At 70.2% G+C, this 57049-nt stretch carries 53 protein-coding genes and 1 tRNA gene (1 of these 54 cut by a window edge); 18 read left to right on the top strand and 36 right to left on the bottom strand.

The genetic code is table 11. The features are described from left to right. From rplB to AB0K08_RS15800, 13 genes are all read right to left on the bottom strand, one after another. Positions 1-189, bottom strand: partial view of a 50S ribosomal protein L2 gene (gene rplB / locus AB0K08_RS15860; RefSeq protein ID WP_363356113.1) — the 5' end (the start) only. The gene continues 651 nt to the left of window position 1, outside the view; only the first 189 of its 840 coding nucleotides appear in the window; it begins with the start codon at positions 187-189; its stop codon lies beyond the left edge, outside the window. Positions 190-225: 36 nt separating this feature from the next. Continuing rightward, on the bottom strand, positions 226-531 hold the full coding sequence (gene rplW, locus AB0K08_RS15855) for a 50S ribosomal protein L23 (RefSeq protein WP_309811899.1): 306 nt from the start codon (positions 529-531) through the stop codon (positions 226-228). Next, entirely contained in the window at positions 528-1187 is a 660-nt protein-coding gene (rplD, locus tag AB0K08_RS15850) for a 50S ribosomal protein L4 (RefSeq protein WP_363356111.1), read from the bottom strand. Before rplD ends, rplW begins: the two co-directional genes overlap by 4 nt. 4 nt (positions 1188-1191) lie before the next feature. After that, a complete protein-coding gene (gene rplC / locus AB0K08_RS15845) occupies positions 1192-1842 on the bottom strand; it encodes a 50S ribosomal protein L3 (RefSeq protein WP_363356109.1) in 651 nt (216 codons plus the stop codon). Positions 1843-1862: 20 nt separating this feature from the next. Beyond that, complete coding sequence (gene rpsJ / locus AB0K08_RS15840) at positions 1863-2171, bottom strand: 30S ribosomal protein S10 (protein WP_010145320.1); 309 nt, start codon at positions 2169-2171, stop codon at positions 1863-1865. A 404-nt stretch (positions 2172-2575) separates the two neighbouring features. Continuing rightward, entirely contained in the window at positions 2576-3094 is a 519-nt protein-coding gene (locus AB0K08_RS15835) for a DUF3817 domain-containing protein (RefSeq protein ID WP_363356107.1), read from the bottom strand. A gap of 44 nt (positions 3095-3138) precedes the next feature. Beyond that, positions 3139-3267 carry a hypothetical protein gene (locus AB0K08_RS15830; RefSeq protein ID WP_363356105.1) on the bottom strand — a complete coding sequence of 43 codons (129 nt, stop codon included), beginning with the start codon at positions 3265-3267 and terminating at the stop codon, positions 3139-3141. A gap of 9 nt (positions 3268-3276) precedes the next feature. Beyond that, positions 3277-7638: a hypothetical protein gene (locus AB0K08_RS15825; RefSeq protein ID WP_363356103.1), complete on the bottom strand. Its 4362-nt coding sequence runs from the start codon at positions 7636-7638 to the stop codon at positions 3277-3279. A 119-nt stretch (positions 7639-7757) separates the two neighbouring features. Next, the gene (gene tuf, locus AB0K08_RS15820; protein ID WP_363356101.1) at positions 7758-8948 is read right to left on the bottom strand and encodes an elongation factor Tu; all 1191 of its coding nucleotides are present in this window, start codon (positions 8946-8948) and stop codon (positions 7758-7760) included. Between the two features lie 288 nt (positions 8949-9236). Continuing rightward, a complete protein-coding gene (gene fusA, locus AB0K08_RS15815) occupies positions 9237-11351 on the bottom strand; it encodes an elongation factor G (protein WP_363356099.1) in 2115 nt (704 codons plus the stop codon). Between the two features lie 90 nt (positions 11352-11441). Continuing rightward, complete coding sequence (gene rpsG / locus AB0K08_RS15810; RefSeq protein WP_309811924.1) at positions 11442-11912, bottom strand: 30S ribosomal protein S7; 471 nt, start codon at positions 11910-11912, stop codon at positions 11442-11444. Then, positions 11912-12286 carry a 30S ribosomal protein S12 gene (gene rpsL, locus AB0K08_RS15805; protein ID WP_363356096.1) on the bottom strand — a complete coding sequence of 125 codons (375 nt, stop codon included), beginning with the start codon at positions 12284-12286 and terminating at the stop codon, positions 11912-11914. Before rpsL ends, rpsG begins: the two co-directional genes overlap by 1 nt. Before the next feature lie 321 nt (positions 12287-12607). Further along, positions 12608-13975: a hypothetical protein gene (locus AB0K08_RS15800; protein WP_363356094.1), complete on the bottom strand. Its 1368-nt coding sequence runs from the start codon at positions 13973-13975 to the stop codon at positions 12608-12610. A 49-nt stretch (positions 13976-14024) separates the two neighbouring features. Between AB0K08_RS15800 and AB0K08_RS15795 the strand changes: the two genes are divergently transcribed. Then, on the top strand, positions 14025-15296 hold the full coding sequence (locus AB0K08_RS15795; RefSeq protein ID WP_363356092.1) for a peptidoglycan bridge formation glycyltransferase FemA/FemB family protein: 1272 nt from the start codon (positions 14025-14027) through the stop codon (positions 15294-15296). Positions 15297-15333: 37 nt separating this feature from the next. Here the strand turns inward: AB0K08_RS15795 and AB0K08_RS15790 are convergent, their stop codons facing one another. After that, positions 15334-16194 carry an aldo/keto reductase gene (locus AB0K08_RS15790; protein WP_363356091.1) on the bottom strand — a complete coding sequence of 287 codons (861 nt, stop codon included), beginning with the start codon at positions 16192-16194 and terminating at the stop codon, positions 15334-15336. A gap of 46 nt (positions 16195-16240) precedes the next feature. On the opposite strand from AB0K08_RS15790, the gene AB0K08_RS15785 reads away from it, so the two are divergent. Next, positions 16241-16756 (top strand): class I SAM-dependent methyltransferase, encoded by a 516-nt coding sequence (locus tag AB0K08_RS15785; protein WP_363356089.1) that lies wholly within the window; start codon positions 16241-16243, stop codon positions 16754-16756. A 78-nt stretch (positions 16757-16834) separates the two neighbouring features. Then, positions 16835-17101, top strand: coding sequence for a hypothetical protein (locus tag AB0K08_RS15780; protein WP_363356087.1), 267 nt, complete (start codon positions 16835-16837; stop codon positions 17099-17101). Between the two features lie 182 nt (positions 17102-17283). Here AB0K08_RS15780 and AB0K08_RS15775 read toward each other — a convergent pair whose 3' ends face one another. The 6 genes from AB0K08_RS15775 to AB0K08_RS15750 form a co-directional block, all read right to left on the bottom strand. Continuing rightward, the gene (locus AB0K08_RS15775; protein WP_363356084.1) at positions 17284-21180 is read right to left on the bottom strand and encodes a DNA-directed RNA polymerase subunit beta'; all 3897 of its coding nucleotides are present in this window, start codon (positions 21178-21180) and stop codon (positions 17284-17286) included. A gap of 66 nt (positions 21181-21246) precedes the next feature. Further along, positions 21247-24768 (bottom strand): DNA-directed RNA polymerase subunit beta, encoded by a 3522-nt coding sequence (rpoB, locus tag AB0K08_RS15770; RefSeq protein ID WP_363356082.1) that lies wholly within the window; start codon positions 24766-24768, stop codon positions 21247-21249. Positions 24769-25094: 326 nt separating this feature from the next. Beyond that, the gene (locus AB0K08_RS15765; RefSeq protein WP_363356079.1) at positions 25095-26312 is read right to left on the bottom strand and encodes an acyltransferase; all 1218 of its coding nucleotides are present in this window, start codon (positions 26310-26312) and stop codon (positions 25095-25097) included. Positions 26313-26490: 178 nt separating this feature from the next. Next, complete coding sequence (rplL, locus tag AB0K08_RS15760; protein ID WP_363356078.1) at positions 26491-26877, bottom strand: 50S ribosomal protein L7/L12; 387 nt, start codon at positions 26875-26877, stop codon at positions 26491-26493. A gap of 93 nt (positions 26878-26970) precedes the next feature. Beyond that, the gene (gene rplJ / locus AB0K08_RS15755) at positions 26971-27492 is read right to left on the bottom strand and encodes a 50S ribosomal protein L10 (protein ID WP_363356076.1); all 522 of its coding nucleotides are present in this window, start codon (positions 27490-27492) and stop codon (positions 26971-26973) included. A 307-nt stretch (positions 27493-27799) separates the two neighbouring features. Further along, a complete protein-coding gene (locus tag AB0K08_RS15750) occupies positions 27800-28831 on the bottom strand; it encodes a LacI family DNA-binding transcriptional regulator (RefSeq protein WP_363356074.1) in 1032 nt (343 codons plus the stop codon). Between the two features lie 334 nt (positions 28832-29165). Here AB0K08_RS15750 and AB0K08_RS15745 point away from each other — a divergent pair, with 334 nt between their 5' ends. The 3 genes from AB0K08_RS15745 to AB0K08_RS15735 are packed head-to-tail and all read left to right on the top strand — an operon-like array spanning position 29166 to position 32259. Then, the gene (locus tag AB0K08_RS15745; protein WP_363356072.1) at positions 29166-30155 is read left to right on the top strand and encodes a tripartite tricarboxylate transporter substrate binding protein; all 990 of its coding nucleotides are present in this window, start codon (positions 29166-29168) and stop codon (positions 30153-30155) included. A 2-nt stretch (positions 30156-30157) separates the two neighbouring features. After that, on the top strand, positions 30158-30679 hold the full coding sequence (locus tag AB0K08_RS15740) for a tripartite tricarboxylate transporter TctB family protein (RefSeq protein ID WP_363356070.1): 522 nt from the start codon (positions 30158-30160) through the stop codon (positions 30677-30679). Further along, positions 30676-32259, top strand: a complete 1584-nt coding sequence (locus AB0K08_RS15735; protein ID WP_363356069.1) for a tripartite tricarboxylate transporter permease — start codon at positions 30676-30678, stop codon at positions 32257-32259. Before AB0K08_RS15740 ends, AB0K08_RS15735 begins: the two co-directional genes overlap by 4 nt. A gap of 119 nt (positions 32260-32378) precedes the next feature. Here the strand turns inward: AB0K08_RS15735 and AB0K08_RS15730 are convergent, their stop codons facing one another. Further along, the gene (locus AB0K08_RS15730; protein ID WP_363356067.1) at positions 32379-33017 is read right to left on the bottom strand and encodes an HD domain-containing protein; all 639 of its coding nucleotides are present in this window, start codon (positions 33015-33017) and stop codon (positions 32379-32381) included. 51 nt (positions 33018-33068) lie between these two features. On the opposite strand from AB0K08_RS15730, the gene AB0K08_RS15725 reads away from it, so the two are divergent. After that, the gene (locus AB0K08_RS15725; protein ID WP_363356065.1) at positions 33069-34136 is read left to right on the top strand and encodes a GlxA family transcriptional regulator; all 1068 of its coding nucleotides are present in this window, start codon (positions 33069-33071) and stop codon (positions 34134-34136) included. On the opposite strand, the gene AB0K08_RS15720 is transcribed toward AB0K08_RS15725, so the two are convergent. The 13 genes from AB0K08_RS15720 to AB0K08_RS15660 all read right to left on the bottom strand — a co-directional run bounded on the left by AB0K08_RS15720 (position 34097) and on the right by AB0K08_RS15660 (position 46233). Next, complete coding sequence (locus tag AB0K08_RS15720) at positions 34097-35242, bottom strand: Gfo/Idh/MocA family oxidoreductase (protein ID WP_363356063.1); 1146 nt, start codon at positions 35240-35242, stop codon at positions 34097-34099. The genes AB0K08_RS15725 and AB0K08_RS15720 overlap by 40 nt on opposite strands. Beyond that, positions 35239-36945, bottom strand: coding sequence for an FAD-dependent oxidoreductase (locus AB0K08_RS15715; protein WP_363356061.1), 1707 nt, complete (start codon positions 36943-36945; stop codon positions 35239-35241). Before AB0K08_RS15715 ends, AB0K08_RS15720 begins: the two co-directional genes overlap by 4 nt. A gap of 1 nt (position 36946) precedes the next feature. After that, on the bottom strand, positions 36947-38065 hold the full coding sequence (locus AB0K08_RS15710) for an alcohol dehydrogenase catalytic domain-containing protein (protein WP_363356060.1): 1119 nt from the start codon (positions 38063-38065) through the stop codon (positions 36947-36949). A gap of 4 nt (positions 38066-38069) precedes the next feature. Further along, positions 38070-38363, bottom strand: a complete 294-nt coding sequence (locus AB0K08_RS15705; protein WP_363356058.1) for a YciI family protein — start codon at positions 38361-38363, stop codon at positions 38070-38072. A 140-nt stretch (positions 38364-38503) separates the two neighbouring features. Further along, positions 38504-39289 carry an IclR family transcriptional regulator gene (locus tag AB0K08_RS15700; protein WP_363356056.1) on the bottom strand — a complete coding sequence of 262 codons (786 nt, stop codon included), beginning with the start codon at positions 39287-39289 and terminating at the stop codon, positions 38504-38506. Continuing rightward, positions 39289-40320, bottom strand: a complete 1032-nt coding sequence (locus AB0K08_RS15695) for a DMT family transporter (protein WP_363356054.1) — start codon at positions 40318-40320, stop codon at positions 39289-39291. Before AB0K08_RS15695 ends, AB0K08_RS15700 begins: the two co-directional genes overlap by 1 nt. Next, positions 40317-42029 (bottom strand): FAD-dependent oxidoreductase, encoded by a 1713-nt coding sequence (locus tag AB0K08_RS15690; protein ID WP_363356052.1) that lies wholly within the window; start codon positions 42027-42029, stop codon positions 40317-40319. Before AB0K08_RS15690 ends, AB0K08_RS15695 begins: the two co-directional genes overlap by 4 nt. A gap of 157 nt (positions 42030-42186) precedes the next feature. Then, the gene (locus AB0K08_RS15685; protein ID WP_363356050.1) at positions 42187-43380 is read right to left on the bottom strand and encodes a GNAT family N-acetyltransferase; all 1194 of its coding nucleotides are present in this window, start codon (positions 43378-43380) and stop codon (positions 42187-42189) included. A gap of 129 nt (positions 43381-43509) precedes the next feature. After that, complete coding sequence (gene rplA, locus AB0K08_RS15680; protein ID WP_363356049.1) at positions 43510-44226, bottom strand: 50S ribosomal protein L1; 717 nt, start codon at positions 44224-44226, stop codon at positions 43510-43512. 92 nt (positions 44227-44318) lie between these two features. Beyond that, positions 44319-44750, bottom strand: a complete 432-nt coding sequence (gene rplK / locus AB0K08_RS15675) for a 50S ribosomal protein L11 (RefSeq protein WP_363356047.1) — start codon at positions 44748-44750, stop codon at positions 44319-44321. Between the two features lie 143 nt (positions 44751-44893). Further along, positions 44894-45727: a transcription termination/antitermination protein NusG gene (gene nusG / locus AB0K08_RS15670; protein WP_363356045.1), complete on the bottom strand. Its 834-nt coding sequence runs from the start codon at positions 45725-45727 to the stop codon at positions 44894-44896. Positions 45728-45827: 100 nt separating this feature from the next. Next, positions 45828-46088, bottom strand: a complete 261-nt coding sequence (secE, locus tag AB0K08_RS15665) for a preprotein translocase subunit SecE (RefSeq protein ID WP_363356043.1) — start codon at positions 46086-46088, stop codon at positions 45828-45830. Positions 46089-46160: 72 nt separating this feature from the next. Beyond that, positions 46161-46233: transfer RNA gene (locus AB0K08_RS15660), tRNA-Trp, on the bottom strand. Between the two features lie 217 nt (positions 46234-46450). On the opposite strand from AB0K08_RS15660, the gene AB0K08_RS15655 reads away from it, so the two are divergent. The 5 genes from AB0K08_RS15655 (at position 46451) to AB0K08_RS15635 (ending at position 50467) form a co-directional block, all read left to right on the top strand. Then, positions 46451-47668, top strand: a complete 1218-nt coding sequence (locus AB0K08_RS15655) for a pyridoxal phosphate-dependent aminotransferase (protein ID WP_363356041.1) — start codon at positions 46451-46453, stop codon at positions 47666-47668. A 157-nt stretch (positions 47669-47825) separates the two neighbouring features. Then, positions 47826-48218 carry a TOBE domain-containing protein gene (locus tag AB0K08_RS15650; RefSeq protein ID WP_363356039.1) on the top strand — a complete coding sequence of 131 codons (393 nt, stop codon included), beginning with the start codon at positions 47826-47828 and terminating at the stop codon, positions 48216-48218. Beyond that, positions 48215-49003, top strand: a complete 789-nt coding sequence (gene modA, locus AB0K08_RS15645) for a molybdate ABC transporter substrate-binding protein (RefSeq protein ID WP_363356037.1) — start codon at positions 48215-48217, stop codon at positions 49001-49003. Before AB0K08_RS15650 ends, modA begins: the two co-directional genes overlap by 4 nt. Beyond that, entirely contained in the window at positions 48984-49838 is an 855-nt protein-coding gene (locus AB0K08_RS15640) for an ABC transporter permease (RefSeq protein ID WP_363356036.1), read from the top strand. The genes modA and AB0K08_RS15640 overlap by 20 nt, the downstream gene beginning before the upstream one ends. Then, positions 49835-50467, top strand: a complete 633-nt coding sequence (locus AB0K08_RS15635; RefSeq protein WP_363356034.1) for an ATP-binding cassette domain-containing protein — start codon at positions 49835-49837, stop codon at positions 50465-50467. The genes AB0K08_RS15640 and AB0K08_RS15635 overlap by 4 nt, the downstream gene beginning before the upstream one ends. On the opposite strand, the gene AB0K08_RS15630 is transcribed toward AB0K08_RS15635, so the two are convergent. Both AB0K08_RS15630 and AB0K08_RS15625 read right to left on the bottom strand, forming a co-directional pair. Next, entirely contained in the window at positions 50464-51132 is a 669-nt protein-coding gene (locus tag AB0K08_RS15630) for a response regulator transcription factor (RefSeq protein ID WP_363356032.1), read from the bottom strand. The two genes, AB0K08_RS15635 and AB0K08_RS15630, sit on opposite strands and share 4 nt — an antisense overlap. Continuing rightward, positions 51129-52397, bottom strand: a complete 1269-nt coding sequence (locus AB0K08_RS15625) for a PspC domain-containing protein (RefSeq protein ID WP_363356030.1) — start codon at positions 52395-52397, stop codon at positions 51129-51131. Before AB0K08_RS15625 ends, AB0K08_RS15630 begins: the two co-directional genes overlap by 4 nt. A gap of 124 nt (positions 52398-52521) precedes the next feature. On the opposite strand from AB0K08_RS15625, the gene AB0K08_RS15620 reads away from it, so the two are divergent. The 6 genes from AB0K08_RS15620 to AB0K08_RS15595 all read left to right on the top strand — a co-directional run bounded on the left by AB0K08_RS15620 (position 52522) and on the right by AB0K08_RS15595 (position 56891). Next, a complete protein-coding gene (locus AB0K08_RS15620) occupies positions 52522-53910 on the top strand; it encodes a PspC domain-containing protein (RefSeq protein WP_363356028.1) in 1389 nt (462 codons plus the stop codon). Between the two features lie 5 nt (positions 53911-53915). Further along, on the top strand, positions 53916-54260 hold the full coding sequence (locus AB0K08_RS15615) for a hypothetical protein (RefSeq protein WP_363356026.1): 345 nt from the start codon (positions 53916-53918) through the stop codon (positions 54258-54260). Positions 54261-54282: 22 nt separating this feature from the next. After that, positions 54283-54537 carry a PspC domain-containing protein gene (locus AB0K08_RS15610; RefSeq protein ID WP_363356024.1) on the top strand — a complete coding sequence of 85 codons (255 nt, stop codon included), beginning with the start codon at positions 54283-54285 and terminating at the stop codon, positions 54535-54537. A 39-nt stretch (positions 54538-54576) separates the two neighbouring features. Continuing rightward, positions 54577-55608 carry a 6-phosphofructokinase gene (locus tag AB0K08_RS15605; RefSeq protein ID WP_363356022.1) on the top strand — a complete coding sequence of 344 codons (1032 nt, stop codon included), beginning with the start codon at positions 54577-54579 and terminating at the stop codon, positions 55606-55608. Between the two features lie 48 nt (positions 55609-55656). Continuing rightward, on the top strand, positions 55657-56403 hold the full coding sequence (locus AB0K08_RS15600; RefSeq protein ID WP_363356020.1) for a GNAT family N-acetyltransferase: 747 nt from the start codon (positions 55657-55659) through the stop codon (positions 56401-56403). An 89-nt stretch (positions 56404-56492) separates the two neighbouring features. Continuing rightward, on the top strand, positions 56493-56891 hold the full coding sequence (locus AB0K08_RS15595; protein WP_363356018.1) for a VOC family protein: 399 nt from the start codon (positions 56493-56495) through the stop codon (positions 56889-56891). Positions 56892-57049 lie beyond the last annotated feature (158 nt).

The raw sequence follows: 57049 nt of genomic DNA, 5'->3' as shown, positions 1-57049 counted from the left end.
GCGGTACTGGCGCTTGTGACCGCCGCCCTTGTGGCGGGTGGTGATCTTGCCGGAGTTGTTGCGTCCGCCGCTCTTGGTGAGCGGGCGGAGCAGCGACTTCTCCGGGGTGGTCCGGGTGATTTCTGCGAAGTCGGCCACGGACGAGCCGCGAAGGCCCGGGGTGGTCGGCTTGTATTTACGGATAGCCATGTCTCAGTTCCTCGATTAAGTGGTCTCCGCTACGCCTCAGGCGAGCGGACCTCCGAAGATGTCAATCGTGCCCTCTTTGAGCGTCACGACCGCTCGCTTGGTGCTCTTGCGAGAGCCCCAACCGAACTTGGTGCGCTTGCGCTTGCCGGCACGATTCAGGGTGTTGATCGAGTCAACCTTGACGGAGAAGATGGACTCCACCGCCTGCTTGATCTCGGTCTTGTTGGAGCGCGGGTCGACCAGGAAGGTGTACTTACCCTCGTCGATCAGGCCGTAGCTCTTCTCCGACACGACCGGGGCAATGACCACGTCGCGGGGGTTCTTGTTGATGGAGCCGCTCACTGGGCATCCTCCTTCTGTGCGCCGGCCTTCGCGGCAGCCTGGGCGATGAAGCCCTCGTAGGCGGCGCGGGTGAAGACCACGTCATCGCTGACCAGCACGTCGTACGTGTTGAGCTGGTCGAAGTACAGGGTGTGGACCGAGGGCAGGTTGCGGGCGCTCAGCGCCGCGGCGTCGTCGGCACGCTCGATGACCAGCAGGATGTTCTTGCGCCCGGTGGTCAGCGAGGCCAGAGCAGCCTTGGCCGCCTTGGTGCTCGGGGTACCGGCAGCAACCAGTTCCTCGATCACGTGGACGCGGTCGTTGCGGGCCCGGTCGGACAGGGCACCGCGCAGGGCGGCGGCCTTCATCTTCTTGGGGGTGCGCTGGGAGTAGTCACGCGGCTCGGGGCCGTGCACCACACCACCACCGGTCATCTGCGGGGCGCGGATCGAACCCTGACGGGCGCGGCCGGTGCCCTTCTGCTTGAACGGCTTGCGGCCGGCACCGGAGACCTCGCCCCGACGCTTGACCTTGTGGGTGCCCTGGCGGGCGGCGGCCAGCTGGGCCACCACGACCTGGTGCATCAACGGCACGTTGGACTGGACGTCGAAGATCTCGGCGGGGAGATCCACGGCGACGACCGAAGCGGTGTTGGCTGCGTTGGATTCGGTAGCCATCTGCTCATGCTCCCTTCACTGCGGTGCGAACCAGGACGACCCGGCCGCGGGGACCCGGGACGGCGCCCTTGATCAGCAGCAGGTTCTTCTCCACGTCGATGCCGTGGAGCGTGAGGTTCTGGGTGGTCTGGCGGACGGCGCCCATGCGGCCAGGCAACTTCTGGCCCTTGAAGACGCGGCCCGGGGTGGAGGCGCCACCGACAGAACCCGGCTTGCGGTGGTTCTTGTGGGCGCCGTGGGAGGCGCTGACGCCGGCGAAGCCGTGACGCTTCATGGCACCGGCGAAGCCCTTGCCCTTGGTGGTCCCGATGACGTCGACCTTCTGGCCGGCCTCGAAGACCTCGACGGTGATGTCCTGGCCGAGGGTGTACTCGGCGGAGTCAGCGGTCCGCAGCTCGACCACGTGGCGGCGCGGGGTGACCCCGGCGGCCTCGAAGTGGCCGGCGAGCGGCTTGGTGACCTTGCGCGGATCGATCGGCCCGTAGGCGATCTGCACGGCGGAGTAGCCATTGGCCTCCGCGTCCCGCAACTGGGTCACGACATTGGGTTCGGCTTGGACGACAGTGACGGGGATGAGCTTGTTGTCTGCATCCCAGACCTGGGTCATGCCGAGCTTCGTGCCCAACAGGCCCTTGACGTTACGCATGATGGTCATAGTTTCTCAGCACCTCCCTCTCAGAGCTTGATTTCGATATTGACGTCGGCGGGCAGGTCGAGACGCATGAGCGAGTCAACGGCCTTCGGCGTCGGATCGATGATGTCGATCAGCCGCTTGTGCGTGCGCATCTCGAAGTGCTCGCGGCTGTCCTTGTACTTGTGGGGAGAGCGGATCACGACGTACACGTTCTTCTCAGTCGGCAGCGGCACGGGGCCCACCACCGTTGCGCCTGCGCGCGTGACCGTGTCGACGATCTTCCGAGCCGAAGTATCGATGACCTCGTGGTCATACGACTTCAGCCGGATGCGGATTTTCTGTCCCGCCATGGCGTCATGCCTCTTTCGTACTTGTTGTCCGTACCTGTCCCTGTTCGCAACGGGCCTGGCGAACCAGTCCCGCGCTTCTTTATTCACCCACGCAGACCGAATCCGGATGATCCGGGTTCCTCGCCCTGCTGGGGCATCGACCCACGCGGTCGGGCGTGTCGCAATCTGCTCCGCAGGCATGGCAACATGCCAGAGACACAGCAGATCACAGGACCGCCTGATCCTGATGGGGATTATGTGTTGTATCTGGTCTTGGGCGGCGGAGCAGTGGGCCTCGGAGAACATCCGCGGCACAACTCCACACACGCCCAAGTGCTTGAGCAACTGATCCAGTATGACAGATCAATGCCCCAGGCGCTAATTCACCGACTTACCGGCTCAGGTCACCGGCTCAGTTCACCGGCTCAGGTGAACCATTCCCCCGGGGGGCCCGCGAGCAGCAGCAGGGAGAACACCACCGCGACGGCGGCCACCACCAGGACCGCTGCAAGGATCACGTTGCGCAGGACCCAGGCGACCAGGGTCTCCCAGAACCCGGCGGGCCGGGGGCTCCGCCCGTCCGCGAGCCGCCAGGTGGCGTCCGGCTCACCACGCTTGGCCAGCGAGCGCTCGAACGGCAGGGTGGCGAAAGGCACCGCAGCCAGGAGCACGGCAGCCACGCCACGGCCGGCGCTCCAGCGCTGGTTGACCCACACGCCCACGCTGACCACGCAGTAGCAGAGGAACACGAAGCCGTGCAGTCCTCCGCCCACCGGCATCAGCGCCTCGGTGGCGCCGGAGTACTTCAGGATCATGGCCAGGATCAGCAGCGCCCAGGTGATCATCTCCGCCGTGGCGAAGAACCGGTAGAGCGCCCGGGGCCCGGGCATCACGGTCCCGCGGTCGGTGACCGGGTGGGTCTCGGCTGGGTTCGCTGTGTTCACTGGATTCGCTGTGCTCGCTGGATTGCTCCTGGGGCTCATGGAGCTCAACGGTCGGAGTCGTTCGCGCGCTTGATGCGCTTGGCGCGGCCGATCTCATGGCGGAAGGTCTTGCGCAACCGCACGATCGCGAAGACCACCGCCGCGATGACCACGAGGGCAATGAGGATTTCCATGGGCCCAGCCTACCGTTCGCCGGTGTCCCGTTCACCGGTGACCCGTTCACCGGCAGTCCCTCCAACGACCTGGTTCGGCTCCGCTTCCTGCCGTGACTGGTGTCGGCGTAGCTGGCGCACCGCGAGCACGATCAGCACGAGCCCCAGTAGGGCCAGGTAGATGTAGGTGTAGCCCCTCAGGTACCACAGCACGGACAGCGCCACGCCGCCCGCGCCCCACCAGGTGAGCGACTGTTCGCGGCGGGTCAGCCCGAGGACCACCATCAGCGCGAAGCCGACCAGCACCGTGAGCTGCATGCCGGCCGTCCCGTCGGCCAGCACGTAGGTCGCCGCCAGGGTGAAGACCAGCGCTGCGGCGAGGAAGCACCAGAGGGGTCGACGTGATGCCACTCCGCCGGCTTCCGGGCTCTCCAGATCCGGGCGCCGTAGATGCCAGTACCCCAGCCCCACCAGGACGAGGACCAGCAGCTGGACGTTCCACCATCCCGCCCGGCCCGGATCGTCCACGACGGCCGTCTGCCACCACGCCCGGGACACCGCAGCCCAGGTCAGGACCACCGCAACGTCCCGGCCGTTCAGCACCCACACTCCCCTGGCCCCCGGCCACAGCAGGGTCCTGCCCCACGCGTCCATGGTGAGCCAGAGGGCCGCCACCGCGGCTGCCAGGCTGGTCCAGACGGCGGCGTCTTCCGGCATGCCGGCCCGCAGGCCGACGTCGAGCACGGTCGCCAGTGCGGTGACCAGCACCACCGCCAGCGCGCCCTGCCAGAGGATCGCGGCCCGCGTCGCGACTACCGCCCCAGAGCCCGCGCCGGCCCCGGCACCGCTCGCGACACCGCTCCCGGCAACGCTCCCACCACCGGAACCATCCCCGTCCCGAACGCCCCGGGCGTCAAGGATTGCCCAGCCGCCCAGGAGCACCAGCGCCACCAGGGCGCTGCCCACCGCCCGCCAGTCCCCGTCCGGGAACCACAGCCCGCGGTCCTGCCACCACATGGTCAGCAGCCACACGGCTGACGGGACACCCACCACCGTGCCGACGACCAGCCAGGCGAGTCCACGGGTCCGGGCGAGGACGTACCCCACCAGTCCCCCCGCGGCCACGGTCATGGCCAGGGCCCCGGCATGCGGAGTGCCGTCCACATCTCCGGTGAGACCCAGCACCAGCGACGCCACCCCGAGGAAGACGATGGCCGCCAGCCGGAACACGCCGAGGTCGGCCCACCACGGCTCCCCGCCGGATGTCGGACCGGACGCATTCCCCGCGTCCCGGCCAGCGTCCCGTCCATCGTCTGGGCCAGCGTCCCGCCCAGCGTCCGGACCCGCATCCAGCCCCGCATCCGGACCACCAGCCGGACCCCGCACCGCAGCCGCGATCTCCTGGGCGGCCACGGCCAGGACGAGGAGCACCAGCAGGGCGACGGCGGCCGACGTCGGGAACAGGGCCTCCGGGAGCCAGCCGCCGGTCGGATCGAGGTCGAACCACGGCGAGGCCGCCACCACGAGGGCAGGAGCCCCGACCAGTACCGCCCAGTGGCCTCCGCTGCGGGTGCGCAGGACCAGCCCGGCGGCGATCAGGGCCGCCGCCACCACCATCAGGGCGGCGCGGTCGCCCCCGGCACCCAGTTCGATCAGCCACAGCAGGGCCACGGCGCCCGTCACGAGCCACGACGCGAGCCGACCGTTCACGCCCTTCACGCCGCGCCCACCGTTCACCCCGCGCGCGCCGTTCAAACCGGTCACGGCACCTGCCCCGGCATCTGCACCTGCACCTGCACCTGCACCTGCACCACTGAAAGCCGGGCCAGCCGGGCCAGCCACGTCGTCGGCGCCCGGGAGCCGCCGGGCGAGTCGTTGCCGTAGGGCCAGTCCGGCGACCAGGGCCGCTGCGGCGGCGGCCCTGGCGGCTGATCCATCCCCACCGAGACGGTCTGTCACCGTGGAGACCAACACCGCCGAAGCGCCCTGGCCGGCCAGGAGGACGGCGGTCCGCACCCCGTCCGAGAGCCGGTCCTTCGTCACGACGGCGGCCGTCACCAACCAGCCCGTCAGCAGTCCCAGCGCGATGACCACGTGCCAGGACCAGATCCCGGAGCCGGGCCCACCCGCACCGGCGAACCGCACCGTGGTGACGCTCAGGCTCGCCGCGCCGACGCCCAGGATGACCCACCGGGCCGTGTCCACCCGTTGCTCCACGCCCGCTCGGATCCCCCGGCCCAGCCACCACAGGGCGACGGCACCGGTGACCACGGCGAGGACGTACCAGCCCACCCGGTGCGCAGCCCCGGACACCTCCACGCCGAGCAGCAGGACGAGCGCCAGCAGGCTGGCCCCGGTCCAGACACCCACCGGCAGCCCGACCCCGCCCGAATGCCCGGTCCCGCCAGAATCTCCCGCCCCGCCAGAATCTACGGTCCCATCCGAAACCCCAGCCCCGCGCGGATCCCCGCCCCCGGCAGAACCGCTGTCCTCGCCCGACCCCGTGAGCGGACCCCGCCGGAGCGCCGTCACGGTGGCCCAGGCCAGCGAGGCCAGGGCGGCCGCCACCACCGCGGGGCTGGCCTCCGCCCAGCCGGTCGCCCAGCCATCCGCCCAGCCAGCCGTCCAGCGCTCCGCCGTCCGGTCGGTGAGGAGGTAGACCAGCGCGACCGCGGCCGCGGCCATCACGTGAGGGGCGATCCGGGCGTCGATCCGGTGCCGCTGACCGCTGCGCCGGAGCACCACCAGGATCAGGGCCTGCATCACGAGGGCCACCGCCAGGAGGATCTCCAGGTTCCAGACACGTTCCGGGCCGCCCGCCGCCGCGGCATAGACGAGCAACGGCACCGTGGACAGCGGGGTCGTGGCCTGCCAGACCAGCGGCGCCACCTCCACAGCCGGGACGGCGCGGAGGAACACGAGGGAGTAGACGGCCGTGGTGACCACCACGAGCACGGCCGGCCAGCCGAGCCCCGGAACCAGCTCGAGCACAGCGCCCCCGGCGCCTTCTCCATAGCCGGCGCCCTCCCCACCGCCGGCACCGGCGGCACCGGCGGCACCGCGGAGCCCAGACCAGGCCAGGCCCGCCACCCAGATCTGCGCGGCCAGGGCGGACAGCACCGCCAGGACCCAGCTGATGCCGTGGTCGGTCAGGGCCGCAGTCCCGGCGGGCAGGTATCCCTGGGCGCCCCTCCCCCACCGGGCCAGCGGGATCTGCAGACACAGGTACACCACGAGGACGGTCAGGGTCACCGAGACGGACCACTCCAGCATGACGGCCCAGGCGATCAGGGCCAGCAGGAGTCCTCCGCGGACCGCGTAGACCGAGGCCAGCCGGTACCGCGGCGGGCCGATGACCGCCACGGTCGCGTAGTAGGCGCACGCGGCGAGCAGCAGCAGGAACATCTGCACCGGCTCGATCCAGACGCCCAGCAGCAGCCCCGCCGCCACGGCGCCCGGCACGATCCACTGGTGGGTCCGCGCCGTGGCCTCCCGGTAGGCCGGCGGCAGCCACGGGTGGCGGTCCTCCGCGTCCACGGACAGCCAGGCCATCAGCACCGCCAGCCCGATCGAGGCGATCAGCGCCCAGGCCATGCCCTGCTGCACCGCGGCTCCGGAGGCCATCACGGTGGAGAGCAGGAACGGCACGGTCAGGTAGGCCACTACGCGGCTGTCCAGCCGGAGCGCGGCCACGACCATCAGGACCGTGCCCACCGCGGAGGTGAGCAGCCACGAGACCTCCGGCCGGTGCACCACGAGCAGGTCCAGGGCCACGCCGGCCACCGGCAGCAGCGCCAGCCCCGTGCCGGTGAAGGCCGTGGCGGCGGGCCGCAGCGTCCGGCTCACCGCATGGACCACCAGTCCCCCGGCATAGAACAGGCCCACGACGACGGCCAGTCCCGCGAGCCGGGCCGTCGCCGGCAGCGCGGCGCCGATGAACAGCGAGGCGGCAGCCACCAGCAGCAGGCACGCCGTGTACAGGGTGATGTTGACGTTCCGCCGGTCGCGTCGCTCCTTGGCCTCGGCCTGCTCCTGGGGCGAGATCGCGGGCACCACCGGCATGGGCGGCAGCGTCGGAGTCGGTGCTGGCGGCGCTGGATGATGCGGCACGGACTGATGCGGTGCCGGCGGCGCCGGGTGGTGCAGTGCCTGGCGATGCACTGCAGGCGGCGCGGCTTCAGAGCCGACCGGCGCACCGGTAACCGGCGCTGCCGAGGCGACCGAGCCGGCGTCGTACCCCTCCTGCCAGGCGCGGGCCAACTCGCCGCGCGCCCCCTGGCCGACGGCCCCCGCAGGACCTCCTGCATCCGAAGAGCGCGCCCGCCGACCGTACAGCACACCGATGAGCCCACCGAAGACCAGACCGAGCACGAGCGCCATGACGATACCCACAGCGTCAGCGTACGGTGTTCCGGAGCCGGCCCAGCGCGTTGTCCACAGGCATGACCCCTGAGAAACACGACAACCCCTCCGGCCGAAGCCGAAGGGGTTGTCGAGGTGTACGCCTTAGATCACTTGAGGATCTTGGTGACGCGGCCGGAGCCCACGGTGCGGCCACCCTCACGGATGGCGAAGCCGAGGCCGTCCTCCATGGCGATCGGCTGGATCAGCTCGACCGTCATCTCGGTGGTGTCGCCCGGCATGACCATCTCGGTGCCTTCCGGCAGCGTGATGACGCCGGTGACGTCGGTGGTCCGGAAGTAGAACTGCGGACGGTAGTTCGAGTAGAACGGGTTGTGGCGGCCGCCCTCGTCCTTGGACAGGATGTAGACGTTGCCCTCGAAGTTGGTGTGCGGGGTGATGGAACCCGGGGCCACGACGACCTGGCCGCGCTCCACGTCCTCGCGCTTCAGACCGCGAAGCAGCAGGCCACAGTTCTCGCCGGCCCAGGCCTCGTCGAGCTGCTTGTGGAACATCTCGATACCGGTGACCGTGGTCTTCTGCATATCGCGGATGCCCACGATCTCGACCTCGGAGTTGATCTTCAGGGTGCCACGCTCGGCGCGGCCGGTCACGACGGTGCCGCGGCCGGTGATGGTGAAGACGTCCTCGATCGGCATCAGGAACGGCTTGTCCTTGTCGCGGACCGGATCCGGGATGTAGGTGTCCACGGCGTCCATCAGGTCCTCGACGGACTTGACCCACTGGGGATCACCCTCGAGGGCCTTCAGGCCGGAGGTGCGGATGACCGGGGCGTCGTCGCCGTCGAACTCCTGGGAGGACAGCAGTTCGCGGACCTCCATCTCGACGAGCTCAAGGAGCTCCTCGTCCTCGACCATGTCCGACTTGTTCAGCGCGACCAGCAGTGCCGGCACGCCGACCTGGCGGGCCAGCAGCACGTGCTCACGGGTCTGGGCCATCGGGCCGTCAGTGGCGGCGACCACGAGGATGGCACCGTCCATCTGGGCAGCGCCGGTGATCATGTTCTTGATGTAGTCAGCGTGACCGGGGGCGTCGACGTGGGCGTAGTGACGCTTGTCCGTCTGGTACTCCACGTGGGAGATGTTGATGGTGATGCCGCGCTGGCGCTCTTCCGGCGCGGAGTCGATGGTCGCGAAGTCGCGGGCCTCGTTGAGGTCCGGGTACTTGTCGTACAGGACCTTCGAGATCGCCGCGGTGAGCGTGGTCTTGCCGTGGTCAACGTGGCCGATGGTACCGACGTTGACGTGCGGCTTCGAGCGCTCGAATTTTGCCTTCGACACAGGTTCCTCCTAGAACGTTCATCTGAAGAGACTTCTCAGCCGCGGGTGGCGTGCTGACAACTTGGGAAAGTCTACTTCGATCTGTCTGCTGGTGATAATTCTCCGGATTGGGTCAGGACCGGTCCTGGATCAGGCCACCCGGACCGCCATATGACGCGGACCGACCTTCCGTCCTGTGGTGGATTCGCCCTCCGGATTGCGGGCGGGCCACCTGTCCGTTCCGGCGGCGGGGCCTGTTCTGCACAGGCCCCGCCCCCGTGGCGGACACGTTGAGGGTGTGAACAGCTGCTACTCGCCGCTGTTCTTCTGGATGATCTCGTCGGCCACGGCCTTCGGGACCTCGGCGTAGGAGTCGAACGTCATCGAGTACACGGCGCGGCCCTGGGTCTTGGACCGCAGGTCACCGATGTAGCCGAACATCTCGGACAGCGGGACGTTGGCCTTGACGACCTTGACGCCCTGGGCATCCTCCATGGACTGGATCTGGCCACGGCGGGAGTTCAGGTCGCCGATGACGTCGCCCATGTACTCCTCCGGCGTGCGGACCTCCACGGCCATCAGCGGCTCGAGGATGACCGGGTTGGCCTTGCGCATGCCCTCCTTGTACACCATGGAGCCGGCGAGCTTGAACGCCATCTCCGAGGAGTCGACGTCGTGGTAGGCGCCGTCCAGCAGGGTGGCCTTGACGCCGACCATCGGGTAGCCCGCCAGGATGCCGAACTGCATGGCGTCCTGGATGCCGGCATCCACGGAGGGGATGTACTCGCGCGGGATGCGGCCACCGGTCACGGAGTTGACGAACTCGTAGAACTCGCCGTCCGAGGTGTCCAGCGGCTCGAAGGCCATCTGCACCTTGGCGAACTGGCCGGAACCGCCGGTCTGCTTCTTGTGCGTGTAGTCGATCTTGTCGACCTTCTTCTTGATGGTCTCGCGGTAGGCCACCTGGGGCTTGCCCACGTTGGCCTCGACCTTGAACTCGCGGCGCATGCGGTCCACGAACACGTCCAGGTGGAGCTCGCCCATGCCGCCGATGACGGTCTGGCCGGTCTCCTCGTCCAGGTTCACGGTGAAGGTGGGGTCCTCGGCGACGAGCTTCTGGATGGCGGTGGAGAGCTTCTCCTGGTCACCCTTGGTCTTCGGCTCGATCGCCACGGAGATCACGGGCTCCGGGAAGGACATGGACTCGAGGATGATCGGGTCGTTCACGGCGCACAGGGTGTCACCGGTGGTGGTGTCCTTGAGGCCGATCACGGCGTAGATGTGGCCCGCCACGACCTCCTCGACCGGGTTCTCCTTGTTGGCGTGCATCTGGAACAGCTTGCCGATGCGCTCCTTCTTCCCCTTGGTGGAGTTCAGGATCTGGTCACCCGGCTTCAGGCTGCCCGAGTAGGCGCGGATGAAGGTCAGCTGGCCGAAGAACGGGTGCGCCGCGATCTTGAAGGCCAGGGCCGAGAACGGCTCGTCCTTCGAGGGCTCGCGGGTGAGCGCCTTCTCCTCGTCCTTGACGTCGTGGCCGGTGATGGCGCCGGCGTCCATCGGGTTCGGCAGGTAGGACACCACGGCGTCCAGCATCGGCTGCACACCGCGGTTCTTGAAGGCCGAGCCACAGAACACCGGGTAGGCCAGGGCGTTGATGGTGAGGTGACGCACGCCGGCGACGATCTCGTCGTTGGAGATCTCCTCGCCCTCGAGGTACTTCTCCATGAGCTCTTCGGAGGTGTCGGCGACGGCCTCGATGAGCTCGGCGCGGTACTGCTCGGCCTTCTCGACCAGGTCGGCCGGGATGTCCTTGACCTCGTAGGCGGCGCCCATGGTGACGTCACCCTTGGAGTCGCCCTCCCAGACGAAGGCCTTCATGGACAGCAGGTCCACCACGCCGACGAAGTCGTTCTCGGCGCCGATCGGCAGCTGCATCACGAGCGGCTTGGCGCCGAGGCGGGAGACGATGGTCTCCACGGTGTAGTAGAAGTCCGCGCCCAGCTTGTCCATCTTGTTGACGAAGCAGATGCGGGGGACGTTGTACTTGTCCGCCTGGCGCCACACGGTCTCGGACTGCGGCTCCACGCCCTCCTTGCCGTCGAAGACGGCGACGGCGCCGTCGAGCACGCGCAGGGAGCGCTCCACCTCGACGGTGAAGTCCACGTGGCCCGGGGTGTCGATGATGTTGATCTGGTTGTCGTCCCAGAAGCAGGTCACCGCGGCGGAGGTGATGGTGATGCCGCGTTCCTTCTCCTGCTCCATCCAGTCGGTGGTGGACGCGCCGTCGTGGGTCTCGCCCAGCTTGTGGTTGACGCCCGTGTAGAACAGGATGCGCTCGGTAGTGGTGGTCTTGCCGGCATCGATATGCGCCATGATGCCGATGTTGCGGACCTTTTTGAGGTCAGTCAGCACGTCCTGTGCCACGGTGTCTCCCTAAGGTTTGGGTGGGTGATTCCAGTCAGATGGCGGCACGGCGCCCGGACGCCGTGACAACGGCTTCCGGGCCTCCGTGGGTCACCAGCGGTAGTGGGCGAACGCCTTGTTGGATTCGGCCATCTTGTGCGTGTCCTCGCGGCGCTTCACCGCGGCACCGAGACCGTTGGACGCGTCCAGGATCTCGTTCAGCAGACGCTCGGTCATCGTCTTCTCGCGGCGGGCCTTCGAGTAGCCGACGAGCCAGCGCAGCGCCAGGGCGGTGGCGCGGCCGGGCTTGACCTCGACCGGCACCTGGTAGGTGGCGCCGCCGACGCGGCGGGACTTGACCTCGAGGGCCGGGCGGACGTTGTCCATGGCCTTCTTGAGGGTGGTCACCGGATCGGTGCCGCTCTTCTCGCGGGTGCCCTCCAGGGCACCGTAGACGATGTGCTCGGCGGTGGACTTCTTGCCGTCCACGAGCACCTTGTTGATGAGCTGGGTGACCAGCGGGGAGCCGTAGACCGGGTCGACGACGAGGGGGCGCTTCGGCGCGGGGCCCTTACGTGGCATTACTTCTTCTCCTTCTTCGCGCCGTAGCGGCTACGGGCCTGGCCGCGACCCTTGACACCCTGGGTGTCGAGGGCGCCGCGGACGATCTTGTAGCGGACACCCGGCAGGTCCTTCACGCGGCCACCACGCACGAGCACGATGGAGTGCTCCTGCAGGTTGTGACCCTCGCCCGGGATGTACGCGGTGACCTCGATGCCGCCGTTCAGGCGGACACGGGCGACCTTGCGCAGGGCGGAGTTCGGCTTCTTGGGGGTGGTGGTGTACACACGGGTGCACACGCCACGGCGCATGGGGTTGCCCTGCAACGCCGGGGCCTTGTTACTGACAACCTTCGGTGAGCGGCCCTTGCGGACCAGCTGCTGAATCGTAGGCACTCTTGGACTCTCCGTTGTTTTGGCTTTCAGTCCGGCGGGCACACAGGACGGGCCCGCGTCAACCTGGACTGCTGGTGGTCGTTTTCTTCGCACCCGAGGGGGTTCGCGTGAACGACCGCAGGCGTGCAAAAGTGTGGCATTCGTTGCGCAAGAACCCCGCAACCCGGACTGTGTCCCTGGTGCCACACAAAAACAATTGAGTCCATCCTACCACCCGCTGGCAGTGCCGATGAACCGGTGCTGGCAGGACCGGTGCTTTCTGGACCGGCGCTTCAGATCCCCAGCACGACGCCGGCCCGGCGCCTGCCAGCGGATCTCGCCTCAGGCGTCCGGTGCCGGATGGTTCCGGAAGACCCGCAGGGCGTTGAGCTCGGTGGCCCGGTGATAGGCCTCGCGGCGCACGTCCCGATCGGCCGGGTAGGAGAACGGGCGCACGACCCGCCCCTGCTGCGCCGCCTGGCGGATGCGCTCGCGCTGGCTCGCGGTGGCGTACCGCCGCACCAGGGACATCGGGATGGTGGTGGTCAGCGCGGGACCGGTGGTGGTCACACAGTCCGGGGTGGTGGGGGCGGGGGTGACGGTGTCCGCGCCCAGGTACTCCCCCGCCAGGTACTCCTCCACCAGGTACGGCGCGGGGTTCGCCCCGGCCGCCGTGAGGTAGTAGTGGTTGCGTCCCAGCCGAGGGTTCATCTCCAGGAACTGGGCCTGACCGGTACGGGGGTCGATCTTGGTGTCGAACATCGCGAAGCCGCGCCAGTCCAGGGCCTCCAGCAGGGCGGCCCCCTGCTCGGCGACGACGGGGTGCTGCCCCGCCAGCACCGCGCGGGCGTTGCCCTCGGTGCCCGGTGCGTGGTCCTCCACGATGACCTCTCCGTAGGAGACGAGGCGGGTGGCCCCGGTGCCGTCCCGGAAGAAGGTCGCGATGCCCAGCTGGGAATCGGGGCCCGGCACCAGTTCCTGGACGATCAGCGTCCCCGTGTAGCCGGCCTCGCTGGCCAGGGTGACGAGCCGTTCGATCTCAGCGGCGCCGGAGCCATCCTGGCCGGCCGCCTGGTCGACCACATGGACCTTGCGCCGGCCCTCGAAGCGGATGTCCGCCCAGGCTCCGCCGTCGCCCGCCTTGAGAATCACCGGGAACCGGACCCCGGACTCGTCATCCTCCCCCGCTGTCCCCGTCCCGCCCAGCCCCGCGGCGAACCGCCGCGCGGCCTCGGGAGTGTGCGAGCCGGCGTCGTAGGTGGTGGTCTTCGGGTAGGGCACCGCCAGCTGCTCGCAGAGCGCGTAGAAGTTCTCCTTCAGGGCGGCCGCGTCCAGCGACTCCTCGTCCGGATAGGGCACGGTGTAGCCGGCGGCCGACAGCGTGGCGCGGTGGCGGACGGCGAACCGCACGAGGTGGTCATAGCTGGCCAGCAGCAACAGGGGGCGGTCCGGTGCGGCGCCGGTTCGGCGCAGCTGACCGGCGACCCGCACGAGGGCGTCGATCACGGGCTGCTCCTCCGTCATCGGGCCGGCGGGGAAGGCCTGCAGGATCCGCGAGTGGCGCAGGTTGCGGTTGACCGTGGTGGGCGCCACGGCGGAGATGACGCCGTAGGCCTCGTGGAACTCGCGGGCCAGGGAATAGGCGCCCACATCCCCCCCGGTGATCACGGGGACGAAGGGTTGCTCGGGGGGTACCTCGGTCGAAGCCATGGCCTCGATGCTACCGGCGGGGCAGCCCACCGGAGGCTAGGGTGGGGGCGTGCCAGATCTAGCCTCCACCCCCAGTTCCCGCCCCCTCACCGTCCGCCGGATCACCCGCGCCGAGCACGGCCGATTCCTGGCGGAGCACCCCGAGGCGTCCTTCCTCCAGAACCCGCAGTGGCCCGGCGTGAAGATCGACTGGCGCGGGGACTCGGTGGGCTTCTACGACGGCGAGACCCTCCGCGCGACCGCCCTGGTGCTGTTCCGCCGGCTCCCCGTTCCGCTTCCCGTGCTGAAGAGGCGCTCCCTGGCATATGTGGCCGAAGGCCCCGTGTTCGACCGCACCGGTGGTGATGCCGTGGTGGACCTGGAGTCCGTGCTGGTGCCCCTGGTGCAGTACCTGAAGTCCCGGGGCGCCTTCCTGGTCCGGGTGGGACTGCCCGGCGTGGTGAACCGCTGGGACGGCGCCGAGGTGCGCAAGGCCCTCGCGGCCGGTGAACACCGCTCCGTCACCCAGCTGGAGCCGATCCACACCGCACCGGAGGCCGCCGAGGTCCGCGAACGGCTCACCGCCCTGGGCTGGCGCGCACCCGCTGAGGCGGAGGAGTTCGAGGCCGGCCAGCCGCAGTTCCAGGCCCGCATCCCCCTGCAGCCCGAGCTGGATGCCCCCGGCCCGGACGGCACCGGCGCGGAGCCGAACAAGAACGGCGAGTCCCCCGCCCTCGAGGCGGCCCTGAACCGGATGGACTCGACCTCCCGCCGGCAGACCCGCAAGTCCACCCGTTCCGAGCTGACCATCACCGTGGGCACGGCCGAGGACCTGCCCGCCTGGCAGGCCCTGTACGAGGAGACCGCCACCCGGGACGGCTTCACCGGCCGGCCGCTGGCCTACTTCCAGCGCATGTTCGCCGAGCTCAACGCCGGTGGGCCCAGGGCCGCGGGGAGCGGCAGCGGGGACACGGCCGCGGACACCGAGTGCACCCTGTACCTGGCCCACTACGGTGAGCAGCTGCTCGCCGCCGCGATCTACGTGCGCCAGGCCCGGTTCGGCTGGTACGTCTACGGCGCCTCCTCCTCCGAGGAGCGCAAGCGCTACGCCCCCCGCGCCCTGCAGCTGCGCCAGATCAAGGACTCCCTGGCCGCCGGCTGCACCTGGTTCGACCTCGGCGGGATGTCCCCCTCACTGGACCCCGAGTACGAGCTGGCCGGGCTGACCCGGTTCAAGACGACCATGGGGGCGGACGTGGTCCAGACCTACGGCGAGTGGGACTACCCCGTGAACCGGGCGCTGGCCGCCGCGTTCAACCTGTACATGTCCCGGCGGGGCTGAGACTCCGCAGGCCGAGACCCCGCGGGCCGAAACGCTCCTAGTGCCCGAACTCGTCCGCATCCAGGAAGGTGTCGGACGGGGTGGCCGAGTCCAGCGCGTCCACCGCGGCCAGGTCCTCGGCGGTCAGCTCGAAGGAGAACACGTCCAGGTTCTCCCGCTGGCGCTGCGGGTCCGCGGACTTCGGCAGGGCGATCCGGCCCTGCTGCACGTGCCAGCGCAGCACCACCTGGGCCGGCGTCCGGTCCAGCCGTGAGGCGATCCGCGCGATCGCGGGCTGCTCCAGCAGCTCACGGCCCCGGCCCAACGGGGTGTAGGCGGCCGTCAGCACGCCGGCGGCGGCGTCGGCCTCCTGCACGGCGGGCTGGGCGAACACCGGCTGGCAGTGGATCTGGTTGACGGCCGGCACCAGCCCGGCCTCCAGCACCGCCTGCAGGTGCGCGGGCTTGAAATTGGATACGCCCCAGGAGCGGATGAGCCCGGTCCCGGTCAGTTCGGCCAGGGCCTCGCACGCCTGCACATACCTCCCGTGCTCCGGGTTGGGCCAGTGCACCAGGTACAGGTCGAAGTACTCCAGGCCGGCCCGCTCGAGCGCGGCCTCCAGCCCGGCGCGCACGCTCTCCGCCGGCCCGTGCCACTCCCGGTTGAACTTCGAGGTCACGAACACCTCGCTCCGGTCGATCCCGGACCCGACGACGGCCCGCCCCACCGCGTCCTCGTTCCGGTAGTTCTCGGCCGTGTCCAGATGCCGGTACCCGGCCTCGAGCGCCGTGGAGACGGCCTCGGTGCACTCGGTCCCGGTCATCGGCCAGGTGCCGAGCCCGAGCAGCGGGATGCGCACGGTGGCGTCGCCGGTGGGGATGTTCGTGCCGGAGAGGGGAGCAGAGACTTGGGTGACCATGGCTCCCAGCCTGCCATGCCGGCGTCGTGCGGTGTACCTTGAGGGCGTGATCGTCCCCGATTCCCCCCAGAACGCCGTGGCGGTCGCCGATCACTACGACGAACTCGATCCGGTCTATCGGCTCGTGTGGGGAGAGCATGTCCACCACGGGTTCTGGGCGACGGGCCGCGAGACGTCCGCCGAGGCCGTCGAGGCGCTGGTCGACACGGTCGGCAACCGGCTGCTGCTGAGGCCCGGCGAGGCATGCGTGGACATCGGCTGCGGCTACGGCTCCACCGCGAGGCGGCTCGCGGCGACACGCGGGGTCCGGGTGACCGGGGTGACGCTCTCAGCCGCACAGGCCGACTACGCGGCAGCGCACCCCGCACCCGGCGTGGACATCCGTCGGGGCGACTGGCTCGCCGACGGCATCGCCGACGAGATGGCCAACGGGATGGCCGACGGTTCGGCCGATGCCGCCTGGGCGATCGAGTCGAGCGAGCATATGGTCGACAAGCCGGGGTTCTTCGCCCAGGCGCACCGCGTGCTCTCGCCCGGCGGCCGCTTCGTGGTCTGCGCGTGACTCGCCGAGACGGGGGCGGGCGGGTGGAAGGAACGGCACCTGCTCGAGCCGATCTGCCGGGAGGGACGCCTGCCCTCGATGGGCACGCGCGAGGAGTATGAGGCGATGGCCCTCGCGGCGGGCTTCTCGGTCACCGGCTATGAAGACGTCAGCCGGCGCGTCGCGCGCACGTGGACGATCTGCGCCCGTCGGCTGGCGAAGGCCCTGATCCTCGATCGCGAGATGCGCCGCCTCGCCCGGGGCGCCCGCAACCGGGTCTTCATCCTGGCCATCCCCCGCCTGATCCTGGCCTACCGCACCGGCGCGATGCGCTATGGGATCTTCACGCTGACGAGGGAGAACTGACGAGGGAGAACTGACGAGGAACTCGAGGCACCACGACGGCGGGGACCCGGAGATCACCGGTTAAAGCACAGAGTGACCTGACCCCGTCACAACGGTGGGGGTCAGGTCACTCTGCGCCTAGACGGTTGGACCGTCAGCGGTGTTCAGCAGCGCTGTTCAACGGAGGCGATCAACAGCGGCACTCAGCCGCGGAAGTCGCCGCCCATGCCGTAGTCGTCCAGGCTGATCGCGTGGAACTCCGGCGTGCCGGACTGGTCGAGCCCCGGGTAGTCGAAGTCCGCGAAGCCGGCCGGCCCGGTGAACAGGTTGGCCTTGGCCTCCTCGGTGGGCTCCACGTTGACCTTGGTGTAGCGGTCCAGGCCGGTGCCGGCCGGGATCAGCTTGCCGATGATCACGTTCTCCTTCAGGCCCAGCAGCGGATCCGACTTGCCCTCCATGGCCGCCTGCGTCAGCACGCGGGTGGTCTCCTGGAAGGACGCGGCGGACAGCCACGAGTCGGTCGCGAGCGAGGCCTTGGTGATGCCCATGAGCTCGTCACGGCCGGAGGCCGGCTGGCGACCCTCGGCCACGGCCTGGCGGTTCGCCGCGGTGAAGCGCGCACGGTCCGTCAGCTCGCCCGGCAGGAGGTTGGTCTCCCCGGACTCGATGACGGTGATCCGGCGCAGCATCTGGCGGACGATGACCTCCACGTGCTTGTCGTGGATGCCCACACCCTGGGACTGGTACACGTCCTGGACCTCCTGGACCAGGAACTTCTGAGCGGCCCGGGGACCGAGCACGCGCAGCACCTGCTTCGGGTCCACGGCACCGGCCACCAGCTGGGTGCCGACGCCCACGTGCTCGCCATCGGCCACCAGCATGCGCGAACGGCGCAGCACCGGGTAGGCGATCTCCTCGGAGCCGTCGTCCGGGGTCAGCACCAGGCGCAGCTGCTTCTCGCTGTCCTCGATGTTGACGCGGCCGGCGACCTCGGAGATCGGGGCCACACCCTTCGGGGTACGAGCCTCGAAGAGCTCTTGGATACGGGGCAGACCCTGGGTGATGTCGTCCGCGGAGGCCACACCACCGGTGTGGAAGGTCCGCATGGTGAGCTGGGTGCCCGGCTCACCGATGGACTGGGCGGCGATGATGCCCACGGCCTCGCCGATGTCCACCAGCTGACCGGTGGCCATGGAGCGGCCGTAGCACTTGGCGCAGGTCCCGACGGCGGACTCACAGGTGAGCACGGAGCGCACCTTGATCTCGGTGACGCCGGCGGCGATGAACGCGTCGATGGCGACGTCGCCGATGGCCTCCCCGCCCTGGCCCAGGACGGTGCCGTCCTCGGCCGTCACGTCCACCGCGAGGGTCCGGGCGAACGAGGAGTTCTCCACGGTCTCGTGGCGCACCAGCTCGCCGTCGGCATTGGGCACGCCGATGACCTCGGTCAGGCCGCGCTCGGTGCCGCAGTCCTCCTCGCGGACGATGACGTCCTGGGAGACGTCCACCAGACGACGGGTCAGGTACCCCGAGTTGGCGGTCTTCAACGCGGTGTCCGCGAGGCCCTTACGGGCACCGTGGGTGGCGATGAAGTACTCGAGCACGGACAGGCCCTCCCGGTAGGAGGACTTGATCGGACGCGGGATGATCTCGCCCTGCGGGTTGGCCACCAGGCCACGGATGCCGGCGATCTGCCGGACCTGCAGCCAGTTGCCACGGGCACCGGAGGTCACCATGCGGTTGATGGTGTTGAGCTTCGGCAGCCCGTCCTTCATGGCCGCGGCGACCTCGTCGGTGGCCTTGTTCCAGATGTCGATCAGCTCGGAGCGGCGCTCCTCGTCGGCGATCAGGCCCTTGTCGTACTGGGCCTGGACCTTCAGCGCCTGGTCCTCGTAGCCCGTCATGATGGCGGCCTTGTCGAATTCCGAGGTGATGTCCGAGATCGCCACGGTGACGCCCGACCAGGTGCCCCAGTGGAAGCCGGCATCCTTGAGGTTGTCCAGCGTCGCGGCGGTCTGCACCATCGGGTAACGCTCGGCCAGGTCGTTGACCAGGGCGCCGAGGGTGCCCTTGGTCGCCTGGGTGGACAGCCACGGGTAGTCGGCGGGGAGCAGCTCGTTGAACAGCACCACGCCCAGGGTGGTGTCCAGGATCACCGGGGCACCCTCCTCCCAGCCCTCGGGGGCCGGGGACTGGGCGGAGGGGACGAAGCCCTCCACCGTGATCCGGGCCGGGGCGTTCAGGTGCAGCTGGCCGGCGTCGAAGGCCATCAGGGCCTCGGCGACGGAGGAGTACTCGGTGCCCGCACCGGTCTCGTCCTCACGCACGGTGGTGAGGTGGTTGAGACCGATGATCATGTCCTGGGCCGGGACGGCCACGGCGCGGCCGTCGGAGGGCTTCAGGATGTTGTGGCTGGAGAGCATCAGCAGCCGCGCCTCGGCCTGGGCCTCGGGGCTCAGCGGCAGGTGCACGGCCATCTGGTCACCGTCGAAGTCGGCGTTGAAGGCGCCACAGACGAGCGGGTGCAGCTGCAGTGCCTTGCCCTCCACCAGCATCGGCTCGAAGGCCTGGATGCCGAGGCGGTGCAGGGTGGGTGCACGGTTGAGCAGCACCGGGTGTTCGGTGATGACCTCTTCGAGCACGTCCCACACCTGCGGGCGGAAACGCTCCACCATCCGCTTGGCGGACTTGATGTTCTGGGCGTGGTTCAGGTCCACCAGGCGCTTCATCACGAAGGGTTTGAACAGCTCCAGCGCCATCTGCTTGGGCAGGCCGCACTGGTGCAGCTTGAGCTGCGGGCCCACCACGATCACGGAACGGCCGGAGTAGTCCACGCGCTTGCCGAGCAGGTTCTGACGGAACCGGCCCTGCTTGCCCTTGAGCATGTCGGACAGCGACTTCAGCGGGCGGTTGCCCGGTCCGGTGACCGGACGGCCGCGGCGGCCGTTGTCGAACAGGGAGTCGACCGCTTCCTGGAGCATCCGCTTCTCGTTGTTCACGATGATCTCGGGGGCCCCGAGGTCCAGCAGGCGCTTCAGGCGGTTGTTGCGGTTGATCACACGGCGGTACAGGTCGTTCAGGTCGGAGGTCGCGAAGCGGCCACCGTCCAGCTGCACCATCGGGCGCAGCTCCGGCGGGATCACCGGGACGGCGTCCAGGACCATGCCCAGGGGCGAGTTGTCCGTGGTGAGGAACGCGTTGACGACCTTCAGGCGTTTCAGGGCGCGGGTCTTGCGCTGGCCCTTGCCGGTCTTGATGATCTCCCGCAGGGACTCGGCCTCGCCCACGAGGTCGAAGGTCTCGAGGCGCTTCTTGATGGACTCGGCGCCCATGGAGCCCTCGAAGTACTGGCCGTACTTGTCACGCATGGCACGGAACAGGCCCTCGTCGCCCTCGAGGTCGGCGACCTTGAGGTTCTTGAAGCTGTCCCAGATCTTCTCCATCCGGTCCAGCTCGGCGTCGGCCCGCTTGCGGATCTGCGCCATGGTCTTGTCCGCGGCGTCACGGGCCTTCTTCTTCTCGGCGGCCTTGGCGCCCTCGGACTCCAGCTTGGCCAGGTCCTTCTCCAGGTCACCGGCGACGGCGGCGATGTCGGCATCGCGCGTGTCCGCCAGGTGCCTGGTCTCCTGGTCGTGCTCGGCCTGCAGGTTCGGCAGGTCCGCGTGGCGGGCCTCGTCGTCCACCGAGGTGATCATGTAGGCCGCGAAGTAGATGATCTTCTCGAGATCCTTCGGGGCCAGGTCCAGCAGGTAGCCCAGGCGTGAGGGCACGCCCTTGAAGTACCAGATGTGGGTGACCGGGGCGGCCAGCTCGATGTGGCCCATCCGCTCGCGGCGGACCTTGGAGCGGGTCACCTCGACGCCGCAGCGCTCACAGATGATGCCCTTGAAGCGGACGCGCTTGTACTTGCCGCAGTAGCACTCCCAGTCCCGGGTGGGGCCGAAGATCTTCTCGCAGAAGAGTCCGTCCTTCTCCGGCTTCAGGGTGCGGTAGTTGATGGTCTCGGGCTTCTTGACCTCGCCGAAGGACCAGTTGCGGATCTCGTCCGCGGTCGCGAGGCCGATACGCATGTGGCCAAAGGATGAGTTGTCGTTGGACATGGTCCGTTGAACTCCTGATTTCTAGCGTTGATGAAGTCTGGGGTGGGCGGGGAACTGAGGTGCTGCTCAGACCTCTTCGACCGAGCTGGGCTCGGCGTGGGACAGGTCGATGCCCAGTTCCTCGGCGGCCCGGAAGACTTCATCGTCCGAGTCACGCATCTCGATCGTGGTGCCGTCGGCGGAGAGGACCTCCACGTTCAGGCACAGCGACTGCATTTCCTTGATGAGGACCTTGAAGGACTCGGGAACGCCCGGCTCCGGGATGTTCTCCCCCTTCACGATGGCCTCGTAGACCTTCACCCGGCCGTGGATGTCATCCGACTTGATGGTCAGGAGCTCCTGCAGGGTGTAGGCGGCGCCGTACGCCTCCAGGGCCCAGACCTCCATCTCACCGAAGCGCTGGCCACCGAACTGTGCCTTACCACCCAGCGGCTGCTGCGTGATCATGGAGTACGGGCCGGTGGAGCGCGCGTGGATCTTGTCGTCCACCAGGTGGTGCAGCTTCAGCATGTACATGTAGCCCACGGAGACCGGGTCCGGGAACGGCTCGCCGGAGCGGCCGTCGAACAGGGTGGCCTTGCCGTTGGTGCCCATCAGGCGGTCGCCGTCACGGGTGACGTTGACGTGGCCGAGCAGTCCCTCGATCTCATGGGCCTCGGCACCGTCGAACACCGGGGTGGCGACGTTGACGGGACCGGAGGAGCGCGGGAAGTTCGGCAGGTCCTTGATCCACTCGGGCTCGCCCTGGATGTCCCAGCCGCGGGAGGCGGCCCAGCCCAGGTGCAACTCCATGACCTGGCCCAGGTTCATACGTCCCGGAACGCCCAGGGGGTTCAGGATGATGTCCACGGGGGTGCCGTCCTCGAGGAACGGCATGTCCTCCATGGGCAGGATCTTGGAGATGACGCCCTTGTTGCCGTGGCGGCCGGCCATCTTGTCGCCGTCCGTGATCTTGCGCTTCTGCGCCACGTACACGCGGACCAGCTGGTTCACGCCCGGGGGCAGGTCGTCGTCCTCGTCGCGGTCGAAGATCCGCACGCCGATCACGGTGCCGGACTCGCCGTGGGGCACCTTCAGGGAGGTGTCACGCACCTCGCGGGACTTCTCGCCGAAGATGGCGCGCAGCAGCCGCTCCTCCGGGGTCAGCTCGGTCTCGCCCTTCGGGGTCACGCGGCCCACCAGGATGTCCCCGGCCTCGACCTCGGCGCCGATGTGGATGATGCCGCGCTCGTCGAGCTGGGCCAGCACCTCGTCGGAGACGTTCGGGATGTCCCGGGTGACCTCCTCGGCGCCCAGCTTGGTGTCACGGGCGTCCACCTCGTGCTCCTCGATGTGGATCGAGGTGAGCACGTCCTCGGAGACCATGCGCTGGGACAGGATGATGGCATCCTCGTAGTTCAGGCCCTCCCAGGGCATGAAGGCCACCAGCAGGTTCTTGCCGAGCGCCAGCTCGCCGTGGTCCGTGGCGGGGCCGTCGGCGATGACCGACAGCTTCTCCACGCGGTCACCCTCGGTGACGCGCACCCGCTGGTTGTAGGCGTTGCCCTGGTTGGAGCGGGCGAACTTCATGATCGGGTAGTGGCGCATGGTGCCGTCGTCGTTCATGACGGTCACGAGGTCGGCGGCCACCTCGGTGACGACGCCGGGGGCGTCGGCCGTGATGGAGTCGCCGGCATCCACCGCGATGTACTTCTCCATGCCGGTGCCCACCAGGGGCGCCTCGGCCTGGAGCAGCGGCACGGCCTGGCGCTGCATGTTCGCACCCATGAGGGCGCGGTTGGCGTCATCGTGCTCCAGGAACGGGATCAGCGCGGTGGCGGCCGAGACCATCTGCCGCGGGGAGACGTCCATGTAGTCGATCTCGTCCACGCCGGACAGCACGGGCTCGCCGCCGCCGCCGCGCTGGCGGCAGAGCACGAGGTCCTCGGCGAAGGAGCCGTCCTCGTTCAGCGGGGCGTTGGCCTGGGCGATCTGGGCTTCCAGCTCGTCATCGGCGGTCAGGTAGTCGACCTGCTCGGTCACGATGCCGTCCACGACCTTGCGGTAGGGGGTCTCGATGAAGCCGAAGGGGTTGATGCGGCCGAACGTCGCCAGCGAGCCGATGAGGCCGATGTTCGGGCCTTCCGGGGTCTCGATGGGGCACATGCGGCCGTAGTGGGACGGGTGCACGTCACGGACTTCCATGCCCGCACGGTCACGGGACAGGCCGCCCGGGCCGAGCGCGGACAGGCGCCGCTTGTGGGTCAGGCCCGCCAGCGGGTTGTTCTGGTCCATGAACTGGGACAGCTGGGAGGTCCCGAAGAACTCCTTGATCGAGGCCACCACGGGGCGGATGTTGATCAGGGTCTGCGGGGTGATCGCCTCCACGTCCTGGGTGGTCATCCGCTCGCGCACCACGCGCTCCATGCGGGACAGACCCGTGCGGATCTGGTTCTCGATCAGCTCGCCCACGGCGCGGATGCGGCGGTTGCCGAAGTGGTCGATGTCGTCGACCTCGACGCGCACGTCCACGGCCTCGCCGCCACGCTGGCCCGCGATGGTCTTCTCGTTGGCGTGCAGCGCCACGATGAAGTGCACCATCTGGACGATGTCGTCCTCGGTCAGCACGGAGGCGTTCGGGTCACCCAGCGGCATGTCCACGCCGAGCTTCCGGTTGAGCTTGTAACGGCCCACCTTCGCCAGGTCGTAGCGCTTCGGGGTGAAGTACAGGTTGTTCAGCAGGTTCTGCGCGGCGTCCACGGCGGCGGGCTCGCCCGGGCGGAGCTTGCGGTAGATGTCCAGCAGCGCCTCGTTCTGGCCCTCGGTGGGGTCCTTCTCGAGGGTGGCGCGGATGGAGTCGTACTGGCCGAACTCCTCCAGGATGCGGGACTCGCTCCAGCCCATGGCCTTGAGCAGCACGGTCACGGGCTGCTTGCGCTTGCGGTCCAGGCGGACGCCCACCTGGTCACGCTTGTCCACCTCGAGCTCGAACCAGGCGCCACGGGACGGGATGATCTTCGCGGTGAAGATGTCCTTGTCACTGGTCTTGTCCGGGGTGCGCTCGAAGTAGGCGCCGGGAGAACGGACGAGCTGGGAGACGACCACGCGCTCGGTGCCGTTGATGACGAAGGTGCCCTTGTCCGTCATGAGCGGGAAATCGCCCATGAACACCGTCTGCTGCTTGATCTCGCCGGTGTTGTTGTTCATGAACTCGGCCTTGACGTACAGCGGGGCCGCGTAGGTGGTGTCGCGCTCCTTGCACTCGTCCACCGGCATCTTAGGGTCCGAGAACTCCGGCTCGGTGAAGGACAGGGACATGGTGCCCTGGAAGTCCTCGATCGGGGAGATCTCCTCGAAAATGTCCGCGAAGCCGGAGGTGGACGCCACGGAGTCGTCACCGATCTCCTGCGCGTGGGCCACGCGCTCGGCCCAACGGTCATTGCCCACGAGCCGGTCGAACGACTCGGTCTGCAGGGCCAACAGGTCCGGGACATCCAGCGGCTCATGAATCTTCGCGAACGAGAGTCGGCCGGCACTGGCGCCGGAGCGGGGCGAGACGCCCCCGGGGAAATTAGCGGTATCGGTATTTGAGGTGCTCGAGGCGACCAAGAGGGATCCTTCCACAGACCGTCTTTACTTCCGTGCCCTCCCCCACATGAGGTCCACAACGCCGGGGCCCACCGCTATTTGAAGGCCAGACCGGACGCCACGCCGCCGTCACCCCGTCATATCAGCAGACATCATCGGCAGACATGGACGAGGGCAGGGCACAGTGGACTTAGGGGAGACGTAAGGAATCATCCTAACCATCCCGAGGCGGGAAGTCCAGTCACCCCCGCGTGCCGCCGCCGGAGTAGTCGGAGCCTTGTGTTAGGGGCGCGCCTGGGAGGCATGCGTTGGCGGCATGCGTTGGCGGCATGCGTCAGAGGCATGCGTCAGAGGCGGCGGTCCCCCAGGACCGGCCAGCGCCCGACGCCGGCCGTCACCGCCCGCTGCAGCCCCGGCCCCAGCGGGCGTTCGACCCAACGGTGCAACAACCACGCGGCGCCGAGCACGGCGGCCAGGGCGACCGCCAGAACCGCCTGGCGCGGCAGGTGGGGTGAGAGCAGCATGATGAGCCACCACCCCCACAACTGGTGCAGGAGGTACACGGGGTAGGTGAGCTGCCCGGCCAGGGTCATCCCCGGAACCTTCAACCGGGCCAGCGGGGTCAGCACCGTCACGGCCACGAGCGCGAACAGCACGGCGGCGATCACCACGAAGCCCCAGAACGGGTAGTCGTAGCCGGTGAGCTTCGCGGTCTCCGGCTGCTGCACCCGGGCGGACCAGAGGCTGCCGATCGCCACGTTCAGCAGCAGGGCGCTCCAGCGCAGCGGCGTGTGGCCGAACTTGAAGAGCAGGAACAGGGCCATGCCACCGGCGAAGAGCGCCGAGTACTGCGGGAAGAAGACGTGCTCCACCCAGGACACCGGCAGTCCGGCCGTCCCCAGGCCGAAGTAGAGGCCGTTGCCGAGCAGGGGCCACGCCAGGACGAAGGCCTGCACCCGGCGCACGGTCATCCCGATCAGGGTGAAGGCCAGGATCCACAGGTAGAACTTCATCTCCACCCACAGGGTCCAGTACACGCCGTCGAGGTGGCCGACCCCCAGCCCGCCCTGGAACATCGTGAGGTTGGCCGGGATGTCCGAGGGGCTGCGCTGGGAGCCCATCTCCGGCCAGATCACGAAGATCAGGGTGGCGGTGGCGAGCACGGCCACCCAGTAGGCGGGATACAGGCGCCCCACGCGGGAGCCGATGAACCGTGCCGGGGACTTGCCGTAGGAGGAGAGCAGGATGACGAAGCCGGAGATGATGAAGAACAGCTGGACGCCGAGGGCGCCCACGGAGCTGAACTGGCTCAGCCACGGCCAGGCCCCGGCGGCCGGATCCCCGTGGCGCCCCCAGTGCCCGTGATGCCAGGCCGTCCAGTGGAAGAGCACCACCGCGAGGGCCGCGAGCAGCCGGAGGCCGTCCAACAGCGCCAGGCGGGGCCGCGCGGTGACGGGCGCTGCCGCGGGCGCGGCCGGCGTCGTGCCCCGGATCCTCCGCCCCGCCGGCTCAACCTGTGCTTCACCCCGCGGCTCGACCCGCGGCAGCTCCGTGGTCGCGACCATGCTCGGCCCCCTCCCTACACCGTCTTTATCGTTTCGTGACCCTACGGACGCTGTCTGAACGGACGCTGGGAGCCAACCCTTAAACACCGAACGGCCCCACCCTCCCCGCACAGCGGGTCGGATGGGGCCGTTCAGACAAGCAGGCAGCGGCTCGGCCGTCAGGGCCGGGCCGCACACATCACTTGAGGGTGACGCTGGCGCCGGCGCCCTCGAGCTGCTCCTTGGCCTTGTCGGCAGTCTCCTTGTTGACGCCCTCCAGGACGGCCTTCGGAGCGGAGTCGACCAGTTCCTTGGCTTCCTTCAGACCCAGGGAGGTCAGAGCGCGGACCTCCTTGATGACGCCGATCTTCTTCTCGCCGGCGGACTCGAGGACCACATCGAACTCGGTCTGCTCTTCCTCAGCGGCGGCCTCGCCACCGGCGGCCGGAGCGGCGCCTGCGACGGCGACCGGGGCAGCAGCGGTGACCTCGAACTTCTCCTCGAAGGCCTTGACGAACTCGGAGAGCTCGATGAGGGACAGCTCGGAGAAGGCCTCGAGCAGTTCTTCGGTGGACAGCTTAGCCATGGTGGGCTCCTTTACTTCCGCGTATTCACGGATGACGCGGATGATTCTTCACGGATGTGATGGTGTGTTGGCCGCACGGGCGACCGGGGTGATTCAGGCCTGCTCTTCGGCCTTCGCACGCAGGGCGTCCACGGTGCGGACGGCCTTCGAGAGCGGGGCCTGGAACATGTAGGCCGCCTTGTGGAGGTTGCCCATCATGGCACCCGCCAGCTTGGACAGCAGGACCTCGCGGGACTCAAGGTCCGCGAGCGTCTTCATGCCGGCCGCATCGAGGAACTGGCCCTCCATGTAGCCACCCTTGACGACGAGCGCCTCGTGGGTCTTGGCAAAGTCACGCATCGCCTTGGCCGCGTCCACCGGGTCACCGGAGACGAAGGCGATTGCGGACGGACCGGTCATCTTGCCCTTGAAGGCGTCGACGCCGGCCTGATCGGCCGCAATCTCGGTGAGCGTGTTCTTCACCACGGCATAGGTCGCGTTCTCACCGAGTGCACGGCGAAGCTCCTTGAGCTCCGCCACGGTGAGTCCACGGTATTCCGTCAGCACGGCTGCGGTGGAGGTGCGGAACAGCTCCGCCAACTCCGCCACAACAGCGTTCTTCTCAGACGTCGCCATGGCACTCCTTCCATTGCAGTGGGGCCGGTACCCATCCCCTAGAGGACTAGAGAACGAAAAAACGCCCCGTGCAGGTGCACGGGGCGTGGCAGGACGGGCCGGAAGGACCGTGAAGCGTTGCTCTGTCTCACCTGCGCGGGCCGCCTCCGTGTGGAGGGCTTTACGGTTGCGCGCACCGGGATCAACGAGGATTCCGGCATGCGCCAACGACCGGCGGTCTTTGGTTCCCCCCACGATAGTCCCGACGACGGCCGGTCACCAAATCGAGGTGGCGGCACCTGCCGCTCATCCGGCATCCACCCGGCGCTCACCCGCCGCGCGCGGGGCCCGTCGAGCCGCGGACCTGCAGCCCCGAGGCGAGGCGGAGCTGGCGCACGGTGCGCTCCCCCGCCATCTGCGCCAGCACCAGGTCCACGGCGGCGCGTCCGCACTGCTCCACCGGGGCGTCCACGCAGGTCAGCCCGGTGTGGACGAACTCGGAACCGTAGGTGTTGTCATACCCGGCCACGGAGACCTGCCCCGGGACGTCCACCCCCAGGGACAGCAGGTGCCGCAGGACGCCGACCGCCAGCTGATCGTTGTAGCCGATGATGGCGGTGGGCTTCCGGGCCCAGGCCAGCGCGGCCGCCGCGGCCCCCTGGCCGATCAACGGCTTGAAGGGCCCCACCGTGATCAGCTCGATCCCCAGCGCCTGCGCCACCTCGTCCTGGGCCTTCTGCCGCAGCGCGTTGCTCCAGGCGCTGTGCGGCCCCGCGCAGTAGACGATCCGCCGGTGCCCCAGGGCATGCAGGTGCTCGATGAGGTGGCGGCTGGAGTCGGCATCCCCGGCCACCACCGAGCTGATGCCCGCCACCTCCCGGTTGAACAGCACGAGCGGGCGGCGCCGGGCCATCTCCCGCAGTTCGGTGTCCGAGGTCCAGCGGGCCGCGGCCACCACCCCGTTGGCCTCTCCCGTCAGCCGCTCCAGCAGGGCCCGCTCCATGGTGGCGGACTCCTCGGCGTCCCCCAGGGTCACCAGGTAGCCCGCCGAGCGGGCCTGGTTGACGGCACCCTTAAGCAGGTCGGCGAAGAACGGGTTCGCCAGGTCCTGGACCAGCAGGTTGACCGTCCGGGAGGCGGTCACCGCGGTGGGCCGCGGCGGCTCGCGGCGGTACCCCAGCTGCCCCGCGGCCTCCATGACCCGCTCCACGGTCTGGAAGTTCACCCGGTCCGGGCGGGTGAAGGCCCGGGAGACGGTGGACGGCGCCACGCCGGCCACCCGCGCGACATCCTCCAGGCGCACCCGCACGCCGGGGGGCGCCGCGCCTCCCGGCACCGCATTGTTCCGTGCTGCATTCATGACGTTGTCAACTTTTGTCGAGGGGAATCGGGCGGCGCTCAGTGAACCGCACCGTGTGCAGGATCTTTCCATCGTTTGCCATCAATAGTCCAGTGCCAATCTCGACCGGCTCATCGCTCCATCCCCCGAAAACACCCGCGTGGAACAGGCTCATCCGAACGTCACGGAGGCGGCATTTCTGCAAATTCTGGCAATCAACTGGCCTTTGCCCCACGATTCGTGCCATCCTGCTGTTCACCTCGCATCTTGTGATGGGCATCACCACCCTGGTCGCTCCATCCGCACCCTCTCAACGCATCCCCCGATGCACCCTCATGTATCCCAGGAGACAGACATGAAGAAACGCACCCTGATGACCACCACGGCCGCACTGGCCGCCGCCGGACTGCTGCTCTCCGGCTGTGCCGACAACGCCGGCGGCTCCGGCGAGGGGGAGGAGTTCCCCACGCAGGACGTCCGCCTCGTGGTGCCGTGGGCCGCCGGCGGTTCCGGTGACCTCTCGGCCCGCACCCTGGCCCCGCTGCTCGAGGACGAGCTCGGCGTCAGCGTCATCGTGGAGAACCGCCCCGGCGCCAACGGCTCGGTCGGCTACAACTGGCTCAAGGAGCAGGACCCGGACGGCTACAACCTCTCCATGCTCGGCGCCGAGGTGGCCACCCTGCAGTTCATGGACTACGACATCGCCCCGGCCGACTACGCCTTCCTCGGCAAGATCCTCGAAGGCCCCGGCGCCATCGCCGTCCAGGCGGACAGCCCCTACGAGACCCTCCAGGACCTGATCGACGCCGCCAAGGCGGCCCCGGGCGAGATCACCTACTCCTCCCCCGGTGTGGGCTCCGTGTGGGACAACCCGGCCCAGGGCTTCCAGGAGCTGGCCGGCATCGACCTGACCAACGTGCCCTTCGACGGCTCGGCCCCGTCCATCGCGGCCGCGGCCGCCGGTGACGTGGACTTCTCCATCGACGCCATGGGCTCCCAGAAGGCCCAGGTGGACGGCGGCGAGCTGCGCTACCTGGCCGTGCTCTCGGAGGAGCGTCAGGAGGACTACCCGGACGTGCCGACCGCCAAGGAGCAGGGCATCGACCTGCAGAACGCCTCCTTCACCGGCCTGATGGCCCCGGCCGGCACCCCGGATGACGTGGTCCAGACCCTGTCTGACGCCATCACCGCGGCCACCCAGGACGAGGAGTACCAGTCCGTGATCGAGCAGTCGAACCTGGTGCCTGTCACCGACAGCTCCGCCGAGAAGTTCACGGAGTTCATCCAGGCCGAGGAGGAGCGCTACGGCCCCTGGATCGAGCTGGCACAGTCCAAGCAGGACTGACCATGGCCGCGGAAACCCCCGGGCCGACCGGCACCGCCGAGCGGCCCGGGGACCACCCCGAGGAACTCGTCCTCCTGAAGAACCTGCCGTACCGGCTGCGGGAGCTGATCCCGGTCGCGGCCGCGATCGGGCTGGGCCTCACGGTGCTGGTCCTGGTCGGCGACATCACCGAGCGCGGCACCGGGATCGGTCCGCGGTTCTGGCCGAGCATGCTGGCCTGGGGCCTGATCGCCCTCGGCGTGCTGCTGGTCTTCACCAACGTGCTGCGCGGGGTCCGCCCCTCGGACATCCCCGATGACATGACCTGGTGGGGCATCGGACAGATGGTGCTGACCGGTCTGGTGCTGGTCGGTTACCTGCTGCTGTTCAACGTGCTCCAGTTCTGGCTGATCACCCTGGTGGCGACCTTCGTGCTGCTGGTGGTGTACGGCATCCGCAGCTGGAAGGTGCTGGTGTTCCTGCCCGTCATCATCGGCGTGATCCTGCACGTCCTGTTCATCGTCCTGTTGAAGGTGCCCCTGTGATCCCCGACCTGCTGACCACCCTTCCCCTGATGCCCCACCTGCCCCTTCCGGTGGCCGCCAACGCCGTCACCGAGGGCATCGGCGCGGTGCTGCAGTGGGACACCCTGCTCTACATCGGGCTGGGCATGCTCGTGGGCATGCTCGTGGGTGCGTTCCCCGGCGTCACCGCCACCATGGCCGTGGCCCTGGCCTCCGGCTTCACCCTGACCATGGAGCCCATCCAGGGCCTGGCCGTGCTGCTGACCATCTACGTGGCCGCCCAGTTCGGTGACCGCGTCCCCTCCATCCTGATCAACACCCCGGGCACCCCGGCCTCGATCGCCACCACCTTCGACGGCTACCCGCTGGCCAAGCAGGGCAAGGCCGGTCTGGCCATGACGGCCTCCGCGCTGGGCTCGGCGTTCGGGATGGTCTTCGGCATCATCGTGCTCGCCCTGTTCGGCATCCCCCTGGCGGGCTTCGCCCGCCAGTTCGGACCGCCGGAGATGTTCGCCCTGGTGGTGTTCGGCCTGACCATGATGATCGGCGTCTCCTCCGGCCGCATCTTCAAGGGACTGATCGCCGGCGCCTTCGGCCTGCTGTTGGCCACGGTGGGCCGGGACCCGATCACCGGGGACCAGCGCTTCACCCTGGGCATCCTCGAGCTCAACGGCGGCGTGCCCTTCATCCCCGTGATCATCGGGCTCTTCGGCCTGGCCGAGGTGCTCAACCAGATGGTCACGCATCAGCGCCACAAGTCCCAGGACAAGCCCATCAACCAGCTGGGCGCCTGGTGGCCGGGACGGGAACTGAGCGGGCGGCTGTTCAAGTCCATGGGCATCGGAGCGGGCACCGGATCCGTGGTGGGCCTGGTCCCCGCGGTGGGCGGGGACATCGCCGGGATCATCTCCTGGGACAACGCCAAGCGCCTCTCCAAGCACAAGGAGGAGTTCGGCAAGGGCTCCATCGAGGGGCTGACCGCGGCGGACACCTCCTCCACGGCCACCCTGGGCGGATCGGTGACCACCACCATGGCGCTCGGCGTCCCCGGCGACTCCGTGATGGCGGTGCTGATCGGCTCCATGATGATCTGGGGCATCCAGCCCGGCCCGGCGCTGTTCACCAACCAACCGTCCCTGGTCTACACCCTGGCGATGATCCTGCTGGTGGCCACCGTGCTCTCCCTGGCCCTGTCCCTCGTGCGCATGAAGTCCATGGTCAAGCTGCTCGAGCTGAAGAACCAGTACCTGTGGGTCATCATCCTGGTGTTCTGCATGGTCGGCACCTACTCGATCAGCAACTCGGTCTTCGACGTGTTCGTCATGCTGATCATGGGCGTGATCGGCCTGTTCATGCTGCGCTTCGGCTTCCCCGCCGGGCCCGCCGTCCTGGGCCTGATCCTCGGGCCCCTGGCGGAGTCCAACCTGCGGCGCACCCTGATCGGCGGCGGGCCGGAGTCCTTCCTGGCCAGCCCGATCGCCCTGGTGCTCTTCGCGATCTCGGCGGCCGCCCTGCTCCTGCCGCCGCTGCGGGCCATGCGCCTGCGCCGCAAGCGGGAGCTGGCGGGCAAGGACGAGGGCCTCTCGGTCCTGATCCCGTAGCCGGATCCCGCTGACACCAGCACCAGGTACGACGACGGCCGGTCGCCTTCCGCACGGAAGGTGACCGGCCGTCGTCGTACCCCGGCCCTTCGGCTGTCCGGGGCATCTGGGACGATGACTCACTCGACCCAGGCATTGGCGCGGATGACCTCGACGAAGTCCCCGCGCTGGAAGCCCGGGACGAAGTGTTCCAGCACATCGGCCTTCACGTTGCCGAAGGTGGTCTCGGGCCGGTGCCGGATGCCGTCGGTGAAGGCGGCCAGGATCTGCTCCTTGAAGTCCGGGCGCGGGTGCGCGTCCACCACGGCCTGGCGCTGCTCCTGCGTGATCGCGTCGTAGCCGATCCCCAGCACGTCCAGCTCCACGCCTCGGGTGACCAGGGCGACCTCGGGGGCCATGTGCAGGGGGATCTCCGGCGTGGTGTGCAGCGCGATCCCCTGCCAGACCCGCTCGGCCGCATCATCCGAGATGCCATGGGAGAGCAGGAACCGGCGGGCCTCGTCCGCGCCGTCGATCTCGAAGCGCTGGTCGTCGCGGCGGTACCGCGGTGTCAGACCCAGGTCGTGGAACATGGCGCCGACGTAGAGCATCTCGGGGTCGTACCGCAGTCCCTGCGCCTGCCCGCGCAGGGCTCCGAAGACGTAGACGCGACGCGAGTGGTCGTAGATCAGCTCGGAGGCGGCGTCGCGGACCAGCTCGGTGGCCTCACGGGCCAGGGTGCTGTCCGGGATCTGGATGCCGGCGATGGTCTCGCTCATAGAAATGGCCTTTCGTTCGGGTGCCGGATGGACACCGTCCATCCTCTCCGCATGGCCTACGCTGTCGCCATGTCCTTCAAGCCACGCACCCCACAGATTCGGACACCGCCAGCGCCCCACCGGGTGGTGTTCGTCGTCTTCGACGGCGTGACGATGCTGGATGTCAGCGGGCCGGCCGAGGTGTTCCACCAGGCCACGGCCGGCGGCCATCCGTACGCGGTCTCGCTGGTCTCCTCCGGCGGGCGGGACGTGACGGCCTCCTCAGGGATGAGCCTGGCGGGCACGGTGGGACCAGAGGACCTGGGTCCGATCGACACCCTGGTGGTGCCCGGATCGCCCGAGCTGCCGCAGGGACCGATGGACCCAGGCCTGCTGGAGATGGTCCGGGCCCTGGCCGGCCGGTCGGCACGGGTCGCCTCCGTCTGCACCGGGGCCTTCGTCCTGGCCGAGCTGGGCCTGCTGGACGGCCGGCGGGCCACCACGCACTGGCGCCATGCGGCCACCCTGGCCCGCCGGTACCCGCGGGTACGGATGGAGCCGGATGTCATCCACGTCCGCGACGGGCCCCGCTACACCTCCGCCGGCATCACCGCCGGGATCGACCTGACCCTGGCACTGGTGGAGGAGGACCACGGATCGGCGGTCTCCCGGGAGATCGCCCGGGAGCTGGTGATGTTCATGCAGCGCCCGGGCGGGCAGACCCAGTACTCCACCGCGCTGTCCGGACCGCCCGCCCCGGACAGCGCACTGCGCCCGGTCCTTGACGCGGTTCACGCGGATCCGGCCGCCGGACACGGACTGGACACCATGGCCCGGGCGGCCGGCGTCAGTCCACGCCACCTGACCCGGTTGTTCCACCGGGAGCTGCTGACCACGCCGGCTCGGTGGGTCGAACTGGTCCGGCTGGACCGTGCCATGTCCTCGGTCCTCGAGGGGCACAGCATCACCGTGAGCGCGCGCCTCAGCGGTTTCGGTTCAGACGAGACCCTGCGCCGGGCCTTCGCCCGTCACCTGGGTACCACCCCGACCGAGTACCGGAACCGGTTCGCAGCGGCCCAGGGCCGGCCGGGGCCAGCGGATCAAAACCGGACGGGCGCCCCGGTCCGGGAGGACTCGTAGACGGCCAGCAGGATGCGCAGCGACTTCATGGCCTCCTCGCCCGTGACGGCAGGGGCGGCCCCGGTGCGGACGGCGTCCACGAAATCGGCCACCTGCGCCCGGTGCCACGGGATGAGGGCCCCGTTGATGGTGGCCAGGTCCACGTTCGGCGCCGCCGAGGACGGCCAGGTCGGCCCCTCCGGCGCGGTCACCACCCGGTCGCCCGCGGCCCAGATGTCCACGCGGCCGTCGGTCCCCTCGGGGAACTCGGTCAGCTGCGCCGAGGCCCCCGTGGACCCGGTGACCCGAATCTGGACGCCGAGGGACGGGGTGACCGCGGTGGAGGCGTGCAGGGTGGCCAGGGCCCCGGAGGCGAACCGCAGGGTGGCCACGGCGGAGTCCTCGACCTCGATGTGCTCACCGTGCACGAAGGTGCCGGTGTGGCCGTGGACCTCCACCACCTCCCCCAGGAACCACTGCAGCAGGTCGATGTAGTGGATGCCCTGGGTCATGAGTACCCCGCCCCCGTCCGAGGCCCAGGTGCCCCGCCACGCGGTGGCCGAGTAGTACTCCGGCTCGCGGTGCAGCAGCACGGAGCAGTGGCCGAGGATCGGGGTGCCCAGGGTGCCGTCGTCGATCGCGGCGCGGATCCGCTGGGCGGCCGGCCAGAAGCGGCGCTGGAACAGCACCCCGAACGTCACACCGGCCCGCTCGCACGCGGCGACCATGCGCTCGGCGGCGGCGAGGTCGATCGCGATCGGCTTCTCGCACAGCACGTGCACCCCGGCGGCGGCGGCCTCGATGACCACGGCCTCGTGGGTGGGATGCGGGGTGCAGACCGAGATCACGTCGATCCCCCGGCCGTCCGCACCCCGCCAGGCGAGCATCTCGGAGACGGAGCCGAAGGCGTGTCCGATCCCGTTCGCCGCGGCGAGGAGGCCGGCCCGCTCGGCGTCGATGTCGCACAAGGCCACGACCTCGACGCCCTGCCCCGCCTCCCGGCCCGCCTCATCCGCTGCCCGGTAGGCCTCCAGGTGGTTGCGGAAGATCGCGCCGCCGCCGGCGATGCCGACGCGCAGGGTGCCGCTCATGTCCACGCCGCCGCTCATGTCCACGCCGCCGCTCATGACCGCCCCGCCTGCGCCCACTGGGTGACCTGGTCCAGGGCCTGGGCCAGGTGCCGGCCCGCGGCGTAGGCCCGCGTGATGGCCGAGCCGATGGTGGCCCCGCCGCCGGGGTAGGCGTCCTTGAACACGGTCGCCGAGCAGTTGCCGGCGGCGTAGAGACCCGGCAGGGCCTCCCCGTCCCAGTCCAGGACCCGGCCGTGCAGGTCGGCGCGCAGGCCGCCGGCCGTGCCCAGGGCTCCGGGATGCAGCTGCACGGCGTAGAACGGTGCCTGGGCCACGGGGGCCAGGCAGGGGTTCGGCCGGTTCTGCGGGTCCCCGAGGTGGCGGTCCTGCTCCGAGGCGCCGCGGCCGAACTGCGGGTCCTCACCACGCCCGGCCGCCGGGTTGAACGCCGCGACGGTCTGCTCGAGCCCCTCCGGGTCCACCCCGATGAGCTCGGCCAGTCCGGCCAGGGTGGGCGACTGCACGAGCCAGTCCGGGGCATCCGCTGGATCGGAGAACACCGGGTGGCCGGCCACGGGGTAGCGGGCCGTGAACCGGGAGTCCATCACCAGGAAGGCCGGGATGTTGGCGAAGTCCGAGGTCTCCGGGTCGATGTTCGCGAAGACGCGGGAGAAGTCGTGGTAGTTGAGGGCCTCGTTGACGAAGCGCCGGCCGGCGGCGTTCACCACGATCCCGCCGGGCAGGGTGGCCTCCACGTTGCCCATGCGCCCCGAGGGGTGCCCGCCGTACCGGGCCCCGTGGGCGGTGATGACCGGGACGCCCCAGATGTCCGTGGTCTCGGTGAACGAGGCTCCCGCGGCCATCCCGAGCTTCAGTCCGTCACCGGTGTTGCTCGGCGCGGAGATCGGCGTGATGGGGAACGTCAGCAGGGTGCCGGTCAGCTCGGGCGACCACTCGAAGCCGCCGGATGCGAGGACCACGGCGTCCGCCGTCACGTCCTTCTCCCCGGCCACGGTCACCCGCCACCGCCGACCGGACTGCTCGCCCGACGGCTCGCCGGACTGCTCGCCGGATCGCTCCAGTCCGGTGGCCGGGGCGGGCGCCGCGATCACGACGCCGGCCTCCCAGGCCGAGGCGGTCAGGGCACCGGCCAGCGCCCCGCCCATGGTGCGCACCCCGCGCTCGGCGCGGCCGGAGAGCAGGTCCGGGTCCGGGGCGGCACCGTGCAGCTGGTCCCGCTCGTCCATGGTGATCAGTGGCAGGTAGGTCGGCTGGCGTAGCACCTCGGCCAGTCCCGGCACCAGGGAGGGGTCGAACTCGCGGTGGTCCAGCCCGCGTCCACCGGGCGTGGCCCCGGGCCAGTCCATGTGGTAGTCCGGGCGGGACAGCGGGGCGTAGTCCACGCGGGTGTGCTCATCCAGGAAGCGCACCGCCTCGGCGGCGGTGGACACGTACCAGGCGATCTCCTCCTCCGAGAGCCGGCCGCCCGTCGCGGCCCGCACGTAGTCGGCGGCAGTCTCGGGGGTGTCCGTGAAGCCGCGTGCGTCCATGAGGTGGTTGTCCGGGGCCCACATGACCCCGCCCCCGGCCGCCGTGGTGCCACCCAGCTGCTCGGCCTTCTCGAGCACCAGCACGGAGGCACCGGCGTGGCGGGCCACGAGGGCGGCCGTCATCCCGGCGCATCCGGAGCCGATGACCACAAGGTCATACCGTCCGGCGAGCTCGGCCACGGGCGTCAGCAGCGGGGTGGGGTTCGTCATGTCAGTCCTGTCCTGTGCTGGTGCTGGTGCTGGTGCTGAAGTCGATCGCGATCTTGCCGACGCCGGCCGCCGGGTCCACGAGGGTGGCGAATGCGGCGTCCAGGTCCTCGAAGGCGAAGCGGTGGGTCAGCAGGGGGGCGATGGGCTCCTGGTGCCGGTCCAGCAGGTCCAGCGCCTGGCCGATGAGGTTCTGGGAGTTGCGGGAGCCCAGCAGGTCGATCTCCTTGACCGGCAGGGTCCGCAGCGTCAGGCGCAGTTCGGCGTCGGAGATGCCCACGCAGACCACTCGGCCGGCGGTAGCCACCAGGTCCACGCCGGCGGCCACGGAGGCCGGGGCGCCGGTGGCGTCGATAACCAGGGACGGTCCGTCCCCGCCGGTGAGCCCGTCCAGCTCGGCCCGCTGCGCCGCCGTCGGGAAATCCCCGGGGGTGACGGTGAGGGTGCGGTCCGCGCCGAGCCCCGCGGCGAGCGCCAGCCGGGAGGGGTTCAGGTCCGCGACGGTGACGTCGCAGCCGAGGTCCTTGAGGTAGAGCGTTGCCAGCAGGCCGATGGGACCCGCTCCGGAGACCAGGACCCTCTCGCCGACCTGCGCCCGGCCGCGGTTCACGGCCTGCATCGCGATGGAGGTCGGCTCGGACAGCGGGGCGAGGGACAGGTCCAGGCCTGCCGGCACCCGGTAGAGCTTCTGCAGCGGGATGGCCTGCTCCGTCACGAGCGAGCCGTCCTCGTAGCAGCCGTACACGCTCATGTGGCGGCAGGCGTTGACCCGGCCCACGGAGCAGGCATAGCACTGCCCGCAGTAGAACATCGGGGAGACTGCCACACGTTCGCCGAGGGACCAGCCGGAGGTCTCCTGGTCGGTGGGGTCGAGCGCCACGATGGTGCCGGCCGCCTCGTGGCCTTGGATGATCGGCAGCTCGGTGGCGTAGTCGTCGTCCCAGATGTGCGCGTCGGTCCCGCACAGGGTCACCGAGGCCATCCGGACCACCGCCGTGCCCGGAGCGGGCACGGGCGCCGGGACGCTGCGGTACTCGATCGTCCGCCGGCTGGTGGTGACGGCGGCGGTGGCTGTGCGGTCCGTGCTGGTGGCTGCCGCCGGGGCGGGGGTGGTCGAGGTCATCGGGTTACTCGGCACCGGCGATGGAGCCGAAGGCGATGTTCCACTTCCGCACGGTGCGCTCGGCCACGAAGCCGCCGGCGTAGAAGGGGTCGCCGTCCATGATGGAGGCGACCTCGTCCACGGAGTCGCCCTTGATGATCAGCAGGGCGCCGAGCGGCTCGGCCTCGGTCAGGCGGCCGGAGACCAGCAGCGTGCCCTGCTCATGGAGCCCCTTCAGGAAGTCCACGTGGGTGGGGCGGACGGCCACCATCTCCTCGGTCTCGGGGACGTAGGCGTAGGTGACGGCGTAGGCGGCCATGGTGGTGCTCCTCTGCTGGATGATGCTGGGTCTCGTGCACGCCGGCCGTGTGACCGGCGTTACGTCCCATCGTGCGGGCATCGGCGGCCGGCCCGCGCCCTCGTTCCCATTGAACGGGAATCACGGGTCTTCCGGGCAGCTCAGCCGCGCTCGGGCACCCCGGACCGGCCGCGCGAGCCCATCTGCCGGGACAGCCCGCGGGCCGCGGCGAGCAGCACGGGGACCTGGATCTGAAGGTTGACCTGGTCCACCTCGGCCACGATCGAGATGGCGCCGAGCACCCGGCCGCCCGGCCCGAACACCGGGGCCGCCGTCCCCGCGGAGCCGGCCACCGTGACGCCGCGCAGGTGCACGTAGCCGTCCGTCCTAGCCTGCGCCAGCAGCCGTCGCAGTCCCTCCTGCGTGATGCCCGAGTCCCGGGTGAAGCGGTCCCACGGCGCCGCGAGGAACCGCTCCTGCAGATGCCGGGGCGAGAAGGCCAGGATCGCCAGCCCGGGGGCGGTGGACAGTGCGGGCAGCCGCCCGGCGATCTTGGTCAGGTCCGTGGGCACGTCCCGGCTGATGAGCCGCTCGAGGTAGATGATGGTGCCGTCCTGCTCGTCCAGGATCGCCAGGGAGGTGTTCTGGCGCTGCGTGACGTGGACGGCCTCCGTGAACGGCAGGGCGGCCTGGCCGAACTCCTGGTACGTGGAGCTGCGCTGGCCCAGCTCCCACAGCACGAGACCGATCCGGAACCCGCCGCCGGGGGTGCGCCGCAGCAGACCCTCCTCGGCCATGTCCCCGGCCAGCCGGTGGGCGGTCGAGGAGGACAGCCCGGCCCGGTCCGCCAGCTCGGTGGCGGTGAGCTCCGGATGCTCGGCGTCGAAGGCGTGCAGGACCCGCACGAGCCGCTGGATCAGCGACTCCCCCGAGGGTGAGTTGGCCATCAGGTCCCCCTGCGCTCTCCAGTGCGCTCTCCACCCGGCGCCGGCCCGCGCCGCAGCAGCCCACTCCGTAGCGCCGTGGCCGAGGCCAGCATCAGGGCCAGCAGGGTGATCACGGCGCCGGAGACCACCGGCCAGGTCACCTCGGCCCCCGGCGTGGGCCAGGCGGTGTCCAGCACGAGCGAGCCCGCCAGCTGCCCGGCCACCAGCCCGAGGGTGAACAGCATCGCACCGATCGTGCGCGTGAGGATCGCCCCGCCGACCACCACCACGGAACCCAGCAGGCCGCCGGTGTAGTACCACCAGTCCCCCGGCCCCATCGGCAGGTGCTGGAAGCCGCCGGCGGCGATCTGCGGCGCGGCCACCGCCAGCAGGGCCAGGGTGCCGGTGAGGTAGTTGAACAGCACGATCGGCTCCACCCGGCCCACGGCGGCCCCGACGACCCCGTTCATGGCCATCTGCGGCGGCTGCAGCAGCCCGCCGGCCAGGACCAACACCAGCGGCAGGGCGAGGGTCACGAGCGCCGCCGGCTCCGCGCCGCCGTCGTGCCCCGGACCGCCGCCGAGCAGCCGGGGCGAGACCGCCAGGCTCACGCCGGCCAGGCCGAGCATCAGGCCCGCCAGCCGGCGCCGCCCCAGGCGCTGCCGGCCGGAGGGGACCCAGCCCGCGGTGTCCAGCACGGTGGAGGAGAGCATCTGACCGCCGATGAACATCAGCGAGAACAGCGCGACGCCCACGAGGTCCACCGTCACGGCCTGCCCGTACACGGCGAAGGCCCCGAGCAGTCCGGAGAGGGCGAAGAACCAGGGGAACCGCCCCGTCACCGCGCCGCGGACCAGCCGCACGACCCCGCGGCGGTTGGCGGGGACCAGCCCGTTGACCACCAGCATCAGCACCAGGCCGGAGCCGAAGGTGACGGAGGCGGCCAGGGTCGGGTCACCCAGCTCGGTGCGCAGCGCGCCGGTGATCCGGGCCTGGACCGCGATCGCCACGCCGCCGGCCAGCGCCAGCAGCAGCGAGAGGGCCTTACTCATGCACGCGGGCCGGGCGCACCCCGGCCGGCGGCGTGCCGCGCGGCCACCCAGCCGAAGGTCATGCCGGAGCCCACCTGGGAGCCGGCGCCGGGGTACTCGCTGCCCATCACGGACGCGGCGTCGTTGCCGGCGGCGTACAGCCCGGCGATCGCCGCCCCGTCCGCATCCACCACCTGCGCCTGCGCGTTGATGCGGATCCCGTAGGCGGTGGCCAGCGGGGTCGGGACCACGGCCATCGCGTAGAACGGGCCATGCCGGACCGGGCCGACGTTCGGGTTCGGCGCGTGCTCCGGATCCCCGGCCGCCTGCCCGAACAGCAGCTCGCCCTTGTGGAAGTCCTCGTCCACACCGGTGGCGGCGAAGCCGTTGTACCGGTCCACGGTGTCCTGCAGCCCCGCGGCGTCCACGCCGATCCTCCCGGCCAGCTCGGCCAGGCTCGCCCCGCGGTGCAGGTAGCCCGCGTCGAGGTACTTCTGCAGGGCGGCCGCCGGCAGGTGCGGCATGGTGATCATGCCCAGGCCGTACTTCGCCAGGGTGCGCGAGTCCACCACGAGCCAGGCCGGGACGGTCGGCACCTGCTGGTGGGAGGCGTACATGGCCCGCACGAAGCGGTGGTAGGAGACCGACTCGTCCACGAAGCGCCGTCCCGCGGCATTGACCGCGATCAGCCCCGGCTTGGCCCGGTCCCAGATGTGCGGGAACACCACGGTGGAGCCGTCCGCTCGGGTGCCGATCGAGGACGGGAACCACAGGGCGTTCTCCCCGTCGTCCGTGCCGGCCGCCGCCCCCACGGCCGCGCTGAGCCGCAGGGTGTCCCCCGTGGCCCCCTCGCCGGCCCGGGAGAACTGGGGCGTGGGCGAGGGCAGGAACCGCTCCCGCAGCTCCGGGCTCTGCGCGAAGCCCCCGGCGGCCAGGACCACGCCGCGCCGCGCCCGGATGCGCAGCTCGCGTCCGCCATGGCTCACGACGGCGCCCGTCACCTTCCCTGCGTCCCTCACCAGCTCGCTCGTGTAGGTGTTCCGCCACACCTCACCGCCGCGCCGGCCCAGCTCGTGGTAGAGGCGGGCGATGAGCGCATTGCCCATCACCAGCCGGGTCCCCCGCGGATACCGGACCCGGTCCAGGGCCCACCGGGCGCCCAGGCCCAGCGCCGTGGCGCCGGCCCGGACGGTCTTCGCCGCGTTCCCGGAGAACAGCCCCAGCAGGGTGGCGACCTCCGGGCGGCGGAGCATCAGGGTCCCGCCCATCAGCGCGAACTCCGGCACCGGCGGGCGGATCTGCCGGAACCGCTCCCGGCCGATCAGGCGGCCGTCGAAGGGCTCGGGCTCCAGCGCCCGCCCGGTCTGGCCGGTCTCCGGCAACTCGGAGTGGTAGTCCACCACGGCCGGCGAGGGCCGGAACGTCACCCCCAGCTCCGCCACGTAGTCCAGCATCCGCGGCCCCTGGTCCAGGTACGCCTGCCGCAGGGCCTTGTCCGATTTCTCCCCCACCAGCCGGTCCAGGTAGCGCTCGGCCCGCGCGGCGTCGTCGGTGTTCCCGGCCCGGCGCTGGAAGTGGTTGTTGGGGATCCAGCTGGTCCCCGCCGAGTAGGCGGTGGTGCCGCCGATGTACCCGGTCTTCTCCAGCACCAGCACGTCCAGGCCCTCCGCGGCGCCGGTCAGGGCCGCCGTCAGTCCTGCGGCCCCGGTGCCCAGGACCAGCAGGTCCACCTCGCGGTCCCAGGGTGGGTTCTGCGCGGGCTGTGCGGGTGACGACTGTGCTGGTGACGACTGTGCTGGTGACTTCGGGGCGGATGGCGTCGCGGACATCGCACCATCGTGGCCCACGGACCACCGCCCCGGGACCCGTTGTCCCGTTGAACGGGATTCAGAGCCGCTTCTGCCAGGCCGGATGGGTGGCCGCGGGCACGAAGCCGAGCTCTCCGTTGGCCCGCAGGATCGCCCGGTTCTCGTCGGCGTTCCAGGTGTAGAGGCGCACCGCCTCGGGCTGGCGCCGCAGCAGCCGGGAGACGTTGACCGCCTTGAGCAGCAGGGCCAGGCCGCGCCCCCGGTGCTCGGGGTGCACCAGGGTGTTGCCCTGATAGGCCGCCTGCGGCAGGTCGGCGAAGGTCTCGACGTCCGAGTGTCCCACGAGCCGGCCGGTCGCCCGGTCCCGCACCGCCGAGGTGACCATCGTCAGGCCCATCCGCTCGCGGGCCCGCTCCTCGGCCCGCAACCTGGACACGTCCCAGGCCTCGTGGGCGCGTTCGACCGCACCGGCCGGGGCCTCGGCGGCCATCCGGCCGAGCAGCTGCGCGTAGGACTCCGCATCCTCCGCGGGGCATGCCCCCTCCCAGCCGACCAGCTCGTAGCCGTGGTCCGCCACCGCGGTCGAGGCGGACTCGGCCCGCAACGCCGCACCGGCCGCCTCCCGCAGGTCCAGCACGGAGGTCCACTCCAGCTGCGCCAGCTCGTAGCCGTGGGCGGCCGCGAACGCCGCATCCGGCGCCTGCCGGCGCAGGGCGACCGGGCCGGCGTCGTCCTGGTTCTGGTCCCGGGGCGGCACGACCGGGGTCAGGCCGGTCTGCAGGGAGGTGCCGGTGGTGAAGACCGGGCCGGAGCCGACGGCGGCCGGGTCCAGCAGGGCGTTGTCCGTCCAGGACTGCATCACGGTGCGTCCCCGGCGCACCGCCTCGGCCTCCGCCTCCCGCAGCAGCGCGGAGCCCACCCCGCGGCGGCGGAAGTCCGGGTGCACCTCGATGAGCACCTCAGCGGTATGCGGCTGGGCGGAGGGCTCGGTGCCGGATCCAGGAGCAGCGGGGTCGAACGGCAGGCTGAGGGCGGCGTAGCCGATGATCCGGTCCGCCTCCCGGGCCACGGCGAAGTGGGTGCGGAGATCCTCCCGCGCGGTGGCGCCGGCCAGCTGGTTCTCCGGCGAGACGTAGAAGTCGTTGTTGCCCCAGAACAGGGACGTCACCAGGTTGGCCAGCTGGGCCACCTGCAGGAAGTCGGCCGTGGCCGGGGGCATCGGCAGGCGGGCCTGGTCGAGGGCGTCCGGCAGCTGGAGCCATGCGGTGTTCATGGGCTCCATTAAACCCCCGCCGTTCAGACGCCCGCCGTTAAACACCCGAGGCCGGAACCGGCGATCACTCGCTGGTTCCGGCCTCGGGTGTCGAGCCGGGCTCAGGTGAGCCGGGCCCCGGCGCTCAGGTCAGGCCTGGGCGTCCGCTGCCGACTCGATCTTGACCACGTTCGGGTCCACCTTGATGCCGGGGCCGAAGGTCGTGGAGACGGTGGCCTTGGAGATGTACCGGCCCTTGGAAGCGGAGGGCTTCAGGCGCAGCACCTCCTCCAGGGCTGCGGCGTAGTTCTCGGTCAGCTTCTCGGCGTCGAAGCTGGTCTTGCCGATGATGAAGTGCAGGTTGGCGTGCTTGTCGACGCGGAAGTCGATCTTGCCACCCTTGATGTCCGTCACGGCCTTGGCCACGTCCGGGGTCACCGTGCCGGTCTTCGGGTTCGGCATGAGGTTACGGGGGCCGAGGATCTTGCCGAGGCGGCCGACCTTGCCCATCATGTCCGGGGACGCCACGGCGGCGTCGAAGTCGGTCCAGCCACCCTGGACCTTGGCGATCAGGTCGTCGGAGCCGACGAAGTCGGCGCCCGCGGCCTCGGCGGCCGCGGCCTTGTCACCGGTGGCGAAGACGACCACGCGGGCGGTCTTGCCGGTGCCGTTGGGCAGGTTGACGGTGCCGCGCACCATCTGGTCGGCCTTACGGGGGTCGACGCTCAGGCGGAAGGCGACCTCCACGGTGGCGTCCGACTTGGAGGGGTTGGTCTCCTTGGCCAGGGCGATCGCCTCGACGGGACCGTAGACGGTCTCGCCGATCTTCTCCTGAGCGGCCTTGTATGCTTTGCTGCGCTGTGCCATCTGCGTGTTCTCCTTATGCAGTCGTGGTCTGCGGGTCGCGCGCGACCCTGCCACTGGGTGTGTTCTGTGGTGACGAGAAGTGGGTGTTTCCGTCAGCCTTCGACGGTGATGCCCATGGAGCGGGCGGTGCCGGCGATGATCTTGGCGGCAGCCGCGAGATCGTTGGCGTTGAGGTCTTCCATCTTGGTCTGGGCGATCTCCTCGCACTGGGCGCTGGTCAGCTTGCCGACCTTGTCCGTGTGGGGGGTGGCGGAGCCCTTGGAGACCTTGGCGGCCTTCTTGATCAGCTCGGCGGCCGGCGGGGTCTTGGTGATGAAGGTGAACGAACGGTCTTCGTACACGGTGATCTCGACCGGGACGACGTTGCCACGCTGGGATTCCGTCGCGGCGTTGTACGCCTTGCAGAACTCCATGATGTTCACGCCGTGCTGACCGAGCGCGGGGCCGATCGGAGGGGCCGGGTTGGCGGCTCCTGCCTGGATCTGCAGCTTGATCAGGCCTGCGACCTTCTTCTTGGGGGCCATTATCGGGTCCTTCTTCTGTAACTTCTTGCGTGTTCCCCGGAGCACAGGAGTGTGCCCCGGAGCGGGTGGCCACCGTGGCGCGGTGACCGGTCCGCCCTCCGCCCGGCAAAGCAACCGGGCGGCGGCGAAGTCTTCGGTGTCCTCTACCGGATCTTGGTGACCTGGTTGAAGGACAGGGTGACCGGGGTCTCGCGCTCGAAGATGGTCACGAGGACCACGAGCTGCTGGGATTCGACCTTGACCTCGGAGATGGTGGCCGGCAGGGTCTCGAACGGGCCGTCGTTGACGGTGACCGACTCGCCGACCTCGAAGTCGACCTCGATCGCCGGGGCGCTGGAGCCGGAGCCGGCCGGGACGGGGCGACCCTCGGCCTCGGCGGCCTTGGTGGCCTCCTGCAGGGCCGAGGGGGCCAGCATGGAGTGCACCTCGTCCAGGGACAGCGGGAACGGATCGTGCGCGTTGCCCACGAAGCCGGTCACGCCCGGGGTGTGGCGGACCACGCCCCACGAGGCGTCGGTCAGGTCCATCCGCACGAGCACGTAGCCGGGGATGCGCACCCGGTTGACGAGCTTGCGCGTGGTGTTGCGGATCTCCACGACCTCTTCCATGGGGACTTCGATCTCATAGATGTAGTCCTCCATCTCCTGGGTCTGGATGCGCGTCTCCAGGTTGGTCTTCACGCGCTTCTCGTAGCCCGCGTAGGTGTGGATGACGTACCAGTCGCCCGGCTGACGGCGCAGGCGGGTGCGGAGCTCCTCGGAGGGGTCGACCTCGGGCTCGGCTTCGGCTTCGGGCTCAGCCTCGGCGGCGACGTCGGCCTCGACCTCCTCCGCCTCGATCTCCTCGGCCACGGGCTCGCCAGCGGCGGCGGCGTCCTCAGCGGTCTGAGGGTCCTGAGACGGCTGGGACTGCTCCTCTTCGAGGGCATCGGCCTCGGCTAGGGCGTCGGCCTGCGGTTCGAGTTCCTGCTCGGACACTGGGTTCCTGCTTTCTTCACGCGTTCAACGTACTTCCGGCAGGGCTTCTCCTCCGGCGGGACGGGTGTGGTGCGCCCCCTGCGCAGACCCGCCTGCGGACTCAGAGGCTGCCGTCGCCGAAGACGAAGGAGGCACCCGAGCCGAACAAGAAGTCCAACAAGGTGACCAGCAAGATCATGAAGATCACGAAGACGAGCACGACGCCCGTGAGCTTCACCAACTCCTCGCGGGTGGGCGTGACGACCTTCTTGAGCTCGTCCACCACCTGGCGCAAGAACAGAGCGATGCGGCCGAAGAAGCCTCGCTTCCGCGGCGCCTCAGGGGACTGATCCCCCGTGCTGTTCGCAGCTGCCTCGGTCACGTGGCCTCACTTGCTAGGTCGACACTGAAACTGTCCTGCCGAGCGCCCCCGGATCACCGGGGCCGCCCTGCGCAGGGTAGACAGGACTCGAACCTGCAACCTGCGGTTTTGGAGACCGCTGCGCTACCAATTGCGCCACTACCCTATGGACCGGAATGTCATCTCCGAACGGACATGCCATGGCACGGCCCAGCGTGGTGTTTTTCAACACCGGGGAACAACTTTACGTCATCACCGTCGGTGAGTCGAACCGGCCCGCTCCGGCCACCACCCATGCCGCGCCCTCCACGCTATGGCAAGCCATGACGGCCCACTAGGCTGGAGCCCAACGACACCTGGAATCCGCCCGCCGGAAGGACCCCATGCCGAACTCACCGTCCCACCAGCCCCGGAGCCGCGTCTCCCAGCGCATCGGCTCGATCGCCGAGTCCGCCACCCTCGCCGTCGACGCGAAGGCGAAGGCACTCAAGGCCGCCGGGCGCCCGGTGATCGGGTTCGGCGCCGGGGAGCCGGACTTCCCCACCCCGGACTACATCGTCGAGGCGGCGGTCCAGGCCGCGCGCGACCCCAAGAACCACCGCTACTCCCCCGCCGGCGGGTTGCCGGAGCTGAAGCAGGCGGTCGCCGAGAAGACCCTGCGCGACTCCGGGTTCCAGATCGAACCGGCGCAGGTGCTGGTGACCAACGGCGGAAAGCAGGCGGTCTACAACACCTTCGCCGCCCTGCTGGACCCGGGCGACGAGGTCATCGTCCCCACGCCCTACTGGACCACCTACCCCGAGTCCATCCGGCTGGCCGGCGGCGTCCCCGTGGATGTCTTCGCCGGGCCGGAGAACGGCTACAAGGTCACGGTGGAGCAGCTCGACGCCGCCGTGACCGAGCGCACCAAGGTGCTCTCGTTCGTCTCCCCCTCCAACCCGACCGGCGCCGTCTACTCCCCCGAGGAGACCGCCGCCATCGGCCGCTGGGCCTACGACCGCGGCCTCTGGGTGGTCACGGACGAGATCTACGAGCACCTCACCTATGACGGGGTGCCCTTCACCTCGATCGCCACGGCCGTGCCCGAGCTGGCCGACCAGGTGGTCATCCTCAACGGCGTGGCCAAGACCTACGCCATGACCGGCTGGCGCGTCGGCTGGATGGCCGGCCCCGTGGACGTCATCAAGGCCGCCACCAACCTGCAGTCCCACGCCACCTCCAACGTCGCCAACGTCTCCCAGCGCGCGGCCCTGGCCGCCGTCTCCGGACCGCTGGACGCCGTGGAGGACATGAAGGCCGCCTTCGACCGCCGCCGGAAGGCGATGGTCGCCGGCCTCAACGAGGTGCCCGGATTCTCCTGCCCGACGCCGGCCGGGGCCTTCTACGCGTACGTGGACGTCCGCGGTGCGCTGGGGGACACTGCGGGACGGGGGCACCAGACCTCGGCCGAGCTGGCCGGCTACATCCTGGAGAAGGCCGAGGTCGCCGTCGTGCCCGGCGAGGCCTTCGGCCCCTCGGGATTCCTGCGGCTGTCCTACGCCCTGGGCGACGACGACCTGGCCGAGGGCATCAGCCGGATCCAGGAACTGCTCTCCCGCTGACCGCCGCATCCTCCCCTCCCCGCCCCCCACGTTTTGAGGGCAATCCCCCTTTGAGGGCAATCCCACGCGTTGGGATTGCCCTCAAAGTGGACAGGCTCCGCAGATGCGACTCGGAGGGCTCTTCTGATCCGCATCTGCGTGCGCTAGGGTCTCCTCCATGACTCTGCTGCGCGTCTCCGAGGCCGCCCGCTACCTGGGCGTCAGCGATGACACCGTGCGCCGGTGGGTGGGCGCCGGGCGGCTGACCAGACACACGGACGGGGCCGGCAAGGCCGCCGTGGACGGGGTGGAGGTGGCGGCCCTGGCACGGGGCGCCTCCGATCAGCCGGACGCCGTCCCCACCTCGGCCCGGAACACCTTCGCCGGGCTCGTGACCCACGTGGTGATGGACACCGTGATGGCCCAGGTGGAGCTGCAGTGCGGCCCGTTCCGTGTGGTGTCCCTGATGAGCGCCGAGGCGGCCCGCGAGCTGGGCCTGGAGCCGGGCATGCCGGCCACCGCGGTGGTCAAGGCCACCACGGTGATCATCAACCGCGAGACGGCCCCGTGAGGACCGTCAGGGCAACCGCGCCCCTCGCGGCCCTGGCACTCACCGCGCTGGCCCTGACAGGCTGCGCCGGTGCAGATCTGGACGCCGGCGAGACGGATGCCACCCTCACCGTGTTCGCCGCGGCTTCACTGGGCGAGGCCTTCGAGGAGCTCGCCGACGGCTTCGAGGCGGAGCACCCCGGGGTCGAGGTCGAGTACAGCTTCGCCGGGTCCTCCTCCCTCGTGGAGCAGATCCTGGCTGGCGCGCCCGCAGACGTCTTCGCCTCAGCCAATGAGGTCAACATGACCAAGGTGACCGATGCCGGTGAGGGGGCCTCCGCACCGGAACTCTTCGCCACCAACGTGCTCACGCTGATCACCCCGCCGGACAACCCGGCCGGGATTCAGACCCTGGAGGATGCGGCTGCCGAGGACGTCAAGCTGGTGGTCTGTGCACCCCAGGTCCCCTGCGGAGACGCCTCGGCCGCCCTCGCCGCGGACGCAGGAGTGGAGCTGGCACCGGTCAGCGAGGAATCCCAGGTGACCGATGTCCTGGGCAAGATCACCTCGGGCGAGGCCGATGCCGGCCTGGTCTACGTCACGGACGCCACCGGGGCCGGGGACGCCGTGCGCTCCGTCCCCCTGGAGAATGCCGGCTCGGCGGTGAACAACTACCCCATCAGCGTCCTGCGGGCCGCCGAGGAGAACGGCGCCGGGCAGCCGGAACTGGCCCAGGACTTCATCGACTATGTCCGCTCGGAAGACGGCCAATCACTGTTGGAGGACCATGGCTTCGGCCAGCCGTAGTCCCGCGGCCGCCCGCCGTCAGACCAGTATCGACCGCACCGTCCGGGTCCGGCCGCCCGCCGGCCTGACGGTCGTCGGCGTCCTCGGCGGCGTGGCGTTGCTCGTGCCGTTTGCCGCCCTCGTGGCCGGGGTGGACCTGGCCCGGCTGCCCGAGCTGCTGACCTCCGCCAGCGCCCTCGACGCCCTCGGGCTCTCAGTGCGCACGGCCCTGACGGCCACCGCGATCTGCCTGCTGCTCGGGACCCCGCTGGCCCTGGTCCTGACCCGGCTGGACTTCCCGGGCCGCAACCTGGCCCGGGCCCTGGTGCTGTTGCCGCTCGTGGTCCCGCCCGTGGTCGGCGGCATCGCCCTGACGGAGGCCTTCGGCCGGCGCGGCCTGATCGGCGAGCACCTCCACGTGCTGGGGATCGAGATCGCCTTCACCTCCACCGCCGTGGTGATGGCCCAGGTGTTCGTGTCCCTGCCCTTCCTCGTGGTCGCCCTGGAGGGCGCGCTGCTGACCCGCGGCGAGGCGCACGAGCGCACCGCCCTGTCCCTCGGGGCCTCCCCGCTGCGCACCTTCCTCACCGTGACGCTGCCGCTGCTGGTGCCCGGGCTCGTCTCCGGGCTGGTCCTGACCTTCGCCCGCGCCCTGGGCGAGTTCGGCGCCACCATCACCTTCGCCGGCTCGCTGCAGGGCACCACCCGCACGCTGCCGCTACAGGTCTACCTGGAGCGCGAGACGGACCCGGAGGCCGCCGTCGCCCTGTCCCTGGTGCTCGTGGTGGTGGCGCTCGCGGTGATCACGGTGGCCTACGGGCGCCGCGGGCTGTCCGGCGCGGGGGTGGCCCGATGATTCTCGACTGCCACGTGGTGGTCCCCGAGCGCGGGGTGGACGTCGGGTTCACGGTGCAGCCGGGCCGGACCCTGGCCCTGACCGGGCCCAACGGCGCCGGCAAGTCGACCGTGCTCTCCGCCGTGGCCGGCTGGCTGCGGCCGGAGTCCGGCCATGCCCGCCTCGGGGAACGCACCCTGTTCGATCTCGCACCCGGTCGTTCTGAATGGACCCCCGCGCGACGTCGGCAGGTCGGCTACCTGACACAGGACCCCCTGCTCTTCCCCCACCTCACGGCCGAGGCGAACGTCGCCTTCGGACTGCGCCGGGCCGGCGTCGTCCACCGCGCGCAGCGCCTTCAGGTGGCCCGTCACTGGCTGGACCGGATGGGGGTGGGGCACCTGGCCGGGCGCCGGCCGCACCAGCTCTCCGGGGGCCAGGCGCAGCGCACCGCCATCGCGCGCGTGCTGGCGTCCGGCCCGGACCTGGTGCTGCTGGACGAGCCGCTCGCCGCCCTCGACGCCCAGGTGGTCCCGCAGATCCGCGAGCTGCTCACCGAGGTGCTGACCGGGCGCACCACCGTGCTGGTGTCCCACCATCACGCGGACGTGGACGCGCTGGCGGATGCGGAGCACCGGCTCTCGGTCTAGAGCAGTCCCCGCTCCCCTGCCCAGCGCGTGAGCTCGTGGCGGTTGGAGAGCTGCAGCTTGCGCAGCACATTGGACACGTGGGTCTCGATGGTGCGCACGGAGATGAACAAGTCCTTCGCTGCCTCGCGGTAGGTGAAACCGCGGGCGATCAGGCGCATGACCTCGAGCTCCCGGGCGGAGAGCAGGTCCAGCTCCTCGTCCCGCACGGCCACGTCGGCGGTGCCGAAGGCATCCAGCACGAACCCGGCCAGCCGGGGCGAGAACACGGCGTCCCCGCCGGCCACCCGCCGCACGGCGTCCGAGACCTCCGGTCCGGAGATGGTCTTGGTGACGTAGCCGCGGGCCCCGGCCCGGATCACCGCCACCACGTCCTCGGCGGAATCCGACACCGAGATCGCCAGGAACCGCACCTCGGGCGCCAGGGACTGGCAGGAGGCGGCGACCTCGGCCCCGCCGCCGCCCCGCCCGCCGGGCAGGTGCACGTCCAGCAGCACCACGTCCGGCTCGGTCTCGTGGATGACGCGGATCGCGGCGTCCACGTCCCCGGCCTCGCCCACCACCTCGACCTCGGCCGGGTGCAGGTCGGCTTTCAGCCCGGTCCGGAAGATGGCGTGGTCGTCCACGATGACGACGCGGACCGGACGGGCGGGGTTGCTGGTGGTCATGCTGTGGGTCCTTCCTTCCTGTTCTGCTGCGCCTCCGGAACCGGCAGGCGCAGACGGACTTCAGTGCCCTCCTCGCCGGTGGAGATGGTGGCCGTCCCGCCGGCGCGCTCCATCCGGCCGATCACGGACTCCCTGATCCCCAGGCGGTCCGGCGGAATGGCGCCCGGGTCGAAGCCCGGCCCGCGGTCCTTGACGAAGATCTCGACGGCGGCCGGGCCGGCTTCCGCGTAGACGCGCACGGGCCCACCCTGTCCGGCATGGCGCACGGCGTTGAGCATGGCCTCGCGCGAGGCCTGCAGCAACGGATCCAGCCACGCGCCTGTGGCGGTGCCGACCGTGACGACCTCGATGGGCTGGCCGTGGGTGTCCTCGATGGTGGCCGCGAGGTCCTGCAGGCGGTCCGTCAGGTTGCCGTCCGGGCGGGTGGGGTCGGCGTAGAGGTACTGGCGCAGGTCGCGCTCCTGGGCGCGGGCGAGCCGGGCGACGGTGGCGGAGTCGTCCGCATTCCGCTGGATCAGGGCGAGGGTCTGGAGCACGGAGTCGTGCAGGTGGGCGGCGATCTCGGCCCGCTCGGTCTGGACCGCGAGCGCGGAGGACTTCGCGGCGGCGTCCCGCCACAGCTTCAGCCCCCACGGGGCGGCCACGAGTGTCACGCCGGCCAGGATGACCAGCGCCACCACGAGTCCGAGCCACAGGTCCTGGGTCCCCACGAACCCCGCGGCCAGCGTCAGGATTCCCGCCATGACCAGGAGCAGGCCGAGCACGAGGAACGTGACGCGGTGGGCGCGGTGCTCGCCGGCGCCACCGCGCAGGGCGTCGAACTGGAGCCAGACCAGCGCCACGCCGAGCAGGACGACGGCGGCCGGTCCGAGCATGCCCCAGTTCAGCCGCACGCCGGCCACCACCTGGAGGGCCAGGGCAGCGGCCAGGCCGAGGAGCACGATGCCGAGGACGACCTGCCAGCCGCGGCCGAGGGAGTCCGGCAGGTTGCCGAGACCCACGCGGGAGGACAGGGGCCGGGACTGCTCGGGGGCGCCGCGCACGGGTTCGCCGGCACCCACCACGGCCTCCTGCTCGTCCGGGACGAAGATCCACAGCCAGGCGTAGAACACCACGCCGACCCCGCTGAGCAGGGACAGGGCCACCACCCCGAGGCGGACCCAGCCCAGGGGCAGCCCGAGGTACCGCGCCAGCCCGGCACAGACGCCGGCGATGGCGCGGTGCTCGCGGGAGCGGGTCAGAAGGCGGTCGGACACTGCGGTCATGGCTCCATCCTGCCTGACGCGGCCGGCTCCGGGGGTCCCGCCGGGCACCGGTCCGGGGGTTCTCCGGGTCGGATCAGGGGTATTCCGGATACCGCGGGCGCCGCGGGGAGGCCACGATGGAACCATGAACGAGAACGATGTCCACCCCGGCGGCTTCTACCCCTGGATCGAATCGCTGCGCACCGTGCGCTCCCCGAACCGCTGGGTCGGCGGTGTCGTGGCCGGGGCCTCCGAACGCCTCGGCCTGGACCGGGCCCTGGGCCGCGCCCTGTTCGTGGTCCTGACCCTGCTGACCGCCGGGCTGACCGTCCTGCTCTACGGGGCGGCCTGGATGTTCCTGCCCGAGCCCGACGGCCGCATCCACGCCCGGGAGGCCGCCCGCGGACGGTGGACCTCCGGCACCACCGGCGCGCTGATCGTCTCGGTGCTGGGCCTGGGCAACCTGTTCAGCGTCCCCGGCCAGATCGGCCGCGGCGAGGGCTTCTGGTCCTTCGGCGGCATCGTCGGGCTCGCGATCATCGGCTTCTTCGTGTGGCTGGTGGCCTCCAAGGGCCGTCAGGGCGCCATCGGTGCCGGCCCGGTGTCCACGCCGACCACGGCATCCGCCGGGACCCCGGCACAGACCTCGGCACAGACCCCACCCGAACGCCCCACCGAGCCCGTCTACCTGGCGCCCTCGGACACCGGGTGGTACACGACACCCGCCTCCCCCCTCCCGGAAGGACCCGACCCCATGTCCGCCACCGCCTCACAGCCTCCCTATCAACCCGCCTACCAACCCGCCTACCAACACCCGTACCAGCCGGCGCCCCCGGTGAACCGCACCCCACCCTCGCTGGCGGGCTCGACCCAGCTGGCCGTCGTCGGGCTGGCGGTGCTGGCCGGCGCCGCAGTCTCCCTGCTGCGGTACCTGGACGTCTTCACGGCCTCGTGGCCCGTCATCTGGGCCGCCTCCCTGGCCACCACCCTCGCCGTGCTGGCGATCGGCCTGATCATCGGGGCGGCCGCGGGCCGCGGCGGGGGTGGGCTGACCGTCACCACGGCCATCCTCGCCCTGCCCGTGATCGGCGCGACCGGCGGCGCCGCCTTCAGCGACGGCATGGCGGGCCCCTGGGGCAACTGGGCGGAGCGCGGGGAGTGGGACGGCGGCGTGCTCTCCGGCAACCCCGCGGACGGCTACGAGCTGAGCTTCGGGGACGCCACACTCAACCTCACCGGCCTCGAGGGCAGCAGCGCCGCCGCCGTGGACCCCGTGGACATGAACCTCAGCTTCTCCACCGTCGAGCTGATCGTGCCGGATGACGTGGACGTCTACCTCGAGGTGGACAGTTCCTTCAGTTCCGTGGGCGGCCCGAACCTCGGCACCGACGACGCCGGCCGCATCCGGGTGGTGGACGCCCCCGGGGACGAGCAGATCGTCGTGGCCGCCGACCTCTCCTTCTCCACGCTGAACGTCCGCGCGGAAGCGCCGACGGCCGCCACAGACGCCACCACCGACACCACGCAGGAGTGAACGACATGAGCACCCACCACCCCCACCATGACCCCGAGGGCGACGCCCTCGAGGAGGAGATCACCCGGGGCACCGTGCATGACCGGAACTTCGAGGCCAACCGCGCCTTCGAGGCCGACGGTCCGGCCGCCGTCGGGCAGGATGTCAGCCCGGAGAAGGCCGGCCTGCGCACCGGAACCCTCGTGTGGGGCGTGATCGCCCTGCTGGTGGCCCTATGGTCCCTGTCCGTCACCGTGCTTGACTGGAACGTGGACCCGGTGCTGGTGATGATCGGGCTCGCCGTGGTCGGCGGCGTGGCCCTGTTGGCCGGCGGCATCGCCGGCGCTACCCGAAGCCGAACCCGCTCATAGAACCTGTAGAAGGAGCACCCCCATGGACACCCTGTACCGCACCCTGAGGAACATCCCCTTCCGCCGCGGCCCGCGCCGCATGGTCGGCGGCATCTGCGGCGGGATCGCCGCCAAGTTCGGCTGGGACCCCACGATCGTCCGGATCGTGGTGCTGCTCAGTTTCATCCTGCCGCTGATCGGTCCCGCCGCCTATGTGATCGCCTGGATCCTGCTGCCGTGGCAGGACAACACCATCCCCCTGGAGCGCGTGTTCCCCGGAACGCAGCGACCTCTGTAGGTTGGAGGTTCCCGTAGCCCTCAGAAAGGACCCCCCAGCATGCGCGTCGGCCTCCTCACGAGCGGCGGGGACTGCCCCGGCCTCAACGCCGTCATCCGATCGGCCGTGCTGCACGGCATCAAGTCCTATGACTACGAGCTGGTCGGCATCCGGGACGGCTGGCGGGGGCTGATCGAGGGGGACATGGAGGACCTGCCCCGGCAGAAGGTCCGCGGCCTGGCGCGCACGGGCGGCACGATCCTCGGCACCTCGCGCACCCACCCGTACAACCACCCCGGCGGCGGGCCGGAGAACATCAAGGCCCGGATGGCGGAGATGGCCCTCGACGCGGTGGTCGTCATCGGCGGCGAGGGAACCCTGGCCGGGGCGAAGCGGTTGGCCGATGAGGGCGTGCCCCTCGTGGGCGTTCCCAAGACGATCGACAACGACCTGAAGGCCACGGACTACACCTTCGGCTTCGACACCGCGGTCTCGATCGCCACGGACGCGATGGACCGGCTGCGCACCACCGGTGAGTCCCACCACCGCTGCATGGTGGCCGAGGTGATGGGCCGGCACGTCGGCTGGATCGCCCTACACTCGGGGATGTCCGCCGGCGCCCACGCCATCCTGATCCCCGAGCAGCGCACCCCCATGGAGCAGGTGTGCGAGTGGGTGAAGCAGGTCCATGACCGCGGCCGCTCCCCCCTGGTGGTGGTGGCCGAGGGCTTCGTCCCCGAGGGCCAGGACGACCCGCTGGCCGAGGGCGGCGCGGACGCCTCCGGACGGCCACGGCTGGGCGGCATCGGCGAATGGGTCACCCGCCAGATCGAGGACACCACCGGGATCGAGACCCGCAGCACCGTGCTGGGCCACATCCAGCGCGGCGGCGCCCCCACCGGCTTCGACCGTGTTCTCGCGACCCGCTTCGGCATGGGCGCCATCGACCTGGTCGCCCAGGGCCGGTTTGGGCAGATGGTCGCCCTGGAGGGCACCGAGATCGTCCAGGTGGACCTGGCTGCGGCGCTGGACGGGCTGAAGGAGGTCCCGGCGCACCGCTACGACGAGGCGAAGGTGCTGTTCGGGCGGTAGGTGCCGGGCCGGCGTCGGGCATTCCCCGCGCCGGGTAGCGTGGAGACCATGCCCGTCAACGCCCACACCCGCCAGATCATCGAGTTGGCCTGGTCCCGCATCCTGGGGCTCGACGACGGCGCGATCACCGAGGCGTCCGCGGCCGGGGGCCGCCGGCTCGAGGTGGCGGTGGAGGACGACTCCGGCGAGGACGACCAGATCGCCACCTTCGTCCGGTTGTACGGCGCCTCCGTGCTCTACGGGCCCCGCTGGCTGCTGGACGCGGCCCGGGACCTGGACGACGAGGTCCTGGCCCTGGAATCGACCATGATCCGCCTCGGCGCGGAGCACTCCGCCCGGTCCCTCGGCGAATGGGTGCTGTACTACGCCGACGACGTCCCTGACCTGGACCGGTCCTCCACCGTGGCGGTGTCCTACGAGGCCGCGGACGCCCAGGAGCTCGAGGCCCAGTGCCCCGCCGATGACATCACCGAAGTGGGCCTGTCCGGCCTGGACTCCACCTTCACCCTCATTCCCGACGACGGCGCGGGCACCCCGACCGGTCGGCCGGTGGCGGGTGCCGGGTACGAGGAATGGCAGGGACTGATCGGCCACGTGGGCGTCCTGGTCCGTCCGGATGTCCGGCTCATGGGCCTGGGGGCCTACGCCGGCGCGATCGCCATGGAGGAGGCCTTCACCGAGGGCCTGATCCCCCAGTGGCGGGCCGCGCTGGGCAACACGGGGGCCCAGCGGGTGGCTGCCACGTTGGGCTTCGAACTGGCCGGCTCGCAGACGACGGTGCTGTTCGGGCAGTAGGGCTGCTCGGTCAGCAGGGATGCTCGGCCAGCAGAGCTGTTCGGCCAGCAGGGCTGTTCTGCCGGGGATGCTCCTGCCTACCCTGAGCCATGGCGCTCAGATGGTATTCGACCGTGGTGGAGTCAACCGACCACCGGGCCCTGGCGCGCTGGTGGGCTGAGGCCCTCGGCTGGGACGCAGCCTATGCCTCCGATCAGGAGGTCGTCCTGGTGCCCCCGTGGGCTGAGGAGCTCACCGCCGCGCTGCCCTTCCACCGTGTCCCGCCGGGCATGGTCTTCGTCCCGGTGGACCACGAGAAGTCCGGCAAGAACCGCCTGCACTGGGACTTCGCGCCGCACACCACGGACGACCGGAACGCCGAGATCGATCGGCTGGTGGCCCTCGGGGCCACGATCATCGACGTGGGCGAGCCGGAGGAGGCCACCTGGACCGTCCTCGCCGATCCCGAGGGCAATGAGTTCTGCGTGCTGTCCGCCCGCGATCAGTGAGTTCTCCACAGATCGGCTGGCAACCCTTTACGGCGTCCGTGCCGGACCATAGCATAGTACACATGTATTGGGTATCTGCTTAGCTGAAGTTAGTCCGCAGATGCGGAAATGGAGAGTTCCCGGAGCGGTGTGGGATCGGTCTTCACGGCTTGCTGGAG

The organism is Citricoccus sp. NPDC055426, from assembly GCF_040677445.1.
In the GTDB taxonomy this organism is placed as follows: Bacteria; Actinomycetota; Actinomycetes; order Actinomycetales; family Micrococcaceae; genus Citricoccus.
The sequence above is the reverse complement of the archived record's forward strand: the minus strand, read 5'-3'. Positions and strand labels throughout refer to the sequence as shown.

Coding starts and splice junctions, on each gene's coding strand:
- rplD (WP_363356111.1), bottom strand. CDS start 1,187: ATGGCTACCGAATCCAACGCAGCCAACACCGCTTCGGTCGTCGCCGTG.
- rplC (WP_363356109.1), bottom strand. CDS start 1,842: ATGACCATCATGCGTAACGTCAAGGGCCTGTTGGGCACGAAGCTCGGC.
- rpsJ (WP_010145320.1), bottom strand. CDS start 2,171: ATGGCGGGACAGAAAATCCGCATCCGGCTGAAGTCGTATGACCACGAG.
- AB0K08_RS15830 (WP_363356105.1), bottom strand. CDS start 3,267: ATGGAAATCCTCATTGCCCTCGTGGTCATCGCGGCGGTGGTCTTCGCG.
- rpsG (WP_309811924.1), bottom strand. CDS start 11,912: ATGCCACGTAAGGGCCCCGCGCCGAAGCGCCCCCTCGTCGTCGACCCG.
- AB0K08_RS15800 (WP_363356094.1), bottom strand. CDS start 13,975: ATGGCTTCGACCGAGGTACCCCCCGAGCAACCCTTCGTCCCCGTGATC.
- AB0K08_RS15790 (WP_363356091.1), bottom strand. CDS start 16,194: ATGGTCACCCAAGTCTCTGCTCCCCTCTCCGGCACGAACATCCCCACC.
- AB0K08_RS15780 (WP_363356087.1), top strand. CDS start 16,835: ATGGGCACGCGCGAGGAGTATGAGGCGATGGCCCTCGCGGCGGGCTTC.
- AB0K08_RS15775 (WP_363356084.1), bottom strand. CDS start 21,180: ATGTCCAACGACAACTCATCCTTTGGCCACATGCGTATCGGCCTCGCG.
- AB0K08_RS15765 (WP_363356079.1), bottom strand. CDS start 26,312: ATGGTCGCGACCACGGAGCTGCCGCGGGTCGAGCCGCGGGGTGAAGCA.
- rplL (WP_363356078.1), bottom strand. CDS start 26,877: ATGGCTAAGCTGTCCACCGAAGAACTGCTCGAGGCCTTCTCCGAGCTG.
- rplJ (WP_363356076.1), bottom strand. CDS start 27,492: ATGGCGACGTCTGAGAAGAACGCTGTTGTGGCGGAGTTGGCGGAGCTG.
- AB0K08_RS15750 (WP_363356074.1), bottom strand. CDS start 28,831: ATGAATGCAGCACGGAACAATGCGGTGCCGGGAGGCGCGGCGCCCCCC.
- AB0K08_RS15745 (WP_363356072.1), top strand. CDS start 29,166: ATGAAGAAACGCACCCTGATGACCACCACGGCCGCACTGGCCGCCGCC.
- AB0K08_RS15740 (WP_363356070.1), top strand. CDS start 30,158: ATGGCCGCGGAAACCCCCGGGCCGACCGGCACCGCCGAGCGGCCCGGG.
- AB0K08_RS15730 (WP_363356067.1), bottom strand. CDS start 33,017: ATGAGCGAGACCATCGCCGGCATCCAGATCCCGGACAGCACCCTGGCC.
- AB0K08_RS15725 (WP_363356065.1), top strand. CDS start 33,069: ATGGCCTACGCTGTCGCCATGTCCTTCAAGCCACGCACCCCACAGATT.
- AB0K08_RS15720 (WP_363356063.1), bottom strand. CDS start 35,242: ATGAGCGGCGGCGTGGACATGAGCGGCGGCGTGGACATGAGCGGCACC.
- AB0K08_RS15715 (WP_363356061.1), bottom strand. CDS start 36,945: ATGACGAACCCCACCCCGCTGCTGACGCCCGTGGCCGAGCTCGCCGGA.
- AB0K08_RS15710 (WP_363356060.1), bottom strand. CDS start 38,065: ATGACCTCGACCACCCCCGCCCCGGCGGCAGCCACCAGCACGGACCGC.
- AB0K08_RS15705 (WP_363356058.1), bottom strand. CDS start 38,363: ATGGCCGCCTACGCCGTCACCTACGCCTACGTCCCCGAGACCGAGGAG.
- AB0K08_RS15700 (WP_363356056.1), bottom strand. CDS start 39,289: ATGGCCAACTCACCCTCGGGGGAGTCGCTGATCCAGCGGCTCGTGCGG.
- AB0K08_RS15695 (WP_363356054.1), bottom strand. CDS start 40,320: ATGAGTAAGGCCCTCTCGCTGCTGCTGGCGCTGGCCGGCGGCGTGGCG.
- AB0K08_RS15685 (WP_363356050.1), bottom strand. CDS start 43,380: ATGAACACCGCATGGCTCCAGCTGCCGGACGCCCTCGACCAGGCCCGC.
- rplA (WP_363356049.1), bottom strand. CDS start 44,226: ATGGCACAGCGCAGCAAAGCATACAAGGCCGCTCAGGAGAAGATCGGC.
- rplK (WP_363356047.1), bottom strand. CDS start 44,750: ATGGCCCCCAAGAAGAAGGTCGCAGGCCTGATCAAGCTGCAGATCCAG.
- AB0K08_RS15655 (WP_363356041.1), top strand. CDS start 46,451: ATGCCGAACTCACCGTCCCACCAGCCCCGGAGCCGCGTCTCCCAGCGC.
- AB0K08_RS15650 (WP_363356039.1), top strand. CDS start 47,826: ATGACTCTGCTGCGCGTCTCCGAGGCCGCCCGCTACCTGGGCGTCAGC.
- AB0K08_RS15640 (WP_363356036.1), top strand. CDS start 48,984: ATGGCTTCGGCCAGCCGTAGTCCCGCGGCCGCCCGCCGTCAGACCAGT.
- AB0K08_RS15635 (WP_363356034.1), top strand. CDS start 49,835: ATGATTCTCGACTGCCACGTGGTGGTCCCCGAGCGCGGGGTGGACGTC.
- AB0K08_RS15630 (WP_363356032.1), bottom strand. CDS start 51,132: ATGACCACCAGCAACCCCGCCCGTCCGGTCCGCGTCGTCATCGTGGAC.
- AB0K08_RS15625 (WP_363356030.1), bottom strand. CDS start 52,397: ATGACCGCAGTGTCCGACCGCCTTCTGACCCGCTCCCGCGAGCACCGC.
- AB0K08_RS15620 (WP_363356028.1), top strand. CDS start 52,522: ATGAACGAGAACGATGTCCACCCCGGCGGCTTCTACCCCTGGATCGAA.
- AB0K08_RS15615 (WP_363356026.1), top strand. CDS start 53,916: ATGAGCACCCACCACCCCCACCATGACCCCGAGGGCGACGCCCTCGAG.
- AB0K08_RS15610 (WP_363356024.1), top strand. CDS start 54,283: ATGGACACCCTGTACCGCACCCTGAGGAACATCCCCTTCCGCCGCGGC.
- AB0K08_RS15605 (WP_363356022.1), top strand. CDS start 54,577: ATGCGCGTCGGCCTCCTCACGAGCGGCGGGGACTGCCCCGGCCTCAAC.
- AB0K08_RS15600 (WP_363356020.1), top strand. CDS start 55,657: ATGCCCGTCAACGCCCACACCCGCCAGATCATCGAGTTGGCCTGGTCC.
- AB0K08_RS15595 (WP_363356018.1), top strand. CDS start 56,493: ATGGCGCTCAGATGGTATTCGACCGTGGTGGAGTCAACCGACCACCGG.